General features: G+C 60.9%; 56 protein-coding genes and 1 tRNA gene (2 of these 57 cut by a window edge). 23 read left to right on the top strand and 34 right to left on the bottom strand.

Annotated elements, in window-relative coordinates; translation table 11 throughout:
* The 3 genes from V7651_RS08795 to V7651_RS08785 all read right to left on the bottom strand — a co-directional run.
* Positions 1-203, bottom strand: partial view of a DUF805 domain-containing protein gene (locus V7651_RS08795; protein ID WP_035534616.1) — the beginning only. The gene continues 334 nt to the left of window position 1, outside the view; the window shows 203 of its 537 coding nt (coding positions 1-203); its start codon is at positions 201-203; its stop codon lies off the left edge, out of view.
* A gap of 149 nt (positions 204-352) precedes the next feature.
* Entirely contained in the window at positions 353-889 is a 537-nt protein-coding gene (locus V7651_RS08790) for a DUF805 domain-containing protein (protein WP_335612943.1), read from the bottom strand.
* 93 nt (positions 890-982) lie between these two features.
* Positions 983-2,986: an acetyl-CoA carboxylase biotin carboxylase subunit gene (locus V7651_RS08785; protein WP_035534618.1), complete on the bottom strand. Its 2,004-nt coding sequence runs from the start codon at positions 2,984-2,986 to the stop codon at positions 983-985.
* Positions 2,987-3,132: 146 nt separating this feature from the next.
* On the opposite strand from V7651_RS08785, the gene V7651_RS08780 reads away from it, so the two are divergent.
* On the top strand, positions 3,133-4,101 hold the full coding sequence (locus V7651_RS08780; RefSeq protein ID WP_335612942.1) for a hypothetical protein: 969 nt from the start codon (positions 3,133-3,135) through the stop codon (positions 4,099-4,101).
* Here the strand turns inward: V7651_RS08780 and V7651_RS08775 are convergent.
* Positions 4,098-4,544: an ion channel gene (locus V7651_RS08775; RefSeq protein WP_035534623.1), complete on the bottom strand. Its 447-nt coding sequence runs from the start codon at positions 4,542-4,544 to the stop codon at positions 4,098-4,100. The genes V7651_RS08780 and V7651_RS08775 overlap by 4 nt on opposite strands.
* A 19-nt stretch (positions 4,545-4,563) precedes the next feature.
* Positions 4,564-5,511, bottom strand: a complete 948-nt coding sequence (locus tag V7651_RS08770) for a hypothetical protein (RefSeq protein WP_335612941.1) — start codon at positions 5,509-5,511, stop codon at positions 4,564-4,566.
* A 158-nt stretch (positions 5,512-5,669) separates the two neighbouring features.
* Between V7651_RS08770 and V7651_RS08765 the strand changes: the two genes are divergently transcribed.
* The 4 genes from V7651_RS08765 to ald all read left to right on the top strand — a co-directional run bounded on the left by V7651_RS08765 (position 5,670) and on the right by ald (position 10,493).
* The gene (locus V7651_RS08765; protein WP_335590523.1) at positions 5,670-6,485 is read left to right on the top strand and encodes an SDR family NAD(P)-dependent oxidoreductase; all 816 of its coding nucleotides are present in this window, start codon (positions 5,670-5,672) and stop codon (positions 6,483-6,485) included.
* Between the two features lie 175 nt (positions 6,486-6,660).
* Positions 6,661-7,335 carry a TorF family putative porin gene (locus tag V7651_RS08760; RefSeq protein WP_335612940.1) on the top strand — a complete coding sequence of 225 codons (675 nt, stop codon included), beginning with the start codon at positions 6,661-6,663 and terminating at the stop codon, positions 7,333-7,335.
* 179 nt (positions 7,336-7,514) lie between these two features.
* Positions 7,515-9,314 carry a cation:proton antiporter domain-containing protein gene (locus V7651_RS08755; RefSeq protein WP_335590521.1) on the top strand — a complete coding sequence of 600 codons (1,800 nt, stop codon included), beginning with the start codon at positions 7,515-7,517 and terminating at the stop codon, positions 9,312-9,314.
* 63 nt (positions 9,315-9,377) lie between these two features.
* Entirely contained in the window at positions 9,378-10,493 is a 1,116-nt protein-coding gene (ald, locus tag V7651_RS08750) for an alanine dehydrogenase (RefSeq protein ID WP_335612939.1), read from the top strand.
* A gap of 21 nt (positions 10,494-10,514) precedes the next feature.
* Here ald and V7651_RS08745 read toward each other — a convergent pair whose 3' ends face one another.
* The 8 genes from V7651_RS08745 to V7651_RS08710 all read right to left on the bottom strand — a co-directional run bounded on the left by V7651_RS08745 (position 10,515) and on the right by V7651_RS08710 (position 17,142).
* Positions 10,515-11,438 carry a class 1 fructose-bisphosphatase gene (locus tag V7651_RS08745; protein WP_335612938.1) on the bottom strand — a complete coding sequence of 308 codons (924 nt, stop codon included), beginning with the start codon at positions 11,436-11,438 and terminating at the stop codon, positions 10,515-10,517.
* Positions 11,439-11,562: 124 nt separating this feature from the next.
* Entirely contained in the window at positions 11,563-12,102 is a 540-nt protein-coding gene (locus V7651_RS08740; protein ID WP_335612937.1) for an MlaC/ttg2D family ABC transporter substrate-binding protein, read from the bottom strand.
* A gap of 201 nt (positions 12,103-12,303) precedes the next feature.
* A tRNA-Leu gene (locus V7651_RS08735) sits at positions 12,304-12,390 on the bottom strand.
* Between the two features lie 61 nt (positions 12,391-12,451).
* Complete coding sequence (locus V7651_RS08730) at positions 12,452-13,663, bottom strand: acetyl-CoA C-acetyltransferase (RefSeq protein WP_335612936.1); 1,212 nt, start codon at positions 13,661-13,663, stop codon at positions 12,452-12,454.
* 18 nt (positions 13,664-13,681) lie between these two features.
* The gene (locus V7651_RS08725; protein WP_335612935.1) at positions 13,682-14,455 is read right to left on the bottom strand and encodes an enoyl-CoA hydratase; all 774 of its coding nucleotides are present in this window, start codon (positions 14,453-14,455) and stop codon (positions 13,682-13,684) included.
* 49 nt (positions 14,456-14,504) lie between these two features.
* Positions 14,505-14,993, bottom strand: coding sequence for a hypothetical protein (locus V7651_RS08720; RefSeq protein WP_335612934.1), 489 nt, complete (start codon positions 14,991-14,993; stop codon positions 14,505-14,507).
* Entirely contained in the window at positions 14,990-15,763 is a 774-nt protein-coding gene (locus tag V7651_RS08715) for a competence/damage-inducible protein A (RefSeq protein WP_335612933.1), read from the bottom strand. The genes V7651_RS08720 and V7651_RS08715 overlap by 4 nt, the downstream gene beginning before the upstream one ends.
* Positions 15,760-17,142: a serine hydrolase domain-containing protein gene (locus tag V7651_RS08710; protein WP_335612932.1), complete on the bottom strand. Its 1,383-nt coding sequence runs from the start codon at positions 17,140-17,142 to the stop codon at positions 15,760-15,762. Before V7651_RS08710 ends, V7651_RS08715 begins: the two co-directional genes overlap by 4 nt.
* Before the next feature lie 166 nt (positions 17,143-17,308).
* Here V7651_RS08710 and V7651_RS08705 point away from each other — a divergent pair, with 166 nt between their 5' ends.
* From V7651_RS08705 to rnhA, 8 genes are all read left to right on the top strand, one after another.
* A complete protein-coding gene (locus V7651_RS08705) occupies positions 17,309-17,749 on the top strand; it encodes an OsmC family protein (RefSeq protein WP_035534643.1) in 441 nt (146 codons plus the stop codon).
* Between the two features lie 74 nt (positions 17,750-17,823).
* Entirely contained in the window at positions 17,824-18,645 is an 822-nt protein-coding gene (gene map / locus V7651_RS08700) for a type I methionyl aminopeptidase (protein ID WP_035534646.1), read from the top strand.
* Positions 18,646-18,648: 3 nt separating this feature from the next.
* Positions 18,649-19,353, top strand: a complete 705-nt coding sequence (gene radC / locus V7651_RS08695; RefSeq protein WP_335612931.1) for a RadC family protein — start codon at positions 18,649-18,651, stop codon at positions 19,351-19,353.
* 109 nt (positions 19,354-19,462) lie between these two features.
* Complete coding sequence (locus tag V7651_RS08690; protein ID WP_035534650.1) at positions 19,463-20,950, top strand: spinster family MFS transporter; 1,488 nt, start codon at positions 19,463-19,465, stop codon at positions 20,948-20,950.
* Between the two features lie 57 nt (positions 20,951-21,007).
* Positions 21,008-22,486: a spinster family MFS transporter gene (locus V7651_RS08685; RefSeq protein WP_035534651.1), complete on the top strand. Its 1,479-nt coding sequence runs from the start codon at positions 21,008-21,010 to the stop codon at positions 22,484-22,486.
* Positions 22,487-22,497: 11 nt separating this feature from the next.
* Positions 22,498-23,484 (top strand): homoserine kinase, encoded by a 987-nt coding sequence (locus tag V7651_RS08680; RefSeq protein ID WP_335612930.1) that lies wholly within the window; start codon positions 22,498-22,500, stop codon positions 23,482-23,484.
* A 19-nt stretch (positions 23,485-23,503) separates the two neighbouring features.
* Positions 23,504-24,070, top strand: a complete 567-nt coding sequence (locus tag V7651_RS08675; RefSeq protein ID WP_335612929.1) for a hypothetical protein — start codon at positions 23,504-23,506, stop codon at positions 24,068-24,070.
* Between the two features lie 42 nt (positions 24,071-24,112).
* Positions 24,113-24,553 (top strand): ribonuclease HI, encoded by a 441-nt coding sequence (gene rnhA / locus V7651_RS08670; RefSeq protein ID WP_035534661.1) that lies wholly within the window; start codon positions 24,113-24,115, stop codon positions 24,551-24,553.
* Here the strand turns inward: rnhA and mnmH are convergent.
* Positions 24,550-25,602, bottom strand: a complete 1,053-nt coding sequence (gene mnmH / locus V7651_RS08665) for a tRNA 2-selenouridine(34) synthase MnmH (RefSeq protein WP_335612928.1) — start codon at positions 25,600-25,602, stop codon at positions 24,550-24,552. The genes rnhA and mnmH overlap by 4 nt on opposite strands.
* 81 nt (positions 25,603-25,683) lie before the next feature.
* Here mnmH and selD point away from each other — a divergent pair, with 81 nt between their 5' ends.
* Positions 25,684-26,739 carry a selenide, water dikinase SelD gene (gene selD / locus V7651_RS08660; RefSeq protein ID WP_335612927.1) on the top strand — a complete coding sequence of 352 codons (1,056 nt, stop codon included), beginning with the start codon at positions 25,684-25,686 and terminating at the stop codon, positions 26,737-26,739.
* Positions 26,740-26,741: 2 nt separating this feature from the next.
* Here selD and V7651_RS08655 read toward each other — a convergent pair whose 3' ends face one another.
* The 14 genes from V7651_RS08655 to V7651_RS08590 form a co-directional block, all read right to left on the bottom strand.
* A complete protein-coding gene (locus V7651_RS08655) occupies positions 26,742-27,992 on the bottom strand; it encodes a patatin-like phospholipase family protein (RefSeq protein ID WP_335612926.1) in 1,251 nt (416 codons plus the stop codon).
* A 157-nt stretch (positions 27,993-28,149) separates the two neighbouring features.
* Entirely contained in the window at positions 28,150-28,863 is a 714-nt protein-coding gene (gene ctrA / locus V7651_RS08650; RefSeq protein WP_034744568.1) for a response regulator transcription factor CtrA, read from the bottom strand.
* Positions 28,864-28,997: 134 nt separating this feature from the next.
* Positions 28,998-29,837, bottom strand: a complete 840-nt coding sequence (locus tag V7651_RS08645; RefSeq protein ID WP_034744565.1) for a nucleotide-binding protein — start codon at positions 29,835-29,837, stop codon at positions 28,998-29,000.
* A 4-nt stretch (positions 29,838-29,841) separates the two neighbouring features.
* Complete coding sequence (locus V7651_RS08640; protein WP_034744563.1) at positions 29,842-30,858, bottom strand: flagellar biosynthesis protein FlhF; 1,017 nt, start codon at positions 30,856-30,858, stop codon at positions 29,842-29,844.
* A gap of 206 nt (positions 30,859-31,064) precedes the next feature.
* Complete coding sequence (locus V7651_RS08635) at positions 31,065-31,328, bottom strand: FliM/FliN family flagellar motor switch protein (protein WP_034744562.1); 264 nt, start codon at positions 31,326-31,328, stop codon at positions 31,065-31,067.
* Positions 31,329-31,392: 64 nt separating this feature from the next.
* The gene (locus V7651_RS08630; protein ID WP_335590510.1) at positions 31,393-31,761 is read right to left on the bottom strand and encodes a hypothetical protein; all 369 of its coding nucleotides are present in this window, start codon (positions 31,759-31,761) and stop codon (positions 31,393-31,395) included.
* Positions 31,758-32,696 (bottom strand): flagellar motor switch protein FliG, encoded by a 939-nt coding sequence (locus V7651_RS08625; RefSeq protein ID WP_335612925.1) that lies wholly within the window; start codon positions 32,694-32,696, stop codon positions 31,758-31,760. Before V7651_RS08625 ends, V7651_RS08630 begins: the two co-directional genes overlap by 4 nt.
* Positions 32,693-33,367: a hypothetical protein gene (locus V7651_RS08620; RefSeq protein WP_335612924.1), complete on the bottom strand. Its 675-nt coding sequence runs from the start codon at positions 33,365-33,367 to the stop codon at positions 32,693-32,695. The genes V7651_RS08625 and V7651_RS08620 overlap by 4 nt, the downstream gene beginning before the upstream one ends.
* A 108-nt stretch (positions 33,368-33,475) precedes the next feature.
* A complete protein-coding gene (gene sciP, locus V7651_RS08615; RefSeq protein WP_418887223.1) occupies positions 33,476-33,772 on the bottom strand; it encodes a CtrA inhibitor SciP in 297 nt (98 codons plus the stop codon).
* Positions 33,773-33,950: 178 nt separating this feature from the next.
* Positions 33,951-35,033: a phosphotransferase gene (locus V7651_RS08610; RefSeq protein ID WP_335612923.1), complete on the bottom strand. Its 1,083-nt coding sequence runs from the start codon at positions 35,031-35,033 to the stop codon at positions 33,951-33,953.
* Between the two features lie 5 nt (positions 35,034-35,038).
* A complete protein-coding gene (locus tag V7651_RS08605) occupies positions 35,039-35,689 on the bottom strand; it encodes a hypothetical protein (RefSeq protein WP_335612922.1) in 651 nt (216 codons plus the stop codon).
* 8 nt (positions 35,690-35,697) lie between these two features.
* Entirely contained in the window at positions 35,698-36,519 is an 822-nt protein-coding gene (gene proC, locus V7651_RS08600) for a pyrroline-5-carboxylate reductase (protein WP_335612921.1), read from the bottom strand.
* An 11-nt stretch (positions 36,520-36,530) separates the two neighbouring features.
* Positions 36,531-37,034 (bottom strand): type III secretion system chaperone family protein, encoded by a 504-nt coding sequence (locus V7651_RS08595; protein ID WP_335612920.1) that lies wholly within the window; start codon positions 37,032-37,034, stop codon positions 36,531-36,533.
* Between the two features lie 131 nt (positions 37,035-37,165).
* On the bottom strand, positions 37,166-37,417 hold the full coding sequence (locus V7651_RS08590; RefSeq protein WP_035534686.1) for an accessory factor UbiK family protein: 252 nt from the start codon (positions 37,415-37,417) through the stop codon (positions 37,166-37,168).
* Positions 37,418-37,505: 88 nt separating this feature from the next.
* On the opposite strand from V7651_RS08590, the gene lgt reads away from it, so the two are divergent.
* Entirely contained in the window at positions 37,506-38,465 is a 960-nt protein-coding gene (gene lgt, locus V7651_RS08585) for a prolipoprotein diacylglyceryl transferase (RefSeq protein WP_335612919.1), read from the top strand.
* Positions 38,466-38,471: 6 nt separating this feature from the next.
* A complete protein-coding gene (locus V7651_RS08580; protein ID WP_335612918.1) occupies positions 38,472-39,527 on the top strand; it encodes a class I SAM-dependent methyltransferase in 1,056 nt (351 codons plus the stop codon).
* On the opposite strand, the gene V7651_RS08575 is transcribed toward V7651_RS08580, so the two are convergent.
* Positions 39,524-41,485 carry an alpha/beta hydrolase family protein gene (locus V7651_RS08575; protein WP_335612917.1) on the bottom strand — a complete coding sequence of 654 codons (1,962 nt, stop codon included), beginning with the start codon at positions 41,483-41,485 and terminating at the stop codon, positions 39,524-39,526. The two genes, V7651_RS08580 and V7651_RS08575, sit on opposite strands and share 4 nt — an antisense overlap.
* A 90-nt stretch (positions 41,486-41,575) precedes the next feature.
* A complete protein-coding gene (gene panD, locus V7651_RS08570) occupies positions 41,576-41,932 on the bottom strand; it encodes an aspartate 1-decarboxylase (protein ID WP_035535104.1) in 357 nt (118 codons plus the stop codon).
* A 282-nt stretch (positions 41,933-42,214) separates the two neighbouring features.
* On the opposite strand from panD, the gene V7651_RS08565 reads away from it, so the two are divergent.
* The 7 genes from V7651_RS08565 to V7651_RS08535 all read left to right on the top strand — a co-directional run bounded on the left by V7651_RS08565 (position 42,215) and on the right by V7651_RS08535 (position 51,703).
* Positions 42,215-43,198 carry a glycosyltransferase family 2 protein gene (locus V7651_RS08565; RefSeq protein ID WP_335612916.1) on the top strand — a complete coding sequence of 328 codons (984 nt, stop codon included), beginning with the start codon at positions 42,215-42,217 and terminating at the stop codon, positions 43,196-43,198.
* Complete coding sequence (locus tag V7651_RS08560; protein ID WP_335612915.1) at positions 43,182-44,954, top strand: GtrA family protein; 1,773 nt, start codon at positions 43,182-43,184, stop codon at positions 44,952-44,954. The genes V7651_RS08565 and V7651_RS08560 overlap by 17 nt, the downstream gene beginning before the upstream one ends.
* A 333-nt stretch (positions 44,955-45,287) precedes the next feature.
* The gene (locus V7651_RS08555; protein WP_335612914.1) at positions 45,288-46,526 is read left to right on the top strand and encodes a hypothetical protein; all 1,239 of its coding nucleotides are present in this window, start codon (positions 45,288-45,290) and stop codon (positions 46,524-46,526) included.
* A gap of 112 nt (positions 46,527-46,638) precedes the next feature.
* On the top strand, positions 46,639-47,172 hold the full coding sequence (locus V7651_RS08550) for a GIY-YIG nuclease family protein (RefSeq protein ID WP_335590500.1): 534 nt from the start codon (positions 46,639-46,641) through the stop codon (positions 47,170-47,172).
* A gap of 156 nt (positions 47,173-47,328) precedes the next feature.
* Complete coding sequence (ypfJ, locus tag V7651_RS08545) at positions 47,329-48,180, top strand: KPN_02809 family neutral zinc metallopeptidase (protein ID WP_335612913.1); 852 nt, start codon at positions 47,329-47,331, stop codon at positions 48,178-48,180.
* Positions 48,181-48,300: 120 nt separating this feature from the next.
* The gene (locus V7651_RS08540; RefSeq protein ID WP_335612912.1) at positions 48,301-50,271 is read left to right on the top strand and encodes a PAS domain-containing sensor histidine kinase; all 1,971 of its coding nucleotides are present in this window, start codon (positions 48,301-48,303) and stop codon (positions 50,269-50,271) included.
* 388 nt (positions 50,272-50,659) lie between these two features.
* Positions 50,660-51,703, top strand: coding sequence for a dihydrodipicolinate synthase family protein (locus V7651_RS08535; RefSeq protein ID WP_335612911.1), 1,044 nt, complete (start codon positions 50,660-50,662; stop codon positions 51,701-51,703).
* Positions 51,704-51,745: 42 nt separating this feature from the next.
* Here the strand turns inward: V7651_RS08535 and rpoD are convergent, their stop codons facing one another.
* From rpoD to V7651_RS08515, 4 genes are all read right to left on the bottom strand, one after another.
* Positions 51,746-53,701, bottom strand: a complete 1,956-nt coding sequence (gene rpoD / locus V7651_RS08530; RefSeq protein ID WP_335612910.1) for an RNA polymerase sigma factor RpoD — start codon at positions 53,699-53,701, stop codon at positions 51,746-51,748.
* 65 nt (positions 53,702-53,766) lie between these two features.
* Complete coding sequence (dnaG, locus tag V7651_RS08525) at positions 53,767-55,665, bottom strand: DNA primase (protein WP_335612909.1); 1,899 nt, start codon at positions 55,663-55,665, stop codon at positions 53,767-53,769.
* A 128-nt stretch (positions 55,666-55,793) separates the two neighbouring features.
* The gene (locus tag V7651_RS08520) at positions 55,794-56,549 is read right to left on the bottom strand and encodes a PRC-barrel domain-containing protein (protein ID WP_335612908.1); all 756 of its coding nucleotides are present in this window, start codon (positions 56,547-56,549) and stop codon (positions 55,794-55,796) included.
* Positions 56,550-56,693: 144 nt separating this feature from the next.
* A protein-coding gene (locus V7651_RS08515) for a GatB/YqeY domain-containing protein (RefSeq protein WP_335612907.1) crosses the window boundary here: on the bottom strand, positions 56,694-56,987 show its 3' portion. It continues 228 nt past the right edge of the window; the window shows 294 of its 522 coding nt (coding positions 229-522); its start codon lies beyond the right edge, outside the window; the stop codon is at positions 56,694-56,696.

Here is a 56,987-nt window from a genome sequence, read left to right as displayed (position 1 = left end):
CGGCCACCATCATGCAGCCGTTTGCCGAACACGCAGACATAGGAGAATACCAGCGGGTATTGCAGGATGCCGAAAGCTGGCGCGACGAGTGCTGAAGCGATCTGAACGAGCATCATGATTCCCGTGAGCAGGATCAGGCCGCGACCGAAGTCGCTGGAGCCAATACGGCCCTTGGGGCTGAGCAGGACATGTTGCACGTCCATGAGTGGGCAGTCTCCTCGGTATGACGCCGTTTGACGCCCGTATTAGCGCCTTTGGCGCCTCTTATCAATAAACGATAAATTCATGCAAGACAAAAGAGCCGGAGACGGCCTCCGGCTCTTGAAAGTCACATATCACACTGCCCTTTGGCTCAGGCGAATGTGTCGACCGGGCCCATGCCAGGCGGTGGGCCATACTTGTTCGGTCCAGGCGTGGACTTGAACAGGCCCATCACAAAGCCGATCACGCCAGTGACGATAGCGGTCGACAGTATGCTCGGGAGTAGCTGCGCCTGCGCCACCTTCTTGGAAGCCTCCATACTGGCAGCCAGTACCGCGCCCGGATCGTTGCTGGAGGAAATATCTTCCATGTCGCGCATCATTTCTGCCTGTAAGGCCGCGGCATCCACGCCGAACAAGGCAGGCAAAATGAAGCTGAGGACCGTCGACAGGATGATCGCGAGCACGACCATGCCGATCGTGATCCAGCCGGTCTGATCCGCGTCATGGAAACGCTTCACATGCAGCACAATCCACGGCCACACGACGACAAGCCCAAGCAGGCCGAGAAAGGGCGAAACAAACGCCGACAAAACCGAGACAACGGCGCTGATGACGAACAGCGTGATCACGCCGCGCCAGTAAGTGGGCTGGTCGATACGCCCGTTCGGGCTGAGATAAAGATTCATGGGGCTCTCCCTGCATGGCCTTCACGCAGGGTAACGGAAACACCGGCCCGGGGCCAGTGAAATGCCTATAATTGCCTTATCAACTCAGACCGATCAGGCGAACTCGACCATGATCTCGTCAGCCGCAACGCTGGCGCCCGCTTCGACATTGATCGCTTTCACGGTGCCGGTTGCTTCTGCGCGGATGATGTTCTGCATCTTCATCGCCTCAACCACGCAGACGGCTTCACCAGCCTGCACTTCCTGGCCGACTTCCACATCCATCGACACGACAAGGCCCGGCATCGGCGAGATGACGAGTTTCGACGTATCCGGCTTTTCCTTCTCGGGCAGGCGCGAATGCAGATCTGCCACGGTTGGCGTGCAAACCAACGCGCGCAGGGCCACGCCGCGATGGCGGAAGAGATAGCCTTCGGTCCGGTCAGCAAACTTCACAGCAAAGGACTTTCCGTCCAGCACGCCCTCGATCAGGTGCTGGCCAGGCTCCCAGCTCGTCACCAGCGAATGCGGCTTGCCGCCATTGATCGTGATTTGCGCGTCACCATCCTCACCCAGTTCAAGTTGCACCGGATGATGCTTGTCGCCCAGGATGACGACCCAGTCCTTGCGTGCTTCCGGTACGGGCGACATGCGCCCTGTGACCAGCTGCGCGCGGCGCGACATGAAGCCGTGGACATAAGCGGCAGATGCAATCAGCTGCGTCTCCTGCAGCTTCGTCGGCTCGACGCCGTGGAAGCCCTCGGGGAACTCGTCCTTGATGTATGCCGTGGTGATATTGCCGGACCGGAAGCGCTTCTCGTCCATCACAGCCGCAATGAACGGGATATTGTCCTGGATGCCTTCAATGTAGAAACGGTCGAGCGCTTCGGCCTGTGTGTCGAGCGCCGTGTCGCGATCCTTGCCCCAAGTGATAAGCTTGGCGATCATCGGGTCGTAGAACATGGAAATCTCGTCGCCTTCGCGCACACCGCTGTCCATGCGCACTTCGCCCTTGCCCAGCTTGCCTTCGACAGGCGGATGGAAGCGCTTGAGGCGGCCAATGGACGGCAGGAAGTTGCGATACGGATCTTCCGCATACACACGGGTTTCGACGGCCCAGCCATTGATACCGATATCAGACTGCTTGAGCTTCATCGTCTCGCCATAGGCGGACAGCAGCATCTGCTCGACGAGGTCGACGCCGGTGATCATCTCGGTGACCGGGTGCTCCACCTGCAGGCGGGTGTTCATTTCAAGGAAGTAGAAGCCCTTGTCCTTGCCGGAGGCCACGAATTCCACCGTGCCAGCGCTGTCATAGTTCACAGCCTTGGCAAGCGCGACAGCCTGTTCGCCCATCTTCTTGCGCGTTTCGGGATCGAGCAGCGGCGAAGGCGCCTCTTCGATAACCTTCTGGTTCCGACGCTGGATCGAGCATTCGCGTTCGTTCAGGTAGATGCAGTTGCCATGTTTGTCACCGAGCACCTGGATCTCGATGTGGCGCGGCTCGAGGATGAATTTCTCGATGAAGACGCGGTCGTCGCCGAAGGACGATTTTGCTTCGGCCTTAACGGCCGGGAAGCCCTCTTCGACTTCCTTGTCATTGGCCGCGACACGGATGCCCTTGCCGCCGCCGCCTGCCGACGCCTTGATCATCACAGGATAGCCGATCTCTTTGGAGATCTTCACGGCTTCCTTCGTGTCCTCGATCAGGCCCATATGGCCCGGCACGGTCGACACGCCGGCTTCAGCAGCCAGCTTCTTCGATGAAATCTTGTCGCCCATGGCTTCGATGGCGTGTGCGTTCGGGCCGATCCAGCCGATGCCCTCTTTTTCGAGACGTTTGGCGAAAGCCGGGTTCTCGGAAAGGAAACCAAAGCCTGGGTGGATGGCCTCGGCGCCGGTCTTCTTCACCGCGTCGATGATCTTATCGGCCACGAGGTAGGATTCAGACGCTGGCGAGCCGCCGATATGGACCGTCTCATCGGCCATCTCCACGGCCATCGAGCCAGCGTCGGCATCGGAATAAACGACCACAGTTTTCACGCCCAGGCGGCGGCATGTCTTGATCACGCGAACAGCAATTTCGCCGCGGTTGGCTATCAGAATCTTCTTGAACATTTCACCCCTAGCCTGTTTGGCAATTCATATCGGGTTCGAGTTAAGCTGCGGGCTCGCTCTTGTCCACACTGCCCAAGCGTCAAATTGGCTTGCCAGAACCGGCTACGCATGTTAGCAAACGCTCACAATAGATAGTGAGCGTTCACATGCAATTCATTCGTCTCGACCTGGAAGCCCTCGTAAATGAAGGGCAAATCTCACCCGAAGAGGCCACACGCCTGAAAGGCTTTGCCCTGCCAGACCGGAAGGGCAGCCTGTTCATCAACCTGCTCCTGATCTTCGGGGCGCTCTCGGTCGCTGCGGGAACGATCGCACTTGTACCCAATCCGGCCACGGGCCTTATGCTTGCGCTGGCCGCGCTTGGCGGGGCTGAGGCCTTGCGACGCATAGATGTCGACGCCTCACTGAAAATCCTCGGCGCCGGGCTCACCCTGATGGGGGCGCTCGGTCTTGCTGGCTGGGTCGGATGGGAGTTCCGCGAATCGGCAGAGTCGCTCTACCCGACGCTGGCCATCGCGGGGGTGCTGGGTGCGGCGGCCGTCTGGTACCGTTCGCCCTTCCTCGTGGCGCCCGCTGTGCTCGCCCTCGGCGCAACGCTGGGCTCAGGCACAGGCTACTGGCATGCCAGCTATGGCATCTTCGTTGAGGAGCCGACACTGACCATCCTCTTGTTCGGCGCCCTGACAGCCGGGTTCTATGCTTTACGCGGCAAGCTCGCGGACGCCCATGAAAGCCTCGCCACCATCGCGGCGCGGACATCGCTTTTCATGATCAATTTCGCCTTCTGGGTCGGCACGCTCTGGGGCGACCACATCGGCCAGCACTGGTTAGCGCCGGACGAATGGCGCGCCCGTCAGAACTGGGAGGCGCAGGCGATTGACATCCCTGACGAGGTCTTCACGCTCGGTTGGGCGGCATTTCTGATCGCCATGATCGTGAAAGCCCGGCGCGGTGGCTTTCTCTCGACGCTATCGATCGTCTTCCTGTCGATTCACTTCTACACCCAGTATTTCGAACTGCTGGGCGCCAATCCGGGCAGCCTTGTCGTCGGCGGTGTCATTCTGGTGGGACTGGCCGTCGGCGGCGCACGCCTTTTCCGAGCCAGCCGGGCCTAGTCCTCGAGCTTTTCGATATCCGCTTCAAAGGCCCTGACGCGGGCCGTGACGGCCACGAGGAAGGCCGTCGACCAGCCAATCAGCAGAAAACCGTTGGCGGCCTCTGCCGCGCCGAGCATACGCCAGTCATCGCCGAGCACGACGTCGCCAAACCCAACCGTCGTGAAAGCGGAGGTCGAAAAGTACAACGCCTCCTCCAGTCCACTGAACTGGCCAAGGCCCAGATAGGCAAAGGCATAGGTCCATATCTGTACCGAATGCAGACCGAACAGGCTGATGACAACGAACAGGATAGAGACGCCCTGCCCGAAAACCGAGGTCAGGTTGACCGGATGCACCCGCCGCTCGCGCAGTATGGCAGATAACACGACAAGGCCCACGAAGTGGATTGTGAAAGTCAGCGTGACCATGCCGCTCGCAACAAGAAGGTTTAGCCAGAGCATGGAACCCACCGTTAAGCGATCAGGATGCTACGGCAAGTCCTTGCGTAAAACCCGGGGCTTCAAGCTTCAGGAAATCAATCAGCGCCCGTTCGGCCAGGCTGACAGATTTTTCCTCGCCGACGCATTTGAGAAACCACGAGGCTTCGTCTTCCGTACTTATATCGGCTTCGCGGCGGGCGGCGGCATGGGCTGCGCGGCGTGCTGCCTCTGCCCGGTCTTCGTTCTGGCTGATTGGTGCAAACCATCCGCCTTCTGAAAAACCCGCACGCACATCCTCAAGAAAGGTGCCCGGCTCGGGCCGCATGTCGCCAATCCAGTGATCGCGCGAAAGTATGGATGTCTCAGACTTTGGCTCGGGATGAGCACGCGCCATGAGATGGTTGGCAATCGCGCGGGCAAACAGGTCGTTCCATGACGGATCATTGGCCGCAAAGCCGATCTTGTCATTGGTGCGCACCAGCAGCTCGGCCTCGGCGCCAGTGACCCAGCCTGCCCCCTCGCCAGCTGGCACGATCAGCGCCCGGCGAACCCGCTCGACATCCTCGGCTGTCGCCTTGCCAAGTTGAGAAATGCGGTCACAGGCCACTTTCAGCGTAAAATAGCCGAGCCGGTCCGGCACGCCTTCGGCATAGCGCATGATCTGCAACAGAAGGTCTATTTCCGAGGCAATCGGGCAAATGCCCTGACGGTCAATCTGCTCGATCAGCCAGTCGGCTTCGTCTTCGGTGACCCAGTTACGGGGATCGCTATGGAGAAGAACATAGTCACGCACGGCGCTGACGAACAGCCGATCCCAAGTCGTGTCGCTTCCGGCGAGGCGGGCATTGATGTCGAACAGGGCGGCCCCATCGGTCAGCGATTTTACGCCGCCTCGGTAAAGTTCGGTTGAAATGCGGTGCGCGTCTTCTTCAGACAGTTTCATAACGCCAGTGATCTGAGCGAGCAGTCCCTCGAACCCCTGATCCATGCACCAAGCCTCCAACTTGATGATCCTGTATAATTTGCAACAGTTTCCGGTTTGTTGACGGCTTTGTCACGAATTCGATTTGTGGCGCAACTTGACTTTCCGCGGCGGCAGGCTTCTTCAGGTCACCCAACAATATTAAAACCAAGGGTGGACCTCACATGGCAGAACTTCGTGATCTTTCCGGACGCACAGCAGTCGTTACGGGCTCTGCAACAGGGCTAGGCCGGTCCATTGCGCTGAAGCTTGCCGAGCGCGGCGCAGAAGTAATCATTAATTGCAGCCGATCCGTCGCAGATGGCGAGGCCACTGTTGCAGACTGTCAGGCATTGGGCTCGCAGGCGCGGCTCGTGCAGGCAGACGTTTCCACCGAAGAAGGCTGCCAGAAGCTCGCAGACGCCGCCAGTGCGCACGGCCGTCTCGACATACTGGTGAACAATGCAGGCATCACGCGCCACGCCCGGGATCATTCGGACCTCAACGCATTGAGCAAGGAAGACTTCCTCGACACATATGCAGTGAATGTCGTCGGCCCGTTCTTGATGATGCAGGCCTGCCGCGACTTGTTGGCGGCGACCTATTCGCAGGCCGGACGCGCAGCAGCTGTTCTGAACGTCTCTTCCATTGCAGGCGTTACGGGAATCGGGTCGTCCGTTGCCTATGCCGCCACCAAGGGCGCACTGAACACGATGACGCTTTCCCTCGCGCGCGCACTGGCGCCTGCCATCCGCGTCAACGCGGTGTGCCCGGGCTTCATTGGCACCCGTTGGTTCAAGGACGAAATGAGCGCTGATCAGTACACGAAAATGGAAGCAGGTGTCGCTGCGTCAACGCCCCTTCATGTCGCGAGCGGGCCGGACGACATTGCCGATTCAGCCGTGTTTTTCCTGACCGATGCTTCACGCCACATCACCGGCGAAACCCTGCTCGTGGACGCCGGAATGCACCTTGGATACGCCCCATTGTCTGCCCGGTGAGCATCTCACCAAACGCCCGATACTTAGGCATATCCAATTGGCCGATGCACAAAAGTTCAGCGTTCGGACGTCAGTCTATCCTTGATAGAGAATTTGGTTCGAAACGTGCGGAATCGCGCGCAATCCTCGGTCTCGCGCTCCAAATAAGGAGCGGTTTGAAAACGGGGTACTAACAATGAAAACCAAGGTATCACGGGCGGGGGTCGCCCTTGTTGCTCTTCTAGCTACGGCGGGCACCGCCATGGCTGAAGGTGAATGGTCAGGAAACGTAGCCATGACGTCAGACTATGTCTGGCGCGGCGTCTCACAGTCCAACGAAGATCCTGCCATCCAGGGCGGCTTCGACTATGCCAACGGCAACTTCTACGTCGGCACATGGGCGTCGAATGTCGATTTCGGTGACGCTTCCGACACCAATATCGAAGCTGACTTCTACGGCGGCTTTGCCGGTGCGCTCGAGAGCGGCATCAGCTGGGATGTTGGCGTGATCTACTACGCCTACCCGGATGCAGATGAATCCGATCTCGACTTCCTCGAAATCAAGGGCGCCCTTGGCTATGAATTCGCCAGCGGTCTCGCCATCGGCGGCGAAGCCTATTGGGATCCGGACAACCAGAACGTCTACCTGAACGCAACTGCTGGCTATGGCCTGACGGACGCTCTGTCGATCGACGCCAGCGTTGGTAATTACAGCTTCGACGGTGGCGGCGACTACACCAACTGGTCACTCGGCGGCACGTATAGCACACCGGTCGGTATCGACGTCGACCTGCGCTACTGGGGCACCGATGTTGATGATGTCGACATCTCTGACGACCGTTTCGTGCTGACACTTTCGAAGAGCCTCTAAGGCAAGGGAATATCTTCCTCCCGTACTGTGTGTGGAGTTGATTGCCCTCCCCACGCGCAGCAAGGTGAAGGCCGCCAGTCCAAAATGGACTTGGCGGCCTTTGTAATTCTGCCTCGGACGCACTAGGTTCTACGAAGGCCCGCGGGGGCTTCCCCATCAACAGGAGACGTGAACGACGCATGGCCGCAGAACTGACCCCAGTCGAGGCATTGGTTCCCGCAATCACACTTCTCGGCTTTGGCGCGGCTGCCGCCCTGGCATCGAAAGCGCTCCGGCTCAGCCCTATCGTGGGATACCTGATTGCCGGCATCCTGATCGGACCCAGCGTTCTCGGCCTGATCCAGGAAAGCAGCGCCACGCACCTCTTGGCAGAGCTGGGCGTCGTGTTCCTCTTGTTCGACATCGGCATGCACGTCTCCCTGCGCGAGCTGAATGAAAGCCGGCGCGACCTCCTGCGCCTCGCGCCAATGCACCTCTTCTTTACCGGACTGATCGCTGCAGCAGCGCTAGCCATGATCGGCGTGGACTGGGCCATCGCGCTCGCCGTCGGTCTCAGTCTTGGTCTCTCATCCACGGCCGTCGTCGCCCGCATCCTTACCGAGCGCGAGCAGAACTCCTGTCCTATTGGCCGCTCCGCCACGCACGTCCTCATCTTTCAGGACATTGTCGCCATCTTCCTGATGATCTTTGCCAGTTCGCTGGGCGATTCCGAGGTGGGTGCACAGGGACTCGCCGGACTTGTCTCCGACTATCTGCTTGGCGGCGCCAGCGTGCCGCTCTATGCCGCACTCGGCCTCTCGGTCGTGCAAACGGTTATTGCCTTCTGCGCCGCACTTCTGGCCGGCAAATACCTGATCAACCCCGTGTTTCGCACGCTCGTTGCCACCCGCAATGCTGAAGCGTTCACCGCCTTCACCCTGCTTCTCGTGCTGGCAGCCGCCTGCGCCACGGCCATCATCGGCTTGTCGCTGACGCTTGGGGCCTTCCTGGCAGGCCTTGCGGTCTCCGGCACACCCTTCCGCCACCAGGTGCAGACCGAGATGGGACCGTTCCGCGGGCTGCTTCTGTCCTTCTTCTTCATCAGCGTCGGCCTCTCCATCGATGTGCCTGCCCTTCTGTCCCACCTGCCGCTCGTGATCCTCAGCGCCGCTGGCATACTCGTCATGAAAACCGCCCTCGGCTATGTCGCCGCCCGCCTGAACAAATGGAGCGTGCCGGGCGCCACACAAATGGCCTTCCTGCTCGCGCAAGGCTCGGAATTCACCCTCGTTGTCCTGTCGCTGGGCGCCATTGTGGCCGGCCTGTCTTCCGGCCTGATGAGTAGTATCGTCGCCGCCGTAGCACTGTCCCTGGCGCTCGCGCCTACCTGGGCCGCCCTCGGCGTACGCCTCTCGCGAAAATTGGCTGAGCGCAGCAAGACCGCCATCGAAACCTCGGCCACGTCCATCTCCGACCGGCCCGTCATCGTCATCGGCATGTCTTCCGCCGGACGACTCGCCATCGACGCGCTGGTCGACCACGACATTCCCTATATCGCGCTTGAGGGAGACCCGGACCGCTTCCTTGCGGCCGTGGCCGATGGCTACAAGGTCTCCTTTGGCGATGCGAGCAATATGAAGCTCGTCGAGGCCGTCGGCGGCAGCAATGCCCGCGCGGTCGTGCTCGGCTTTGCACGGTACGAAGTTTCGCGCGAGGTGACGCCCACGATCACCCGGCGCTTCCCGGACCTGAAGCGCTTCGTGGCCGTCGACTCCCGGCTCGACCTTGAGCGCTATCTCGACATCGGCGTGCGCGCCCACCTTGCTGGCGGCCAGCCCAAGGGCATCGAAATGGTGGCCGACATCCTGCTCACGCTCGACGTGCCAGAACCGGAAGTGCGGGAATGGATGGAGGAAGAGGCAGAGCGCTTCGCGATTGGTGACAGCTCCCGTGTGGAAGAAAAAATCGATGTCGAAGAGATCATCGACGAAGCTGCATGAAGCAGACTAGGATTCCACAAGACGGGGGGTATATAGGCATATCCTGCCCCAAGGAGAACCATTATGCGTATTGGCGTCCCAACGGAAATCAAGAAACAGGAATCCCGTGTCGGCCTGACACCTGAAAGTGTCAGCGAAATTGTTCGCGCAGGTCATCATGTGAACGTGCAGTCCGGGGCCGGGCTCGGCTCAGGCTTCGCAAACGAAGCGTACACCATGGTCGGCGCCACCATCCTGCCTGACGCCGCAGCCGTATTCGCTGACAGCGAACTGATCGTGAAGGTCAAGGAGCCCCAGCCTGAGGAAACCGCCCGTCTCACACCGGACCACACGCTTTTCACCTATCTCCACCTGGCGCCAGACCCTGTGCAGGCCAAGGGGCTCATGGATTCCGGCTGCCTGGCCATCGCCTATGAGACCGTGACTGATGATGAAGGCGGCCTGCCACTGCTCCGCCCGATGAGCCAGGTCGCGGGTCGCATGTCGCTCCAGGTCGCCGCATGGGCGCTCATGCGCACCAAGCGCGGACGGGGCATCCTGCTCGGCGGCGTACCGGGCGTCATGCCCTCGAAAGTCGTCATAATTGGCGGCGGTGTCTCGGGCACGCATGCAGCCGAAATCGCTGTCGGCATGCGCGCCGACGTCACCATTTTCGACCGTAACAACAATCGCCTCGCCGAACTCGACGAACAGTTCCGCGGCAGCCTCAAGACCATGTATTCGACAGCCCACTCGCTTGGCGAAGCGATCAGGGATGCCGATCTCATTATTGGCGCTGTCCTGATCCCGGGCGCATCAGCCCCCAAGCTCATCAGCCGCGAGCAACTGAAAACGATGAAGCCGGGCGCTGTGCTGGTCGACATCGCCATTGACCAGGGCGGCTGTTTCGAAACAAGCCACGCAACGACACACGCAGACCCGATCTATGACGTCGACGGCATCCTGCACTATTGTGTCGCCAACATGCCCGGCGCCGTGCCGCGTACGTCCACCTATGCGCTCAACAATGCCACGCTGCCCTTTGTCCTGCAGATCGCCAACAAAGGGGCGCGCGCGGCGATCAACGAAAACCCGCACCTTGCCCATGGCCTCACCGTCGATGCCGGCAAGATCGCGCATCAGGCCGTCGCCCACGACCTCGGCGAGCCCTATGTCCGTCCGGACTGGCTGACGGCCTAGTCCGGACCAGAGCGCATTGGGTTAAGCGTGGTTTCTCTTGGCGGCTTCGACCCGCTCAATCTTGCTTTTCTCCCCGATGAAGACAGGCGTCTTCTGGTGCAGGGATTCAACAGGAACCTTGAGAAGCGACTGGTCGCCATCCGTCGAAGACCCGCCCATGGCGGCGATGAGGAATGACATGGGAATTGCCTCATAGACAAGGCGAAGCTTGCCCTCTTCATAGCCCTTGATGTTGGCGCGTGGATAAACAAACAGACCGCCTTGCAGGACCATTCGCTTCATGTCTGAAACCATGGACGCGTACCAACGCATATTGTGGGGTTTGGCCGTTCCGTTGTGCGTGCTGAGTAGGTCCGCATAATGCGCCTGTAGCCATCCGTCCCAAACCATCTGGTTCTGGCCGTTAATCGCAAGGACATCAGCTGTCGGCAGTCCACCTTCAATCGGCAGAACCTTCCACTCGGACGTGTCCTGGTTAAAGATGCCCTTGTAGACCTTGTCCCCATCCGCAAAGTAGGCTTCGAGGTTCATACCAAAGACGAAGAATCCGCCGCTGACAATGTTCTTGCCGTTGAAGTCCCTGGCAACTTCAGCATTCTCGAAAATGCCGAAAATGGCACCTGAAGGAATGCCCACCAAGGCGGACTTGGAGCCGTCCAGCGGATCGAGAGCCACGCTGTAGCGGCCGTCCGAAATCTTGTTCAGGCCCGGCCGCTCTTCAGACACGACGTATCTGACATTGCCATCGCTCTTGAGCGCATCAAAGAAGGCTTCGTCAGCAATCACGTCCAGCTCGATCTGGTCGTCGCCGGACTCGTTGCTGGATGTCGCAAACTTCAGTCCTGCGCCTTTCTTGAGCTCGGCGTAAATGACCTCCGCCGCGGAAAACAAGGCGGCGTAAATTCCATCCAGATTTTGGAGCTGGCTCTTGAAGTTCAAAGACATTGTCGAATGGGTCCCCTGATAATGTTGTTGGGAAACTGCCCCAATCAACGCTGCATCACAATAAGATAAGGGCGCCAGCTGCGCTGACGCCCTTATGTATTTTATGGCATTGAAGCCGTTTGGCTCAGGAATCCAGAGCGGCAATCGCGTCATCAATGGTGGCGCGCGGCTTGTCGAGAATGGCCGCGATCTGGGCGCGTTGCTCGATGGCGAGCCACAGGCCAAGCACTTCCACGTCAACGACGCGCCATTCGCCATTTCGCTCGATCACACGCCAGCGAACGGTCTGCGGGTCTTCCCCCTTCTGGGTGACGCGGGTTTCAACGACCGAATCCTTGTCATTGCGATCAACCGAACCGATCACGTCGACCTTGGCATTCTTCAGCTTGTTCTTCTGGTCCTGGAACGTGCCGACGAGGAATTTCTCGAATGCGCTCTTGAAGCGTGTCTTGTCGGTATCGCTTACCCGGCGCGAATATTTGCCAAGCGTGAAGTTCGCGATGGCATCAATGTCCACTGCCTGCTTGATTGTGCTCTCGCTGGCTTCCGCGTTGGAAATCTGCGTGGCGGTTCCCGCAATCAAGGCTTCAGCCTCAGGGCTGGCCTGCGCCGAGAGCGCCATCAGGGCGAAACTGGTAGAGACGATAAGTGAGCGTAGCATCATGTTTGTCCTTCGAGTCAGATTATCCCGATCCGCTCTGTAGATATGTCTTCCGGGCCCGATTGGTTCCGTTGAGGGCTATATAGGTGTCATTCCCAGTTTGCATGGGGGGATCGAAGCCGAATCCGGGCCGATCAGGGGCAGAAACCCTCAGATTCCGGGAAATGTGATATTTTGGATACACTACCCCCAGACCAGAAAGCGTGGTGCGGGCGGCCGGGCTTGAACCGGCAAGGCCTTGCGGCCGAGGGATTTTAAGTCCCTTGCGTATACCAATTTCGCCACGCCCGCGTGCCGTTTGTGAGTATTCGTCGCCGCCGGGCTTGGCAAGCGCCAGCCCGGCCCGAGACTGTCAGGAAACCCGTTCAAACACGGCAGCGAGACCCTGCCCGCCACCGATACACATGGTTTCGAGGCCGTAACGCGCTTCCTGCCGATCCATCTCGCGCAGGAGCGTTGTCAGGATCCTGACGCCAGTTGCACCCACCGGGTGGCCCAGAGAAATGCCCGATCCATTGGGATTGAGCCTTTGCATATCGCCATCGGTGAAGCCCAGCGCCTTGGTGCAGGCCAGAACTTGTGAGGCAAAAGCCTCGTTCAGCTCGATGACGTCGAGATCCTTGATCTCGATACCCGCCTGCTTCAGCGCCTTTTGCGTCGACGGCACCGGCCCGATGCCCATGACTTCCGGACCGACACCGGCGACAGACCAGGAAACGAGCCGCCCCAGGGGCTTCAGCCCGTATTTTTCCGCGGCTTCGCGCGTACAGACGATGCAGACCGCCGCGCCATCATTCTGGCCAGATGCATTGCCCGCCGTAACGGTCGCATCCGGATCCGCCTTGCCCCGGATGGCCCTAAGTGACGACAGCTTCTCAAGCGTGGAGTCAGGGCGGATATGCTCGTCTTCCGCCACAACCGTGTCCCCCTTGCGGCCTTTCACGGTAAACGGAACGATCTCGTCAGCGAACTTGCCTGCCTTCTGGGCCGCTGCAGCTTTCTGGTGTGAAGCAAACGCGAATTCGTCCTGCGCTTCGCGGGTGATCTGGTAATCGCGGCGCAGGTTCTCCGCCGTCTCGATCATGCCACCCGGAACCGGGTGGAACTTGCCGCCGGCCGTATAGCGTCCGCGCGAGAGGCCATCCTGCAGCATCACGCCTTCGCCCTTGATGTCCCAGCGCATGTCGATCGAGAAGAAAGGCGCGTTCGACATGCTCTCTGCCCCGCCGGCGAGGACAAGGTCGTTCGCGCCGGTCGCCACTTGCATCACCGCATTGATCACGGCCTGCAGGCCAGACCCGCAACGCCGGTCGATCTGGTAGCCACCCGTCGTCGTGGTCAGGCCGGCATCCAGCGCCACCATGCGCCCGAAGGCTGGTGCTTCCATGGTCGGATAGCATTGCGCAAACAGGCAGTCCTCGACCGCCTCGGCTGGCACGGAGGTCCGCGCCATGAGTTCGCGGATGACATGGCTCGCCAGCTCATGGGCATGAACGGTTTTGTAGACTCCGCCAAAGCCACCCACAGCCGTGCGGACCGGTTCACAGATTACGACGTCTCTCATTGGTATTTCCTCAGTATTCTAGTTCAGGCCGCGGCCGCGCTCGGTGACCTTCTTGCGGGCCGCCTCGACGCTTTCGGCTGTGACGCTGGCGGCATGCGCAGCCGAGCGGCGAACCTCTTCCTTCAGGGCCTCGCCAAACGGCATGGCAAACCCGTCATCGATCATCTTCTTGTATCCGCGCAGCAGGACCGGATCACAGCTCGTCATCTCGTGCGCCATCTTGCGTGCGGCTGGCAGTAGTTCGTCAGCCTTGTAGACGCGGTTGACGAGGCCCCAGCGTTCAGCTGTGTCAGCGTCGAGGAAATTACCGGTGAAGGACAGTTCCTTGGCCCGGCTCGTGCCGATCAGGCGGGACAGTTTCTGCGACAGGCCCCAGCCCGGCATGATGCCAACGCGGGCATGCGTGTCAGCGAACTTCGCATTCTCGGAGGCCAGAAGCACATCACACATCAGGGCAAGCTCGAAACCGCCCGTAATTGCAAAGCCGTTGATCGCGCCGATCACCGGCCACGGATATTCGCCAATGGCCTTGGCAATATCGATCGAGCCGCCATCTGCGCCCAGTGCAAAGCCGGTCTCGCCGGCCTCTTTCAGATCAACACCCGCAGTAAAAGCGCGGCCTGCGCCTGTCAGAACGACAGCGCGAATTTCGGCATCGCCCTTCAGCTCCATGAAGACGCGGGAAATCTCGGTGCGCAGCGCGCGGCTGAGGGCGTTCAGCGCATCCGGCCGGTTCAGCGTGACAATGGCAACCGCGCCGTCGCGCTCAACCTGGATAATGTTCTCGGCCATGATGCCGTCTCCTTCTGATATGTTTTGGCGGTGCGCCAGTCCGGTCGGGTCAGGCTTTCCGTTGGCGGAAAAGATGAGCCACGGCAATGACCAAGGCGATGAGGGCGATCGCCGCAGCGAGGAAAAACAGCCCGAACTTGAGAGGCGTCAACCATGACTTTGCGTCAAGCGCATCCGCCGCGCCGGAAAGCGCCAGCGCCTGCACCGTGTTCTCTGTCAGATCGACGATGATGGTCGCAAGCGCCGGCAAGGCAGCAAGTGGTCCGTATCGCCCGAAGAAGCGCAGGGCCATGGCCGCGAAAAACCCGCCATAGGCCAGTGGGTAGGCCGTATCGAGCAGCACAGTGATCCAGAAATGCGCACTGCGCTGGGCTTCGGTCATTCCCGCAATCAAGGCGCGGCAGCCCTCGCCCGTGGTGATTGTATCGAGATAGCGACCGCCAACTGCATCACTGAATAGCGCAAAGCACGGAAAGATCAGGAGCTGTGCAATAAACAAGCCCCAGATAACCGGCGTGCGCTTCAGAACGGCAATCATCCGGCCTCCTCCGTCAAGCGCTCCGGCGTGACGCCCGTGGCGGCAATGATAGCCTCAAGTCTCTCGACGATCGTGTCGATCAGGTCCGGATGGATCGTACTCGCCACGAGATGGACGCCATTGTCCCCGACCGACCGGAACCAGGGGTATGATCCGAAAGAGACATTCGGCATTTCGACCGCCAGCGCGCCCAGCGGCTCGGCAATGTCGCCCTCCCGCAGACCGACGCCGCGAATGGTCACCTTGTGGACAATGGCGCCCGTACGAAGGCGCGGCCCGATATCTTCCAGCATGGCCCGTGCCACCTGTGGCACACCGGCCAGGGTGAATACGTTTTCCATCTGGAAGCCCGGCGCACCCGACACCGGATTGGCCACGAGGCTTGCCCCATGCGGTACACGCGCCATCCGACGCCGCGCCGGGGTGAACTCGGTCTTCATCTCGGCATAGCGCTCGGCAAGCATGGCAATCACTTCCGGATGCTCGCCGATGCCGACACCAAAGGCCGCCGCAATCGCATCCGCCGTGATGTCATCATGTGTCGGACCGATGCCGCCCGTCGTGAACACATAAGTGTACTCCGCGCGCAGGTCATTCACTGCTTTTACGATGCTCGCCTGCACATCGGAGACGGTGCGCGATTCCACAACCGGGATACCGAGCGGTCCCAGGTACTTGGCGATCTGCTGCAGGTTGATGTCGCGGGTGCGCCCCGAGAGGAGTTCGTCGCCGATCAACAGGACGGCTGCGGTGGGTGGAGTTTCAGTCACTGATCAAGGGCCTCATACACGAGGTCGCCGGATTCCTTTCGAAAGGCATTGTCCATGCTGCCCGCCGGGAAGACCTGGACCATGCCGATGAAGAACAGGTCATTGACCGGATCGATCCAGAACCAGGTGCCCGCCGCACCGCCCCAGTAATAGGTTCCGGTGGGCATCAAAGTGCCCGTAGGAGCCGGATCCACCAGAACCCCAAAGTCCAGTCCAAAGCCGTGACCAGCGCGTTCTGGGTTGACGCTGTTGCCGTCGGAGAAGAGGTGGAAGGTTTCCGGCAGTACATTGGTGCGCATCAACGTGACTGTCTCAGGTTTCAAAATGCGGGTGCCGTTGAGTTCGCCGCCATCCACCAGCATCTGGCAGAAACGGGCATAATCGGCGAGCGTGGAGACGAGTCCGTGTCCCCCCGCCTCCATGCCAAATGCGCCTTCGCGATAGGCAAAACCCGGATCATCCAGTGGCACCAGATCGCCGTTTTCAGGATTGTGTGTGAAGACGTCCGAAAACCTGTCGCGCTTGGACTCTGGTACGAAAAACGCCGTATCCGTCATACCAAGCGGGGTGAAGATCGTGTCCTGCAGATATTCGCCGAACGGCTTGCCGGAAATCTTCTGGACGATGTAGCCCTGGATATCGACGGCAGTGCTGTAGGACCAGTCGCTGCCCGGCTGGAACATCAGCGGAATGCCGGCAACTTTGGAGATGTACGTGTCGAGATCCGGCGAGGCGAGCACGCCCTGTTTGCGGAAAGCCGTGTTGACCGGGTCCTCACCACCAAGCCCATAGCCGAAGCCGGCGGTATGACTCATCAGCTCGCGCATGGTCGGCACGTGATCCATGTCTTCGACAATCATATTGCCGTCTGCATCCACCCCATTCAGCACTTTGAGGTCGGCAAACTCTGGCACAAATTTCGTGATCGGGTCATCGAGACTGAATGCCCCCTGCTCGTAGAGCATCATCAGGGCGACCCCGGTGATCGGCTTGGACATGGAATAGATACGGAAGATCGTATCTTCCTTGATAGGCGCCTGATCGGTGGCGCGCATTATTCCGTGCTCATAATAGTGGGCCACATGCCCATCCTTCACGAGCAGGGTCGAAATGCCTTTGACCGCGCCGTCATCCACAGCTGCCGCCATGGCCGTGTCCAGTGCAGCAAGGCCCGCCGACGTAAAGCCCTTTCCGGAGGCAGAGGCTTCCAGCGCGTCAAATGTCTTGTCGGCAGGCGCCGGGGCCGGTTCCGCGGCAGCTTGTGGGGCCAGCGCGACCTGTTCTGGCGGAGCCCCGGCTGGCCCTGCGGCGCACGCCGCTGCACCCACAATGAGCAAACTGGCGGCAAGCCCTTTCAGATAGTGAGCAGGTTGTCTCATAGCGTTCGGCTCCCCTTGTTGATTTTGCGGGAGGATAGCTTCCATCCCCGGCAAAGCAACAAGGAACCCAAGGACAAGCGCCATGGCTGAGGACGGGGCCGGAACATCGTCCCACGCGGCGCATTCCCTTTACTGAACCCTGAAATCGCAAAGCAAGGAGCTCCCCATGAAACGTCATGCAACAGCCATCTGGAAAGGCACTCTCAAGGAGGGCACCGGGACACTCGATACGCAAAGCGGCGCCCTCCAGAACCACGGCTATTCTTTCAAGGCCCGTTTCGAGGATGAGAGCGGCAAGTCCGGCACCAATCCGGAAGAATTGCTCGCGGCTGCCCATGCGGGCTGTTTTGCCATGCAGCTCTCCGCCATGCTGGCCGATAACGGTACGCCGGCCGACAAGCTAGATGCCAAGGCTGTCGTAACCGTTGAACCAAAGGACGGCGGCGGCTTCAAGGTCACCAGCAGCGCGCTCACGCTCGTCGGCAAGGTTCCCGGCGCCAGTGAGGCGGATTTCCAGTCAATCGCGACAAAGGCCAAGGAAAGCTGCCCACTGTCCGTAGCGTTGGGCGCCATCGACATCAGTCTGGATGCCAGTCTGGAAGCCTGATTTCACAGGGTGCGGGGTAGAAATTTCCCGCAATCGCTGCCACATTGGCCACCATAGACTGGAAAGCCACTTTGATGAACGATTCAACCGCCCTTCTCCCCATGCGCACTGGTGAAATCCGTATCCATGATGCGGAGGGCTTTGAGGGCATGCGCAGGGCTGGACAGCTCACCGCCGAATGCCTCGACATGCTTGTAGGCGAAGTGAAGCCTGGCGTGACGACACAGTATCTGGACGATCTGGTTCGCGATTTCGTGCTCGACCATGGCGCCCAGTCCGCCACGATCGGCTACCGCGGCTATCGCCACGCATCCTGCATCTCGCTGAACCATGTCATCTGCCATGGCATTCCGGGCCCCAAGCCCCTCAAGGAAGGCGATATCGCCAATATCGATGTCACCTGTATCCTCGATGGCTGGCACGGTGACCATTCGCGCATGTATGGCGTGGGCGAAGTGAAGCGGAAGGCCGAGCGCCTGATGGATGTCACCTACGAAGCCATGATGGCTGGCATCAATGCCGTGAAGCCGGGCGCCCGTTTCGGCGACATTGGCGGGGCGATTTCCGAGATTGCCCGTTTGAACCGCCTTTCCGTCGTTGAAGACTTTTGTGGCCACGGCGTTGGTCGACTGTTCCATGACGAGCCAAATGTCGTGCACTCATCTGACTATGGCACAGGCCCGGAACTCCGCCCCGGCATGTTTTTCACTATTGAGCCAATGCTGAACATTGGCCGCAAGGACGCGGCAATTCTGCCTGACGGCTGGACGGCCGTGACGCGTGACCGTCAACTTTCAGCCCAGTTCGAACACTCGGTTGGCGTTACCGAAACCGGCGTCGAAATCTTCACCAAGTCGCCAAAGGGCTTCGATACGCCCCACACCGTCAAGCCATAGGCCATGCCGGGGGGCACAGACGGCCAGTCAGACGCAAAGCCGCATTGGCAAGGCCATCGCGAGCGGTTGCGCAGCAAGCTGCTGAAGCGCGGTGCCAGCGCCCTCGAAGACTATGAAGTGCTTGAGGTCATGCTGATGGCCTTCATTCCTCGCAAAGACGTCAAACCCATCGCCAAAGGCCTGATGGCCCGTTTCGGCAGCCTCTCAGGCATTCTCGCCGCGCCCGGCGCTGATCTGGTGAAAGTGGACGGCATAGGCGAGTCCGTCGCCGCCTACATCAAGGCCATCGCCGAACTGCAATCGCGCGCCTCCCGCGAAGAAATACGTAAACGCCCCGCGATTTCGTCGTGGAGCGCCCTGATCGACTATGTCCGCACAGAACTGCAGCACGAGAAACGCGAGCAGTTCCGCGTGCTCTTCCTTGACCGCAAGAACCAGCTGATCGCCGACGAGGTGATGGGACACGGAACGGTCGACCATGCCCCCGTCTACCCCCGCGAAATCGCCCGCCGCGCCCTCGAACTGCAAGCCTCAAGCCTCATCCTGGTCCATAACCACCCCTCAGGCGATACGACGCCGTCGCGGGCTGACATCGACATGACACGCGAAATCATCGACGTCCTCGACCCGTTCGACATCACCGTTCACGACCATCTCATCGCTGGCACAAGCGGCGTCACCAGCTTCCGCTCATCGGGCCTGATCTGAGACTGACGCCGCGATAATGCTTGCAGATGATCGGCAGGCGGTTACCGTGAGCGAAAATAGACATGCGCCGTCAGATGCGCGGGAATCATTACAGGGAGGCTGACAGCGCATGAGCGACACAACCGCGTCGAACGGACAGATTACGGGCTTTGGGACCAAGGGTTACCGTTCATATGTCCTGATCGCACTGATGCTGATCTATACGCTGAATTTCATCGACCGGACGCTCATTTCGGTTGTCGCACAGCCGATCATCAACACGTTCAGCCTGAATGATACCCAGTGGGGCCTGCTCTCCGGGCCGCCATTCGCCCTTTTCTACGCTTTGATGGGTATTCCTATCGCGATGTGGGCCGACCGCAGCAACCGCGTCATGGTGATTGCTGTCTGCGTGATCGTCTGGTCAATCATGACGGCGCTCTGCGGCATGGCGACGGGCTTTCTGTGGCTGCTCCTGTTCCGCGTCGGCGTGGCCGTTGGCGAAGCCGGCTGCACACCGCCCGCCAACTCGATCATCACCGATTATTATCCGCCCAAAAGCCGCGCCAATGCCATCGGTATCTACTCGATGGGTGTGACCCTCGGCGGCGTTCTGGCGCAGCTGTTCGGCGGCACGATTGCCTCGATCAAAGGCGCGGACTTCGGCGCCTGGATCAATTCAATCGGTCTCGGCTTCATGTTTTCCGGCATGGACTGGACCACAGTTGAAGGCTGGCGAATCGCCTTTGTCGTAATCGGCGCGCCCGGCGCCATCATTGCCCTCATCCTCTGGCTTACCATCAAGGAACCGCCGCGCGGTTATTCCGATCCACCGGATGCAGACCCCCTCCGTAAGGCCCCCTTCTTCGAGGCGTTCCAGGAATTCGGCGTGAAGCCAACATTCTGGTGGCTCGCGCTTGGCGCAGCGCTGGTTGCGTTCGTTGGCTATGGCCTGATCAGCTTCCAGGCACCGTTCCTGCAGCGCGTGCATGGCATTGGTGTTCGCGAAGCCGCCGTCATGTATGGCGCACCGCTGGCAGCCTTCGCTGCGTTCGGCACCTTCATCGGCGGTCTCCTGTCGGAGAAGCTCAGCGGCCGCTATCCTGCCGTTGTGGCCTGGTTGCCAGCCGTGGGTTTGCTCATCGCCGTGCCAGCCTATATCGCCGCCTTCTTCAGCCCCACACTCAGCATGGCGTTCGCGCTCTGGGCCATCGCTGCGATTGGACATTATGCCTATCTCGGCGCGCAATATTCAGTTGGCACAGGCATTGTGAGCCCGCGTTCGCGCGCCACGACCATTGCCGTCCTGCTCCTCATCATCAGCCTGATCGGTAACGGCATCGGCCCGCTCTTCGTTGGCGCAATGAGCGACTTCTTCATGGCGCGCGAGATTGGCCTGTCCGGCTATGGCGACCTGGCAGCAACGTTCGATCCCAAGATGTGCGGCGCCAAGGTCCTCGAACTTGGTGAGGCTGGCCCTGCGCTCTGCGCCGCTTATGGCGACGGCCTTCGCCAGTCCATGGCGGCAACCGTGCTCGTCTTTATTCTTGCCGCAGGCTGCTATTACATGTCCAGCCGGACTTATCTGCGCGACCGCTACAATCCGGACGCCCTTTGAGCATTATGGCTGCCCGCCAAAAACCAACTGTCCTGCACTGACTGACTGGAGACGCCAATGACCGACGCCGCCACAGCCCGCCCGGGCCATGAAACCGGGTATCGCACGCCGACCTATCGAGCGTTCGTGCTGTCATCACTCCTCATCGTTTACATCTTCAACTTCATCGACCGGTCGATCTTTGCGATCCTGACCGAGCCGATCAAGATGAGCCTGAAGCTCGAAGACTGGCATATGGGCCTTCTGGGTGGCTTGGCATTTGCCATGTTCTACACCACGCTTGGCATCCCGATCGCCCGCCTGGCCGAGCGCAAGAGCCGGATGTTGATCATCCTCGTCTCTCTGACGATGTGGAGCCTGATGACCGTGCTCTGCGGCTTTGCGACCAGCTTCATGACGCTGTTCATTTTCCGCCTTCTCGTGGGTGTTGGTGAAGCAGGTTGTACGCCGCCCGCCCAGTCTGTCATTGCAGACTATTTCAAGCCAACCAGCCGCGCGACCGCCGCGTCGATCTATGCCCTTGGCGTCCCATTGGGCGGTATGCTGGCAGGCCTCTCCGCCGGGCCGATCAATGATTATATCACCGGCCACAATGTCCATGCGCTGCTCGGTGACTGGGGCTGGACCTGGGCACAGAACCTGATTGCCTGGGAAAATGTCGAAGGGTGGCGGATCGCCTTCGTGGCCGTCGGCCTGCCGGGCGTGATCTTCGCGGTCATCATTGGGCTGACAGTCAAGGAGCCGCCTCGCGGCTATAGCGATCCACCTAACGCGAACAGCAAAAGTACACCGGATGGCTTCATCGTTGCGCTGAAGGGGCTGATGCGCAAACCCACCTATGTCCATGTCGTCACCGGAGCCGCCATTGCGTCATTCGCGGGCTACGGCATCGCCGCATTCTCAACCTCATTCCTATTGCGCACGCATAATCTGACACTCACTGAGGCAGCGCTGATCTTCTCGCTCGTGCTTGGCCTGATGGCAGCCATCGGCGTCTTCTTGTCCGGCTTCCTCGCCGACAAGCTGTCGAAGCGTTATCCGACGGCGCTGTCCTGGATGCCGGCCCTCGGCATGGGCCTGTCCGTGCCGCTCTACTGGATGGGCTATCTCAGCCCATCTGTTGCCATGATGATCCCGCCCCTGATGCTGGCAGCACTGCTTCATTACTTCTACCTCGGCCCGATGTATGCCGTCTCGGCTGGCGTCGTGGACAGCCGCACCCGCGCAACCGCCGTCGCGATAACCCTGTTCTCGGTCAACCTGATTGGCATTGGACTCGGCCCGACGCTAGCGGGTGTACTCTCGACCTTCCTGAAATCCATGATGCTGTCTGGCGCCGATCTTGGCCTCTCGATCGAGGCGTGCAAGGTCGTGTCTGACCTCAGCGCAGACCAAGCTGCGGCCTGTACCAGCGCGAATGCACGCGGCCTGCAATGGACCATCGTGATCTTCGCGACCCTCTATGGCTGGGCCGCGATCCACTATCTTCTGGCTGGAAAGACGCTGCAGCGTGACATGCTCTCGAAAACTGCTTAAGCCAGCCCCCCATGGCTGTTTATACTCACGTTTCCGACGAGGCGCTCGCCGCCTTCCTGGCTGAATACGACCTCGGCAGAGCCCTGTCCTTCAAGGGAATTGCCGAAGGCGTAGAGAATTCGAACTACTTTCTCGAAACCTCGAAAGGGCGTTTCATCCTCACCTTGTTTGAGAAGCGGGTGAAGGCTGAAGACCTGCCCTACTTCATCGGCGTGAAGCAGCACCTCGCGGCCAAGGGCTATCCCTGCCCCGAGCCTATTATGGGCAAGGATGGCAAAGCCCTGCGTACGCTGGAAGGCCGCGACGCGGTCATCATTTCCTTTCTCGAGGGTCTCTCGCCGCGTCGGCCGAACGTCGTTCAGTGCCGGGGGCTGGGTGAAGGCCTCGCGCGCATGCACCTTGCGCTCGCTGACTTCGGCATGACGCGTCCGAATGCGCTCGGCCCCGCCTCCTGGCCGCGCCTATGGGAGGGTCGCGCCGCGAATGCAGACGCCCTGCTGCATGGTCTTGCCGGCCGCATCGAGACAGATATCGCGGCCATCGCCAAGGCTGATCCCGACAACCTGCCTTTGCCGCGTGGCACGATCCACGCGGACCTCTTCCCGGACAATGCCTTCTTCCTCGGCGACGATTTCTCCGGCGCCATCGACTTCTATTTTGCCTGCACCGATGCGCTGGCCTACGACCTCGCCGTCTGTCTCAATGCCTGGGCTTTCGAGGATGGCGCTGCGGGAGAGGCCGCAGGCCTCCAGTTCAATTTCTCGAAGGGCGCCGCCCTGATCGCGGGCTATGAAAGCGTGCGTCCGCTTGAGGATGCCGAACGCGAAGCCCTCCCTATCCTTGCGCGCGGTGCAGCTCTGCGATTCTTCCTGACGCGCCTTGTCGACTGGACCGACACGCCGGAAGGCGCCCTCGTAAGGCCCAAGAATCCCCTCGAATATGCCGGACGCCTGTCCTTTCATCGCAAGGTGACCAGCGCCGCCGGCTATGGTGGATAAGCTTCGCGAAGGGAGCGCCATGACGAACGAAACAGGCATTCCCGCAAGCTCCACTTCTCCAGCCTATGCGGATGGCAGTTTGCGCACGCACATCAAGCGCGTGAAACTCGGCCTCTTGCTCAGCGCCCTTGCCGCCTGTCTTGGCGTCTCGATCATCGGCGGGCTATTGCTGGCGTTTGTCCAAATCCTCCTCGGCCTGTTCAACATCGGCGGCACAGTGCCCTTTGAAAGCACGTTTACGAGCGGCGTCACGACGGGCCTACAGCTCGCGGCGCTCAATTTCGTCCTGTTCCTCGTGACGGTCCCGGCCGCATGGTTGGCGCTGGGCCTCTCGATAGGCAGGATGCCGCATCGCCGGATCGCCGCCCGCACGCCCTATATCCGCTGGGCCGCTATCTGGGGCGCAATCCTGGTGGGCGGCACAACCTTTATCTTCGGGCTTATGGAAAGCATCCCGACAGCTATCGGCGCGCTTGTCTCTGGTGCCAGTGTTGGCGCGCTCGCCGGCGTGGGTTGCGGCTTCCTGTTCTATGCCATCGTGCGACCAGACGAGCAGCTGCGCGACGTCGACATCAGTGTGTTCTGAAGCAGGCTTGACGGCTCTCGCGAAGCCCATCACCTGAACCCAATGACTGATTTGATCGAAATCTGGACGGATGGCGCCTGCAGCGGCAATCCCGGCCCCGGCGGCTGGGGCGCCCTGCTCATTGCCGGCGAGAATCGCAAGGAATTGTTCGGCGGCGAAAAGCAGACGACCAATAACCGCATGGAAATGATGGCCGCCATCGAGGCGCTGAATGCGCTGAAGCAACCGTCGAAAGTCACGCTGCATGTCGACTCCACCTATGTGAAGGACGGCCTGACCAAGTGGATCAAGGGCTGGAAGCGTAATGGCTGGAAAACGGCCTCGAAACAGCCCGTGAAGAACCAGGACTTGTGGCAGGCACTCGACGAAGCCTGCCAGCGTCACGACATCACCTGGAAATGGGTCAAAGGCCATGACGGCGACCCAGGCAACGAACGCGCAGATGAACTCGCGCGCATGGGCACAGCTCAAGCGCGCGGCTAGGCTTTCGCTATGATCGCCTCTGCAGCCGCGGCAATATCTGCTGGCGACAGCGCGTCCAGCTCCACGATCTGAACCGGCGTATCCTCGCGCCGTTTCCGGCTTCGCGCATAGAGCGGGTCATAGTGTTCCAGCATCAGGGCTTCCGCGAGCTTACGATGATCGCCCGCATCCGCCAGCGCCTGCCATTCGGCGATAGTTTCCTTCGAGTGTAGCGGCTTCAGCAGGTCCAGCGAGCGGGCGACGCTGTCGCTGTCACTCACCGCATCACCATAGGCCGACACGAGGAATGCACTGCGCGCGGCAGCGGGCACATGGATCTCGACACGCGGCGCCGCCAGCATGCTGTGCCACAGGCGGCGCGGCACCCGGCGCAGGCCCACACGCGCCGATTCCGCCTCTACGTAAATCGGCCGTGACAGGTCGAACTGGCGCAGCTGGTCCCAGATAATGGTCTCGAACAGGCGCTGGGCTGGCTGGGGCAAATCATCGAAGCCGCCAAAGGCAGAGCCGCGATGATTGGCTATGCCCTCCAGGTCGATCACCTGCCCGCCTTGCTGGGCAATTTCGCTCAGGATCGCCGTCTTCCCGCTGCCGGTTGGGCCATCGACAAGGATAACGGGCAGCGGCATTTCATCCAGTTCAAGCCCGCCAACGACCTCTCGCCGCCAGGTCTTGTAGCCGCCCTTCACAAGGCCAACGGGCCAGCCAACCGACGACAGGATCGTCGCCATCGCGTTGGACCGCATGCCGCCCCGCCAGCAATAGATGAGCGGGCGCCAGCCCTTCGGCATATCGGCCAGTGCGGTATCGAGATGATGCGCGATATTCCGCGCGACGATGGCGCCGCCGATTCGGTTGGCGCGGAATGGGCTTTCCTGCTTGTAGATCGTGCCGACAATGGCGCGCTCGTCATTCGACAGGACAGGCAGGCTGATTGCCCCCGGCAGGTGGTCATCAGCAAACTCGGCGGGCGAGCGCACGTCGATGATGGCATCGAAGCGGGACAAGGATTCGGGGCCAAGGTCAGTGACGGTTTCAAGGTAAGGCATCGTGTTCACGCTTAGCAGGTTTTCATTGCCTCGCCAGAGGCCCGCGCGCTAAGCCCATTGGGCAGATTAGGACTTGAGAGTATGCCCGACACCCAGACACCAGAACCGCTCCTTACATCGCTCGCCCATGGCGGCGGCTGCGGCTGCAAGCTGGCGCCGAACGTACTGGCTGACATTCTGAGCGAAATGCCGCTGGCGCTGGGCAGTGCCGACCTGATCGTGGATGCCGCGACCAGCGACGACGCGGCTGTCTATCGCGTGAATGAAACGACGGCACTGGTCGCGACAACCGACTTCTTCACGCCCATCGTTGACGACCCGCACACATTCGGCCGGATCGCCGCGACCAACGCGCTGTCGGACGTATTCGCCATGGGCGCAAAGCCCATCTTCTCTCTGGCCATTGTGGGCATGCCCATAGGCAAAATCTCGAACGAGACGATCCGCGCGATCCTCGCAGGCGGACAATCCGTTGCCGAAACAGCAGGCGCGCCGATTGCGGGCGGGCACTCAATTGATGCTGCAGAGCCCATCTATGGCCTCGTGGCGCTCGGCCTCGTGCATCCTGACAAGCTATTGCTGAACTCCGGCGCACGGCCTGGCGACGTGTTGATCCTCGGCAAGCCGCTGGGCGTCGGCATCTATAGCGCCGCCCTGAAGCGCGGCATTATCGAAGATGCTGACTATGCGGAGATGATCGCCTCCACCACGCGGCTCAACACGCCGGGAACGGATCTCGCCGGGATGGTGGGCGTTCACGCTGCAACAGATGTTACAGGTTTCGGACTACTTGGGCATCTTTCGGAAATGTGTCGTGGTGCCAGGCTCACGGGCGTTGTCGAGGCCGACCGGGTGCCTGTGTTTGATGGTGCACGGCGGCTAGCCGAAGCGGGCGTAAAGACGGGCGCTTCAGGCCGCAATTGGGACTCCGTGCGGACTTCCGTGACCGTTCAGCGACCGTTGAGCGCCCCTGAACTGGACATCCTGTGTGACCCGCAGACCAGTGGCGGCCTACTCGTCTCCTGCTCACCGGATGCCGCCCGGAACGTGCTCGATACATTCGCACGTCATGGACACACAGGCGCCGCCATTATCGGCCGCATGGAAGCCGGTACAGCTGGTGTGCGCGTCGTCTGAACCTAGCCAGCCGGCGTAGCAGGATCTTCAGGCGTTTCTACTGGCGGTCCGAATTTGCATTCGTCGGCTTCGTCGCCTTTTGCTGTGCCGCCAACGCGATCCAGCGCATCCTGGACATCGAGCCAGAGATGGTTTTCCGCCGCACAGGCCTGCGCAAAATGGAAGACATTGCGCATGCTCTCCGTTTCAAAGTCGAGCGACCCGGCAAACGGCATGGCGGCCGGTATGCTCGCATATTTCAGCTTCATCCCGTGCTTCTGCGCGAAGGAGGCCGTCAGAACCAGTTCCGTGCGCGCCATATACATCAGCACAACAGAGAACCCGCGCATCGTGATCGGCACTGTGCTGACCGGCGTTGCATGCGGCAGCGTGGCGAGCTGGCCATTGATGATCACGTAGATGTTCACGTCCTTCAGGTCGTCGAGCTTCTCGTCGGTGATGAAGGCGGCATGTGGCGCGATGAAGAAGGGGACGGTCGTCCCACCATCAACATGCATCTCCTGATAGGCACCATTGTCCGCATCTATATCGAACATGACTGGTGGGAACACGCCGGGCACGCTGGACGAGGCCACAAGCACATTGATGAACAGTTCCCGCCCCTTCTCACCGCCTTGCTGCGCAATGGCACCGAGATCCCAGATGACAGGTTCCTCGCTGTCCAGATTGGTTGTCGCGGCCAGCAGGATCCGGCCCTTGGCACTTTCGCGAGCCACGGCTTCGACAAGCTCAGGGGTCACATAGTACTCGACCATTTCACGCAGGGACGTGTCATCATACACACCCACGCGAAACATTGTGCCGATGCCCGGCCGGCTCAGCAGGTTGGAACTCATGCCGCCGACATAGGCTTCGGTCAGCTCATCGTCCCACTCAGGGCCAAGAAAGGCGAAAGGTGCGATCAGGGCGCCCGTGCTCACGCCGGTCACGATCTCGAATTCGGGTCGTTTGCCGGAATAGGTCATGCCGACGACGGCGCCTGCCCCGAATGCGCCGCCCGCGCCGCCGCCTGAGAGCGCGAGGATATCGATCGCGTCATTGCCTGGCCGAGCCTGCAGGCGTTTGATCGTCTTCGACATGCGGTCGATGAAAGCCGCCCCATCCCCGCCCGCCATGCGCACATCGGGGCTGAAACCGGCGACATAAGCATTTTGTGTAAGGTCCTGAACCGGCGCGTCGCCCCGCTCCAGTGTTACACACCCTGCCAGCATCAGCGGCGCAAGAAGGACGGCGGAAAATTTGCGAAGCATCATGACCGAGCTCTCATCATCAGTATCCCCAAGTCTACAGAGACACATACGCACGAAACTTGAAGACTTTTTGCCGAGCTGCAAAAAAACATGTCTCCGGATGCAAGAAAGCCCGGCTGGGAAAGCCGGGCTTCTCAAAATTCAGGCATTAAAGGGCGCCTCAGGCGGCCTCTTCAACCTCGTTCGAGCGCGAGCTCGGGCGCGGATCGCGCAGCACATAGCCACGGCCCCAGACGGTTTCGATATAATGCTGACCGCCGGTGGCCTGCTGCAGCTTCTTGCGGAGCTTACAGATGAACACGTCGATGATCTTGAGTTCAGGCTCGTCCATGCCGCCATAGAGGTGGTTGAGGAACATTTCCTTGGTGAGCGTCGTGCCCTTGCGCAGGGAGAGCAGCTCGAACATCTGGTATTCCTTGCCGGTCAGGTGGACGCGCTCGTCGTCGACTTCGACCGTCTTGGCATCCAGATTGACCAGGATTTCGCCGGTGCGGATGACGCTTTCAGCGTGCCCCTTGGAACGACGCACGATTGCCGTGATACGGGCAATCAGCTCATCCTTGTTGAATGGCTTGGTGAGATAGTCATCGGCGCCGTAGCCGAGCGTTTTCACCTTGGCTTCGATGTCAGGGTTACCCGACAGGATCATGACTGGCGTGTTCACACGGCCCATACGGAGCTGTTTGAGCACTTCGTAGCCGGAGATATCCGGCAGCGAGAGGTCGAGTACGATCATGTCGTATTCGTAGACTTTGCCGAGATCGACACCTTCTTCACCGAGGTCGGTGGTATAGATGTTGAAGCCAGCGGCCTTCAACATCAGCTCGATAGAACGCGCTACAGCGCTATCGTCTTCAATTAATAGGACGCGCATCGCTCGTCTCCCGAATCAGCCTACGACAAACCTAGTCGCTTTGTTTAACCTTGTGAATCCTACAGGCGCTTCCTTTAACGAAGGTTAACGGTATGTGCGGATTCCCTTGTGTAATTCCACTTTATTCACACTGATTAATAGCCAAGCTCCGCCGCAGGGGCGTTACCTATCAGCATCTGGGAGATGGCGATCGCATCCTGGATCGGCTGTGCTTGCTGGTCAGTAGAGATCAGCGTCTTCTGGCAACGGATCGCATCACGCACCTTTGGATCGCGCATAACGATGCCGGCGAGGTGTGGACGGAATCCCAAGAAAGTCTGGCAGGCTCGCGCAATCGCTTCATATGTGCGCTGGCCAGCAGCCCGTGTGTCGGCCTGGTTAATACAGATCACGGGCTCAACATTTGGCGCGTAGCCACGCAGAACCTTGATGAACGCATAGGCATCAGTCATCGACGTTGGCTCGTCAGTGATAACCATCAGCGCCTTATCGGCCGCACGGGCAAGCCGCATGCAGTTGGCTTCGATACCGGCGCCAAGGTCGAGCACGACCTGGTCGTATTGCAGGGCAAGCGCCGAAAGACCGGCAGCGAGACGGGCAACTTCTTCCGGTGGCAGCTCAGCGAGCGCGCCGGAGCCTGAACGGCCCGGCAGCACATCGAAGCCACCGCCAGCCGCGCCGCCATCAACAGGTGTCACCGCATCATCGAGTTCAACCCAACCCGCAATAACGGCGGCCAGATCTGTCTCAGGTGCGATGCCAAGCTGAACGTCGACATTGGCGAGGCCAAGGTCGCCATCGACAAGCAGGGTTCGCTTACCGGCCTGGGCGAAGGCCGAGGCGAGCGTGATTGCCATGAAGGTCTTGCCGACACCGCCCTTGCCACTGGCAACAGCGATGATCGAGGCGGGGGCCACGCGTGGGGTCGGTCGCGCTTGCGGCCGATCCTGGGATTTTCGAAGCATGAAACTCATAGGGCTACGCGGCTCCTTTCATGGCGATGACATCGCCGGGGGCGTCTTCCATCAAGAGAGCGGCCAGGCGCGAGGGCGCGGCCGGTACCAGGCCGCCGCCGATGAACGGCGTCACGGCCAAATGCGAAAAGGCGATGCCGGCAGACGACAACGCGGAGATGGAGCCGCCGCGACGGCGGACAACATCAAGCTTGGTGAGAATGGCCCGCTTCACACCGGCGCGGGCATAGCACTTGGCTGCCTCCGCCTGGTCTTCGGGGTGGCCTTCAGCTGAGAGGACAAGGACGGGCTCAGCGCGGATGACGGAAATCAGGTCCTGAAGGCTCGCCATGTCGTCTTCGTCGAATGGATTGATCGCCGGCATGTCGATGATGCAGCGGCGGTTCTGGGCGCGCAGGGTCCGGAGCGTCGCGAACAGAGCGTCCGGCGTTTGCACGCTGCGGATCTGGTCCTGCTCAAGCTCGAGATAAGCGGCGAGTTGCTGGCCACCGGCCGTGCCATCAAGGTCGGCTGCGACCGGCATCACTTCGCAACGCGCGACAGCGGCGCGGCGTGTGAGTTTAGCGGCGGTCGCCGTGCGACCATGGCCGGGAGGGCCAACAAGGACGATATCCCGGTCAAGCCGGGGCAGGATCGGGTCACAGGCGACGAGGCGCGAGACGCCTTCAGCGATTGCGTCTTCCGGATCGGTAAACTGGACGCCGTTGCGGCCCGCGCTTTCGGCGGCCACGCGGTCAGCAAAGCGCTGAGGCGCACCATGCCATAGCAGGGCGTCGCGAACACGGCTGAACAGCGGGTTTTCAATGCCACGCCCATGGCCACCGCCGCTACCGCGCGCTTCGCGCAGGAACAGGGGCTCATTGGGCACCATGCCACCGCCCATCTTGTCGGTTGCGGCACGCACTTCCACGCCGCCATCAATCTCGCGCTCCGACAGAATAACCGCGTCGGCGCCCATTTCGGCGAATATCATCGCCTTGGCGGCCTCGAAGGACTCGGCTGCGAACATCTTCATGCGCATAGGTGCGGCATCCTCGTAACTTGTGGACCTTCCCGCGCAGCCCTCACCACGTGACAGGTCGGTTCCTGAACACGTTTAGTTAACGCCCGAAAAGGTTAACAAAAGCCTGTGATGAGTTAGGATTTACCATACATGACAGCAGATTCACGAAAGGCCCCGTTTACTCACAGGGCAGCATTCACGGCATGTATGGATTTATCAGTGGCCTAAGCGGCCGCCCGTTCGTCGACGATTTCGGACAGCGTGACGCCGAGCTGCCCATCTGCGACCACGAGGCGGCCACGGGCCATCAGGCGGTCGGACACGTAAATGTCGATCATTTCGTTGGTGCGCCGCTCGAGGGCGACAATCTCGCCCGGCGAAAGGGCCATCAATTCCTCGATCGGCATGCGCACTTCACCCAGCACGACATCGACGCGCACAGGCACGTCCATCAGTGACTTTTCAAGGGCGGGATTGGCAGGTTGCATGGGCCGGACGATTCCTTGGGACTGCTCTAGCCGTTAAAGTGTAGCGAGTGTGCGTGTCAAATCGTTAACGCGTCGCAAACAGGTCGCCCTGTCCGTCGATGATGCGCTGGGCGGTGGCATTGATGAGATTCAGCGACTTGGCAACGTCGAGCCCCTCATACGCACCTGTCTCGATATGGCGGGCCAGCGAAACGAGGTCCGCGAGGGCTTCGTTGAGCTTCAGCGTGACGGCCTGCATGCGCTCTTCTGTTTGCGTGGCTTCAAGACGCGTCGCTTCGGCCAGGCCTTCGGCGCGGGCTTCCGACAGGAGGCGCGCCAGCTCCGGCGCTGACAGGTCCATCTGCTCGCGCTGCGGCTGCCGAGGCTCTGCAGGAAGCGTAAAATCACTACGAAATTCAAAGGCTTGGACAGACTTCACGGCACGCTGGGTCATTCGATCAATTCCTCGTCTTCCCGGCCGCCAGTGGCGCGGATGTCGCCTCGAGCCATGAGGTCGCGCGCCAGCGAGACCAGCGCCTGACGGGCGGCTTCGATTTCGCTGCGGCGCACGGCGCCGTGGGCAGAAATCTCGTCGCGCAGGAGGTCGCCAGCGCGGCGGGTCATGTTGCGGAAGAAGGCCGCGGCGGTCTCTTCGCGGGCGCCTTTCAGGGCGATGATCAGCGTGGAACGGTCAGCGGATGCAAGCAGTGTCTGCAGGCCGGCGGCGTCGAGACGCGCAAGGTCGTCGAAGGTGAACATGAGCGCGCGAACCTTCTCGCCGGCGCCGGGTTCTGCTGTATCCAGTGCAGCGAGGAAGGATTTTTCGAGACGGCTGTCGAGGCGGTCGAAGATGCGGGCAACGCTTTCATGGCCGCCTTGCCGGGCGTTGCCCTGCAAGCTGTCGATCTGTTGTGCGATATAGGATTCAAGGCTGGCTGCCGCGCCGGGGTTAACCGGGCCGAGGTGCAGCAGGCGGTGCATCGCATCGATGGCAACATGCGGGCTGAGGGCCCGCAGGAGACGGGCGGAGGCGTCGCCTTGCAGCTTGGACAGGACGAAGGCGAGCGTCTGGGGGTGCTCGTCTGCGAACAGGCTGGCGAGGGCGCCCGTGTCGAGGGCCGAGAGACGTGACCATACGGAACCTGCAGTCTTTGCTGCAGGACCGAGACGACGGTGCGCATCGAGAAAGCTGCGGGCCGCTTCGGTTTCGCCGTCCATATTGTCGTCGAGGGCGTCCATGGCGGCGGCGAGTTGGCGGGCTTCATCGGGCTCAAGCTCGGCCCAGATGCCGGCGGCCTCGGGACCGAGGGCGCGCATCAGGCGGGCGGAGCGGGCGAGACCGTCGCGCGCTGTAATGTTTGCTGCAGGTATGACGGCGAGAGCGCTCATGCGGCGTCCGTCCCGTTCTTCATCCAGCCGCGCAGGATATCAGCCGCGCGAGCAGGATCCTTGCGGGCGAGGTCAGCGACATCGCTTGTCACCGGCACGGTCCGAAGGGGGCGCATAGGGGTCGTTGCGAGGGAACGTACGGGTGCTTCCGGGGGCGCTTCGGGGTATTCCCGGACCATTCCCGGGACTTCCGAGTCCATTCGTGGGGCAAAGCCGAGCCAGCCGGCGAGACCTGCAAGCAGCGCGAGGAGCGCAAGCTCGCCATAAGCCTCTGCATCAGGCCGTCCGGGCGCGCCGCGCGCGAAGGAGGCTGTCTGGATGACGAGCAAGTCACCGGAGGCGACGTCGAGACGTGCGGCGGTGGTGACGAGGCTTTCGATCATGGAGACCTGGGCTGCTTCGGCCGCGTCGAGCAGGACGAGCACGGTGCGGCCGCCGGTGGCGGTCGTGGTGACACTGATGCGCGCATTGCCGGGTCCGGCGACGGGATCAATCAGGTTCATGAGGGAGACTTCGAGCGGGGTCGCTGAAGCGGGGAGCGGATGGTCGGCGGTGAGCAATGTACTGCCGCGCCAGGCGAGCAGGCCGAGTGCGATGACAAACGCCGCCATCGCGAGCGCCCGTGAAGAGGGGCCCGCGCCGGGTTTACGTTTGCCGGATCTGCTTGCCATCAACCTCTCCTGAATCCTCCGGAAAAACGGAGTTCAATTCAGGTGATAGCGGCCTGCCCGTAAATTTGTGTTTAACGGGCAGGCTGTTGGTAACGAATACCGGACCGACTAGCGGCGGTACTTCTGGAGCCGCGTTGTGCGCAGGCCCTTGATGCCATGGCGGGAGTAAAGCTTCTCCCAGCCTTCATATTCCTCGTCCGTCAGGTTGTAGCGTTCGCACGCAGCCTTGCGTGAAAGCAGCCCACCTGAAACGGCCGCAACGACTTCTGCCTTGCGGCGCGTCACCCAACGGGAAATCCCCGGCGATGGCAGGTCTGCCAGGGTGAGCATCTGGCCGTCCGGGCCTTTGACGCTCGTCATGTTTGCGTTCTGCATTTCCATATCCACACACCATTCTTCGGTCATGTCGTAACCCGACTTCTTCAGGCCCTCAGACAGTGGTGTACACGAGCGGATTTAAGCCGACGCATAAGGAGACGTGTGAGTTTCGCCCCCCGCGTTAGGAGGATGTTTGGAAAGCTGTCCCGCACCGGGACAAATGCCGTTTTTCCCCGGTTTTATTGCGATTCACATTAAAAAAATTTCAGGCGAGAAGTGCGAGCGCGTCATTATCCCGGGCCTGCGCGGCATGCCGGCGAAGCATGGTGAGGAACATCTCGTCGCCCCGTTCTGTCTGCTTCACGAGCATGGCCGCGCCGAAGGCAACCGACATGCCGTAGAACGAGAACCAACGGTAATCATCGTAGAGATCGCTGAAGCTGTAGCTGGTGACGCCCGCTTCCGTGAGCCGGTCATGATAATAGTGCAGCAGCGCCTTTTCATGCTTGGGACGTTCTTCACGCGTCAGGCCTGCGCCGATGAAATAGGCGACATCATTCGCCGGGGCGCCCTTGGCCGCCGTCTGCCAGTCCACCAGCGCAATCGGTTTCGGTGCGCCGGGCTTGCCGAACAGCATGTTGTCGAGCCGGAAGTCATTATGCGTCAGCGCGAAGGGTCCCTCATGGGCTTCGCTCCAGCGCGGCAAGGCAGCGGCATAAGCATCACCGACCTCGATGACGTCAGATTTGAGCTGGTCCTTGTAGCGTTCCTTGAAACCGGTCCAGAGGCCGGCAACCTGCTCGGGCGTCAGCGCGGGCGCCGGCGCAGCTGCGGTGCCTTGCAACCAGTCATGCTGGTCAAGGCTTTCGTCCTGCCAGTAGGCGGCGTGAAGAATAGCGGCTGATGCCAGCGCCAGTTCGGCTTCAGCCACCGAGCAGCCCTTCAGCTGGTCGCCCTGTTCCGACGGCGCCATGTCTTCCATGATCAGCGCGAAGCGATTGGTGGCCTCGTCATAGTCAGTATAGAAGGCGCCCGGCGTGATGCGGCCCGCCACTTTCGGGAAGGTGCGGTAGAACATGACCTCACGCTTGTAGTGGCCGAGCATCTGGGCCGTCGCGAGGCTCGCTTCGCTGCCGGACGGGAACTTGCCGACAAGCGTGTCGGGGGCGTTTTCGCCCTTGTGGGCATAGTCGAACACGAAGCGGACATTCTCGCCGATCTGGCCCGTGCCGATCGCCTTGGCCGTCAGGCCCTTTACTTCGGCATCAATCCCGATTGTTTCAAACAGGTCGTTAAACCAGCCGGGCGTCAGCTCCAGCGGGTTTCCGTCTAATCCCGGACGGTTCATGTATTCTACTCCCCAGTGGCACCTTTTTCAGGTGCATCGTTTTCTTGTGTTGGTTTGGCTGTGTCGGACGTGGAGCGCCCGGTGAAGCGGGATATCCAGCCCATGCGCGCCTCGGCAGCGCGCAGTGATTTATCCAGTGCGGCCATGGTGAGTGCGAAATCACCGCTCGTTTCCTTGCGCCATGCGCGCTCGGTGCGGGCGATGACGAACGCCGTGGCCAGGACTTTCAGGTTGAGCGGACCGCCGCTGTCATCATCGAGCCCGGCAGAGGCCAGCGCCCAGCGGGCAGAGGCGGCGCGGGCAGCGGGAAGACGCACCAGATGTTCCGGCGCGGTTTCGCGATAGCTCAAAAGAGACTTCAGCCCGTCGCGATAGTCTTCCATTGCTTCAAAGCGCAGCATGATGACTTCGAACAGGCGCTCGCGGGGAAGGTCGTCACTGGCGACGCCTTCGGCGGACATGGCGCGGTCGAAATGGGCATCGACAGCGTCGGCCAGCGTTTCGCGCGTCGCAATGCCATGGAAGTCATTGAGGGTAAGGTCGGCGCGCAGGGCAATCTCGCCAAGCGTCAGCGAGGCCCAGGGTTTCTCTGCCGCCAGTTCAAGCGCGGCGCGGAGGCCTTGGTCGATGATGCTTGCATTTCGCGCCACGGGCATTCCCTCGTCTAATCCTTTTGGCGAGAGAGGTCCCTTTCACGGTTGGCCGCCGCACGCAGAGCCTTTCTCATCAGGGCTGGCATCCCACCTTCATCCATGAGGATGTCAAGGGCAGCTTGGGTCACTCCCTTGGGTGAAGTGACTGCTTTACGCAGCGTATCCGGGGCTTCCCCGGTGGATGCCATCAGGGCAGCTGCGCCTTCCACCGTTTTGCGGGCAAGCCGCGCGGCGAGGTCTTTCGGCAGGCCCTCGGCCTCACCCGCCATGGCCATGACTTCGGCCAGAAGGAAGACGTAAGCCGGGCCGCAGCCGGACACGCCGGCCGCCGCCGAGATGAGTTTCTCGTCGATGGGGCCTTCAACATCCCCGAGCGGCTTGAGCAGACTGGTGACCACATCAATGTCGGCCGCATCAGCGCCGGGCGGCGCGGTGATGACGGTCACGCCCTGCCCGATGGCGCCCGGTGTATTCGGCATGGCGCGGATCACGCGGGGCGTGTCAAACGCAGCCGCGAGTTGCTTCATCAGGATGCCCGCCATGACCGAGACGATAAGTGTCTTCGGGCCAACGAAGGCGGACGTGTCCTCGACAACGGACGTGAACACTTGCGGCTTCACGCAGAGGACAAGGATATCGGCGGGCTGAGGCGCGGGGTTCAGCTGGACCTTGCCAGCCTCGGCCCAGCCCGACGCTTCCTCGGAGGGCGTCGGATCAATCAGGATGATGCGCGATTTCGTCTTGGCCGCGAGCCAGCCACGCACAAGCGCGGCGCCCATACGCCCCGCGCCGATCATTACGATAGTCGGAGCGGACGCTGCCTTGCCTGCCATGTGCGTCTGTCTCAGGCTTCGCCGTGGGTTTCGAACATGACCGCCTCAATCGCCTGGCGGGGCGACTTGCCGGCCCAGATGAGAAAGTTGAATGCGGGAACGAACCGGTCAACGGCGCTGACACCTGCCGCGATGGCGGCGCGGGCCTCGCCGGGGGAGACTTCATCCCGGTCGAGCATCGAGAATGTGTAGCGGAAGATGATGACGCCTTCATCGGCCCAATAGTCGAAATGGCCGAGCCAGAGGCGCTCGTTCGCCATCATGATGAGTTCGGCAATCGCCGCGCGGCGCGCAGGCACCGGCTTCACGTCGAGCGTCATCGAGAAATGGATTGCGGAGGGGTCCGGGCGATAGGCAAACAGGGCGCCCATGTCGCCCCACTTGGTTTCGGCCACGGCCTGGATCGTACCATCGTCGTCGCGATCATACTGCCAGCCAGCCGTCTCCAGCGCTTCTTCGACCCGTTCAAGCGGGTCTGGCAGATCAATCTCACTCCGGGAGAGATCAAGACTCATGATGGGTTCCCCTTTCGGTCTCGTATGCACGGTGCAGGATTCGCGTGCCGAGGCCAAGGGCAGCTAAGCAAGTGCGTAAAGGCGCGTCTACCTAAGTCTACAGGTTAACGGCACTATTCTACAGGTTGGGCCTATTTCGCTTTCGCGTCGGCTTCGAGCGTCGCAACGCGGGCTTCGAGCGCTTCGACACGTTCAAGGGCGGCGGTTGCGAGGGCCTTCAGGGCCTCGACTTCGTCACGCCCGGCGAGGTCCATGTCGGCGATCAGCGCGCGGACACGCGACTGGGCGGCGGTCTTGGCTTCCTCGCCAGCGGCGCGGGCAGCGCCCATGGCGCCGGTCATCAGGCCCGCAATGTCATCGAGCAGTGGATTTGTGTTCGCCATGAGGCTACTCCTTCGCGCGGGGGCGGCTGGGCATGATTGTCTGCTGCCTAACAGATAGGACGCATTCCAGACAGGGAAAAGACGCCGCATGACAGACCTTGTGAGTTTGATGGCCGTGCCAATGGCAGCGCAGGCCCTTCATTTCCCGGAAATCAGCCCGGCGCTCGTGTCGATCGACTTCGGCTTTGTCGGGCTCGGGACGTTCCACCTGCGCTGGTATGCGCTGGCCTATATCGCGGGCATCATGCTGGCCTGGCAGTATGCGACGGCGCTGATCAGCCGTCCGGCCATGTTCGGTGGCAAGGCGCCAGCCACAAAGGATGACCTCGACGACATCATGTTCTGGATCATCCTGGGCATCATCCTCGGCGGACGGCTTGGCTATGTCCTGTTCTACATGGTGCCCTACCAGCAGGACGTGATCGCGGCGAACCCGATAAGCGTGCTGAAGATATGGGATGGCGGCATGTCGTTCCATGGCGGCCTGATCGGCGTGACGCTGGCCATCATCGTGATCGCCCGGCGCCGCAAGCTGAACCTTCTGCCGCTGGGCGACATTGCGGGCGTGGTGGCGCCGATCGGGATCATGTTCGGTCGCCTCGCCAATTTCATCAATGCCGAGCTTTATGGCCGCAAGACCGACGCCGCCGTGGGCATGGTCTTTCCCGAAGGCGTCGTGCCGGGCTCGACCCCGCCGGCCTATGACTGGGTGGCGAAGCAATGGGTCTATAATGGCCATGAGTTTGCGCGCCATCCGAGCCAGCTTTACGAGGCGGCGCTGGAAGGCCTGCTGCCGCTAATCGTGGCCTCGATCCTGATCTGGAAGTTCAACGCCCTGAAGAAGCCTGGGCTCGTCGCGGGCCTGTTCCTGCTGATGTATGGCACCGGGCGCTCCATCGTCGAGAATTTCCGACTGCCGGATTCCTTCGCCAGTGACCTGCCCTTCGGCCTGACCATGGGCATGATCCTGTCGACCCCGATGTGGATCGGCGGCGCATGGCTGGTCTGGAACGCGCTCAAGCCAAAGCCCCTGCACTCACCTGACTAGACTGATATGACCCTGAAAGAACGCCTCATTCGCCTGATCGAAACCGGCGGGCCGATACCCGTTTCGACCTATATGCAGCTCGCGCTGCATGACAGGCAGGACGGCTATTATGCGACGCGTCCAGGCCTCGGCCAGGACTTCATCACCGCGCCGGAAACGAGCCAGGTGTTCGGCGAACTGCTGGGCCTTTGGGTGGTGCATGAGTGGCAGGCGATTGGATCGCCCTCGGAGTTCTGTCTGGTCGAGATTGGACCGGGGCGCGGCGTGCTGATGCAGGACGCGCTGCGCATGGCCTTCGTGGCGGGCGGCAAGCCGTTTGCGGACGCTATGAACCTCTACCTCGTCGAGCCGAGCCCGGCGCTGCGCGATGTGCAGGTCGAGCGCCTGGCCGTGTACGAGCCGCAATTTGCCGAGCAGGCATCCGAAGTGCCAGCGCTGCCCACGATCATCCTCGCCAACGAATATCTCGACTGCCTGCCCGCACGCCAGTTCCGCCGCGATGGCGAGGAATGGCGCGAATGTGTTGTCGGGCTGGATGCGGAAGGCGCACTGGCTTTCGGCCTTGCTGCCGATGGCCGAAGCGCGCCTGAGGGCACGGCGCAGACGGCCAATTGCGTGGAAGTCCAGATCGGGCTCGACATCCTGGTGGCTGAACTGGCAACGCGCGCGGCCAATGGCCTGCCTGTGCATGCGCTACTGATCGACTATGGTCCGGTGGACCGGGCGCCGGGGGATTCCCTGCGCGCCTTCAAGGATGGCGAGCAAGTCTCGCCATTGTTGGCCCCGGGTGAGACGGACCTGACCGTCGACGTGGATTTTGGCCGCCTGAAACGGATTGCGGCCAGCGCCGGGCTCGACGTGCACGGCCCGACGCCGCAAGGCATGTTCCTGCTGGGCCTTGGCGCGCAGGCGCGGCTGAACCAGCTGGTGAAAGCCAATGAGGACGATGCCGAAGCGATCTTCAACGCCGCCCAGCGCCTGATCGACCCGAAAGACATGGGCGAGCGCTTCAAGGTGATTTGCCTTTCCAGCAAGGACCTGCCGAAACCGGCCGGTTTCTAGCGCGCGCCGATATTGGCCTCGACGAAGTCTGACATGGCACGCAGCGTTTCGATGCGGGTGGCGCCGTCGGAGAGCCAATGGTCTTCGCCGTCGAGGCGGATGAACTTCACGGACTTGCCAGCCTTTTCGAGCGCGCGCTGCATGCCCTCGCTCTGGCTGATCGGCACGACGGTGTCCTTGTTGCCATGGATGAGCAGGACAGGCGCCTTGAATGCGGCGGCGCTGTTGGCAGGCGAGATGGCGTCGAGATTGACGGTGGGCGATTTGGGATCGCCGATAAGTTCTTTCCAGTAATCGACCGCCCAGTGTCGCGACCCGTAATTGGATGCTTCGTCCGATATCATTCTGGGAAGATCAGAGACCGGCGCCACAGCGACCACGCATTTGTAGAGGTCCGGTGTGAAGGCGCCGCCTGCCAGGGCGGAATAGCCACCATAGCTGGCGCCAACGATGCAGACGCGCGCCGGATCGACGAGGCCCTCGGCGATCATCGCTGCCACGCCATCGCTGACATCGTCCTGCATCTTCGCGCCCCATTCGCCATGACCGGCATGCAGGAACTCGCGCCCGTAACCATCGGAGCCGCGGAAGTTCGGCTGAAGCACGAGATAACCGCGATTGGCGAAATACTGCGCCATCCAGTCAAACGTGACAGCATCATAAGCGGCAGGCCCGCCGTGCGGCATGACGACCATCGGGAGGTTGGCGAGATCGGCAGAGCTGACGCCCGCCGGGAGCGTGAGGATCGCGGGAATGTTGAGCCCGTCGCGCGCGGGATAGGAGATCGCCAGAACCTGTCCGACGGCCTCCACCGGGATCTCATCGCGGTCATCCATCAAGCCGATCAGTTCGCCCGACTTACGGTCGAGCACGACGTATTTGTTAACGCCATAGGAATTGAAAACGGAAACGAGGATCCTGTTCCAGTCGCGGCTGTGGCTGACGATTTCCACGGAGCCGCCTTCGAAACGGTCCACCAGGGCCTGCACGTCCTTGTTGAGCGCTTCATCATAGAAGAAGTAGCTGGGCGACGGGCCGGCATAGCGGATGCCTTCAACGATGCGGTTCTTGTCGCGGAAGACGCTCTCCATGTCGGAGCCTTCGCGCGCCAGGACCGGGCCGGTGATCTCGCTATCCATGCCGAGTTCGAACATCGCGTCGAAACCTTCATTCTCATCGGCGTCACTGACGAATATCAGCGCGGACCTGTCTGGCTTGACGCCAATCAGGTTGAAGGGCGGGAGCGATGCCTGCTCCTCATAGATGGGGCCGCGTCCGTCCGACAAGTCGCTGTAGATGCGGTACATGTTGGTGGAGTTGTTATATTCTTCGCGAGCGAGGACCGTACCCTTGGGGTCGACGAACCAGTCTATCGTGTAGGGCGTGCCCGATTTGAAACCTTTGCCAAAACCGGAGTCCAGATCGACCTTGAGCAGGTCGAACTCGGGGATGCCTGACCGATTGGACTGGCGGAGCATGTAGGCCGGCATCAGGGCCTGGCCAGCCTCGCTGTCCACGCCGACGATCTTGCCGAGGCCGGCTTGCGCCGGATAGATGTCCCGCGTCGCCCGCAGCAATTGTTGCGACTTGTTTGTATCGAGGTTCAGGGAAAAGGACTCCGAATATTCGAAGCTGCCCTTGTAACCGTACAGGTCCTTGGTGTCGGAGACGCTGAGGATCAGGTGCTTGCCGTCGGCAAACCAGATATTACGGGTGGCGATATTGTCGACCGACAGGCGCGGCGTGATGGCCTTTGTGGCAATATCCAGCGTGGCGATAACGTCAGAGCCATTCTGGCGATAGACGAAGGCCACCGTCTCGCCGTCCGGCGACATGGCCATGTGGCGCACACGGGGCAACTCGCCGTAGGCTTCAAGCGCGGGATGTGGCGCATCGGACTGCGCCAGTGCCGACTGCCCCAGAAGCAGGATGACCAATCCCAGTATGAATGACCGCATGATTCCCCGCAACGCGTTGTTCGCATTGCAACCTGCGCGAGGGTTACGCGGGTTTCAACCATGAAATTGTAAAATCAGTCGCGGCGCGGGTCAGGCCGGGATTTTGATCTCGTTGGCGTCGTCAAGCAGCACGACCGTCGGTGCATGCTGGCGGGCTTTTTCGGCCTCGACGCTGGCAAATGCCGCGATGATGATCTTGTCGCCGACAGCGAAATGACGGGCCGCAGCGCCGTTGACGCCAATCGTGCGCGAGCCACGCGGCGCTTCGAGCGCATATGTCTGGAGGCGGGCGCCATTGGTGACGTTCCACAGGTCCACGCGCTCGTGCGGCAGGATGCCGGACGCGTCGAGCAGGTCCTGGTCGATGGAGATGGAACCTTCATAGTGCAGGTCACACTGGGTGACCGTGGCAGAGTGAAGTTTGGCTTTCAACATGTTGAGCAACAAGGATGTGCCCTCCCGGCGATTAGACAGCGTGGCAAATATGCTCACAGTGAGTATATGGGGTTCTGCTGCCCCGTCGGCAAGCGGCTTATGGCACTGCAGCATCTGAAGCGTAAAGCCCCATTTTGCAACGCTTGCAAAAAACAGGCCCGCCACGCTCCCTGCAATGGTTCTGCCACATAAGGGCGTCAGGCTAGCCCATAGGCCCGCCCCAGGGCCCGCCATTGTCAAATACCGGGCTGCATGTCACTACGCGCATGTCTCCAGATGTCCGGTGTGTCCAGCATGATATCCAAACATACTGCAACGCCGAGTGGAGACACTCCTGCCCTGTCGATCGTCATCCCGTTCTATAATGAAGCGGGAAATGTCGACGCCTTGCTCGAACGCCTGACCGCCCAAATGGCGCTGATCGGCGGCTCGTTCGAGATTGTCGGCGTGGACGATGGCAGCCGCGACGCCACCCTGGCGGCCCTTATCGCTGCATGTGAACGCGTGCCGGAAATGCGCATCGTGAAACTGTCCCGTAATTTCGGCAAGGAAGCCGCCATGCTGGCAGGTATCCACGAAGCCCGGGGCGACAGGATATTGCTGATGGATGCCGACTTGCAGCATCCGCCGGAAACCATTCCGGCCATGCTGGAAGTTGCGGATCGCGGCGTTGATGTTGTGTACGGCGCGCGCAGCAATGGCCGCAATGATGGCTGGTTGCGCAATACCTTGTCCCGGCAGTTCTACCGTATTTTCGCGTCGACAGCCGAAATGAAGATACCGGCCGATGCGGGAGACTTCCGCTTGTTTTCCCGCCGCGCCGCCGATGCCCTCAGATCGCTGCCGGAAACCAACCGGTTCATGAAGGGCCTTTATTCCTGGATCGGCTTTTCGCAGGAAAGCGTGCCTTACGATGTCGGCGTGCGCCGCTCGGGCAGCAGCAAGTGGCCGATCCTGAAGCTCTTCAGCTATGCGTGGGACGGGATCATTTCCTTCTCCGCACTGCCCCTCCGAATATGGTCCGTCATCGGCACGATCATCGCGACGGGCGCGCTGATTTACGCGATGTGGATTGTTATCTCGACGCTGGCATTCGGGCGTGACATTCCGGGCTATGCCACGCTTGCGTCGGCCATCTTCTTCCTTGGCGGGCTTCAATTGCTCAGCATTGGGGTGCTGGGCGAATATATTGCGCGGATCTTTGCTGAAACCAAACAACGCCCGATCTATATCATCGAGGATATCTTTGGCGGGACTGACGATGACGGCCCCAAGTGAGCCGCTGGCGCCCATGCAGCGCCTTGCACGGGTCGTCCGGTTCGGCATTGTGGGGGTCGCCGCGACACTTACCCATGCAGCCATCCTCTGGCTTCTGGCGGAACGCCTGGGCATGCGCGCGTCGCTGGCGACGCTCTTGGGTTTTTTGACCGCCTTTTCGGTCTCATACCTCGGACACTATCACTTCACCTTCGGCTCGCGAGTGCCTCACCATCAGGCCCTGCCGGGCTTTGCCTTCGCGGCCATCACCGGCGCTGTGCTGAATGTGCTGATCTTCGTGATCATGACGGATGTGTTCCGGGCCAATCTCTGGCTCGCGTTCGCAACCACGATTGTGACCATCCCACCTGTCGTCTTCATGCTGTCCAAGGGCCTTGCGTTCGAGCGTGCGCCGGATGGCCCGAAACGCCGCGATTATCGCCTGCTTGCGGCGCCCGTCATCTTCTTTGCCCTGACGGCAGCCTATACGCTGATCTTCCACTACCAGCTGCCTTATCATGATCACTGGGACATCATTCCGCTATGGGACGCGGCGCAGGCCGGAACGCTGAAGCCTGCGGACCTTTTCGTCCAGCATGGCAGCCATTGGCACGCGAGCGGCTATATCGTGATGCTGGCCACGGCCGAGCTGACCGGCATGGCGCACTGGCCGGATGTCTGCATCAGCTTGCTTCTGGCGGCGTTCGGATTTGTCGCCCTGTTCGAAATCCTGCGGCGCACGCTTGATGAGCTGGGTGAAGGTCGCTCCCTGTTGCGGGTAACGGCGGCGGCGGCCTTTATCTATTTCTCGCTTGACCAGGCCGCGAACTGGCTGTGGGGCTGGCAGGTGGCGATCTTTGCCAGCATGACCGGGGTCGTCTGGTGTATTGCCCTTCTGATGCGGCCCGGCCTGAACTGGGCGCGTATGGGACTGGCCGGGATTGCCGCCACAGTGGCCATTTACGGCTTTGCCACCGCATGGTGCCTGCTGCCCGTTGGCCTCTTCCTGATCGCCCTTGCGCCGGTTACCACGCGGCAGCGGAGAGCCTTGGCTGGTTTTGCGTGGACGCTCCTGTTCGCTGCGTTCTTCCTGCATTACAGCGCAACGCGCGGCAACTATGGCGATACGATGCTGCCGCATGGCAACGCGCTGGAGACCATGCTTGGCGTTGGGCACTATCTTGGCAATTACGTCGCGAGCGCCGTGGCTCGTATCTATAAACCGGCCAGCCTGCTCGTGGCGGCTGCGGCAGTTGGTGCGCTGGGCACCATCGCCGGACTTAGCTGGATGCATTTCCGCAAATCTCTGGCGGCCTATCGCGGCCTGGTGGCCCTGCTGGCCTTCAGTCTTGGCGCAGGCCTGTTGACGGCGCTGGGGCGGTGGCAGGCGTTCGGCCCGGAACAGGCGTTCGCCAACCGGTACATCACCCTGTCAAACTATGCCTGGCTGAGCGCCATCGTTGCCGGACTGATCCTGCTGCCAAAGCTCGGCGCAAAAATGCGCATTCTGTTCGTTCTGGCGCTTTGCGGCTATGTGCTTGCCAAGTCCGTGAACGACACGAGCGCGATCAACACGGCTCGCCTTGCCATGCGGGTCAATGCGGCGGGCTGTGAGCTGACGCTGGCGGCGCCGGATGTGCCGGCAGACGCGCTCGCCACAATCAGCGCTCCGCAGCAGCACATTGCGCCTCGCCTGACCTTGCTGGCGGCAAGGGATGCCAGCCTGTTCAGGCCCGATGCGATCAAACGCTGCCGCGAGAAACAGCCGCACAAATAGGCGAATCCAGCCGGGTTCCAGCAGATCGGCGCGGAATCTCTGTTGAATGATAGTGGGCGGCAAAACGGCTCGCTTTGGCACCCGGCCTCTGTTACCGTTTGTTAACCATAAAATCAAAACGGTCGGGGACGCGCCATGAAGAATCTACAGATCAGCCTTCTGGCGCTTTCGCTTGCTCTTGCCGGTTGTGCATCCAAGCAAGTCACGCCGGGGGGATCGACACCGGCAACAGAGGCTCCTCCTCCCTCTGCTCCGCCACCGCCGCCCCCCCCTCCGCCTCCGCCTCCGCCGGTCTATAGTGAAGAGGATGATGACTACGGCCCGGATCGCGGCTTGCCCTATCCTTCAGCTGAAGTGGAGACGCCACCTCCGCCCATGGTGGGATCGTCCGGCCCGGGACGTGGATCGGGACGGCCCGTAGGCCGCGCCGTGAACAATGCGAAGCCCGGCAAGGACTACCTGCCCTTCATCGATGTCGCGATCGACGAAGCCGCGCTTTATTCCGAATACGGCCTGATGCTTCAGGACCGCTATACGCGCATCCAGATCGTCACGCTGAAGCCGGACGCCTATGACATTGAGGGCGTCTCGTCGGGCCAGCGCAAAGAGCCGCTTGAAATGCGCAACTATAACAAGGAGAGCCGCAACTGGTTTTCCCGCATGATGGGCTCGCGAAATGTCACACGTACACTGATCGCTGAATTCGATGTCGCCAAGCCGGACATCAAGGCGACGAAGGCCCTGTTTTCCGCCACGTTCTCGTCCGACAGCAAGGAAGGCGAAGCCTGGACAACGAATGAAAGCATTTCCGTCTATGCCACGCCCTACTTCAAGGTAGGCCCCAACACGACAATCGAAGGCCGCTTCCGGCTGCAATTGTCAGACGAGCGCCAGGGCAGTGCCGGAGCGAGTGTCATGGGCGCGCTGACGACGGCGGCCAACCTGATCGCGCCGGCCTCGACACTGGTGACCTATTTCAATCAACCTTTGATGCTGGAAGCCTCGAACTTCCTGAATACGCAATCGACGACGCTGTTCGGCCAGTCAATCACCGAACAATCGACGAGCGCCTTCTCGGTGAAATCGTGGAGCGATACGCCGATCCTCGTCGTCTCGGCAGAGCTGCCGGAAGCGGGCAATATCAAGCAGACCAAGGGCAAGGGCTCGATCGGCCAGTGGGCGGTCTATCTCGACCAGCCCATCCCCTCAATCTTCACGGCAGCCTCATCTGACTATGATGGCCAGGAGCCGGACTATACGGGCATCGCCTCGGGCGACATTCTCGCCTTCGATGTCGGCGAAGACCTGACCGTCTACGACTATATCTTTTCCCGGCTCGACCTTGCCGACCGTATCGCCAGCCTGAACGATACAGGCGACGCCGATACGGCCCGCCTGATCTGCAGCCGCATTGAACGGGGCATGTCGGAGATCGGCTTTACCAGCTTTGATGCTGCAGCAGCAGTCTGGGCGGCTTCAGCCAGCGACCAGTTCAACTCAGGCGCGCAGGCGGCATTGCAGCAGGATGGCCTCTGCCAAGCCATGGACCTTTGGCACGAGATGGGCGGTTGACCATGCGAGCGCGTTAGAAAGCAAGCATGAGTCGAAATTATCTTGTTCCTGATATGGACATAAAGGTTAGTGAGCGTTAACACTTCCCTCAAAGGTTGCGTGGGTTGGGATAATGTTGATCGAAGACGTAAGGAGCGCGCTGGCGGCAGCGCGGGCTGTTTGGCATGGCCAATCGCAGAGGGCCCGCGGCGTTTATGGTGTTTACCTGGTAGAGGGATTTTCCCTTCCCGGCCTGATGACGGCCGATGATGGACTGATCTATATCGGCCACAATGTGACGGGCGCTTCCCATATCGATCATTTCGCAGGGACGCTCAATGCGAACCGCTCCACGTCGCCTTTACGCAGCCTCGGCGCGCTGCTGCAGCGCGAGCTGGCGCTTGAAGTGGCACCGACTAACCTATGGGACGATGGCTTCTCGTTCGCCTTCACGGCAGACAGCGAGGCGCGCCTGTCAAACTGGATGGCCAAGGCCCTTCATGTGGCGCAGCTGCCCCTGGCTTGCGACACGGCCCAGGCGCGTTCCCTGCTGGTACGCCAGCTGGAACCGCCCCTGAACCTGGCCGGATGGCGCAACCCGCAGCGCAACCATATCCTGTCCGCGCGCCGCGCCTGCGCCTACAGCGCCCACGCCGATTTCACCTGAGTTTTCCGCCTGAAACGGCGGTGGCGCTAAGCCATCGATGATCGATGCGGAAACTCCGGGCGCTCTTGTGCGTTTCGGGCTGGGCTGAGAGAGTAATGTCGGCCAGACTGCGCAAGCCCGGACACAGGCCTCCGGCATATCAGGGAGACGGATTTCATGCGGTGGCAAGGCGGACGCAAAGGCGGCAATGTTGAAGACAGACGGGGCATGAGTGGCGGCGCCGTTGCCGGTGGCGGCATCGGTGTGCTGGTCATCGCGCTGATCGGCTATTTCGTGTTCGGGATCGACCCTTCGCAAACCGCGCAGGTTCTTGACCAGGCCGCGGTCTCTTCCTCGCCGCAGGGCGATGCGCCGGTCGGCACACCGGAAGACCAGGCCGGCCAGTTTGTCGATGTCATCGGCACCAATATCGACGACGTCTGGCGCACCCAGATGGAGGGCTACCAGCCCCCCAATACCGTTCTCTATACGCAAGGCACCAATACCGGCTGTGGCTTTGGCCAGGCGGCCATGGGCCCTTTCTACTGCCCCAACGACCAGACCGTGTATCTCGATCTCTCCTTCTGGCAGGAAATGGAAACGAAGCTCGGCGCATCCGGTGCTGATTTCGCCCGTGCCTATGTCATCGCCCACGAGTTTGGCCACCATGTCCAAACACTGACAGGTGCATCTGGCAAAGTGCGTGAAGCCCAGAAGAGCGCGCGCAGCCAGGCCGAGGCCAACAAGTATTCCGTTGCACTTGAACTCCAGGCCGATTGCTATGCCGGCGTCTGGGCGGCCCATGCGGCTGAGGCTTCGGGCGGCCAAGTCGCGCTTGAACAGGGTGATGTAGAAGAAGGCATGAAGACCGCCAATGCGATCGGCGATGACATGCTGCAGAAGCGCTCAACCGGACGCGTTTCGCCCGAAGGCTTTACCCACGGCTCGTCCGAGCAGAGGATGGAGTGGCTGCGCCGGGGCATTACCACGGGCGATCCCCGGCAGTGCGATACGTTCTCCGGCCTTTAAAAACGCCGAGCACGCATCAAACTGGACGAAGGCGGAACGGCCACGCCCCAAAAGGTAGCGTTAACACTCGATTCGCGAACTTCCTCTATTTTCACCCGAAAATAGATCGGGGGAAAGCGTATGTCATCCAATAATGGGACATCACCGCTTGTCGAGAATATCGCAGAACTGTTGCAGGCATTCCTGGATGCACTGCCCGACCCGGTATTCATCAAGGATGAAAACCTGAACCTCATCTATGGCAATGCCGCGCTGGACCGCTTCATCCTGAAGGCCACGGGGATGACCGACTATCTGGGGCATCCTGATCGGGACCTTTACCCCCGCGAGCAATGGGAGGGGTTTGAGCGGGAGGACCAAAAGGTTCTCGCAAAAGGTATTTCCCTCAGTGAAGAGAAAATCGGCCCCGAGATGACGGCGCTTACGAAAAAGCTGCCCGTGCGTCTGCCATCCGGCAAGATCGGCATTGCGGGCATCAATTTCGATATTACAGCCTACAAGATGGCAGAAGCGCGAGCGCGCGAGACCGAGGCCGCAAGCCGCGCCAAATCGCAATTCCTGGCCGCGATGAGCCACGAGATACGCACGCCGCTCAATGGCATTCTCGGCATGGCGCAATCCCTGATGTCGGATCCGGAACTCACACCGTCGCAGCACGACAAGGTCGAGATCCTTCTGGATTCAGGGCGCACGCTTTTGTCTCTGGTTGACGACGTTCTCGACCTGTCGAAGATCGAGGCGGGCAAGCTGGCCATTGACGCCGTGGACGGCGATCTGCGCCATGCGGTGCAGCGCATCACCCGCCTGTTTGAACCGAGAGCACGCGAGAAGGGAATTGACCTGATCGTATCGGTCGATGACTCGGCCAGCAGCGCCCTGCGCTTTGATCCCGTCCGTGTACGGCAATGCCTCTCCAATCTCATATCGAACGCGATCAAGTTCACGGATGCCGGCCAGGTGAACGTCTGCGTGGCCACCGAGCAGGAGGCCAACCACTGGCGCGTGACAGTTCAGGTCCGCGATTCCGGAATTGGAATAAGCGAAGAAGCCCTCTCCGGTCTTTTCGCTGATTTCTCGCAGGCGGATTCCTCTACGACGCGTCGGTTTGGCGGCACGGGCCTTGGCCTCTCAATCACCCGGCGCCTTGCGCGCATGATGGGTGGCGACGTTGTCGCGCAAAGCGAACCTGGCAAGGGCTCCACGTTTACACTGACATTCATGGCCGAGCCCGCCGCGCTCCATAGCCCGAAGGCGGCCTCCGGCGAGACGCCCGTGATTGCCGTAACATCGCTCACCGGCCTGCGCATTCTTCTGGCCGACGACAACCGCGTGAACCGGAAAGTAGTAAAGCTTTTCCTGACGCCGTATGATGTGCATATCACCGAGACGGAGAATGGCGAACAAGTGCTTGAGGCTCTCTCTCGCGAACCATTCGACATACTGCTGCTGGATGTCCACATGCCCGTTATGGATGGCATGGAGGCGCTGGCGGCTCTGCGCTCCAGCGATACGTCGTATCGTGACATTCCGGTGATTGCGCTGACGGCGGATGCCATGTCCGGCGACCGCGAGCGCTTTCTCTCGAAAGGGGCAAATGGCTATGTCACCAAACCGATCGATCAGGGCGATCTGCTAAGCGCCATCGCGCATGTGAACGTCCGACCAGAACCCGGAGGCAGGTCTGCCGATCCTCTGCAGGATATGCTCGCAGGGCTGGATTACCCTAAGCCACACATTGCGTCTCCTGACGATGTGATCGACGTTTTGCGTCAGGAATGGCTGACATCCACGCACACCCAGTTGAGAAGCCTGATCTACGAACTGGGCGCGGAAAATGATATTGCGGCGCCTGATGTGCACCGCATCGCTCACGATTGTCAGGGCCAGGGGCCCTTCTTTGGATTCCAGCTATTCGGCTCGATTGCCAGCGATCTCTGCTTCATCCTGCGCACCCGTTCCGGCCCAATGAATGAAGAGATGCGTGCACTGACGGGGCGCTATGTGCGCGCCATGCTCTATCTTTTGGAACAGGGAATTAGCGGAACAGGCGGCCCATCAGGCAGCGCACTTCGCTTAAAGCTGGCCGCGTGACACTTTCTGCGGGACGGGCGGCCCAGCCTGCTCAGTCACGCAAGCTGTTCGCGTCTGGAAGCGCTGGTGGATATCGGGGCGCAACGCGTGGCGTTTCAGCAAGCCCCCATCGCGCACTTGTTTCTGATGGAAGAAGATGACACGTTTCGCCGCAAAGCGATAAGGAGGAAATCGCGTGCAGGCAGGCCTTCCCATTCAGACCAACACAAGGACTTCAGCGTCACTGCTGAACCGGCGGCACCTTTTGATGGCGGGCGGCTTGAGCGCCACTCTGTCACTTGGCGCATGCGCCACAGCAGCTGAAACTTCTGCGCCCACTCCGGCAGCACCGCCCGCTCCCGATACGTCAACCCCACAACGCAAATGGGCGGTTCAGCACCTGCGCGGCATGCTCAACCTGCTTTTCCCCTCCTTTAAGGCAGACCTGAAGACACTTGACGAGGAGGGCATCCGGCTGGACGTGCGCCAATCCATCGCCCAAGGCTTTTCCGGAACGCTGCCCATGCTGGTAGGCTTTGGGGCGGATGACCCCCGCTGGGAGCAATATCACCGTATAATCATAGATGAGGCCGCCGGTAAATTTCCCGTGCACGGACTACTCTACGGCAGCACACCTGAGCAGGACATCGCCATGATGCGACGGCTGGAGGCGATGGGCGTCGACCTTTTCCTGCTCGCCTCCGTGAATGCGCCGGACCTCGACAATGAAAGCCTTTACCAGGCCATGCGCGCCAGAATCGCCGCCACTGAAAAGCCGATGATGATCTATGCGGCGCTTGGCAAGGGACGCAACTATCCGGCTCTGGGGCCGGCCGGCCAGCCACTCGACGTATTCGACCGACTAGCCGACCTGCCGAATGTCACCTCAGTGAAAATTTCCCAGCCGGTGACACTTACCTCCACACTGCAGATCTGCGAACGGGTGGCAGACCGTCTGCTGGTTGCCCCCGTCAATCTGGATTTCCTGCCCTTGCTGGCGCGCCACTATCACATGCAGTGGAGCGGCCAGTGGAATGCTGAAGCAATCCAGACACCGGCACAACAACTGGGCAATGAGCTGCTGAAGGCTTGCGCAGTACGCGACTTTGACCGCGCCGATGCCGTGGCGATGCAACTTCAGCCGGCACTAGATCATTTCTTCGCCGTACAGGCGGGCGCGATCCGCAATGGGGGGCACCCGCTGCAGCATAACAAGTATTACGTCTGGCTAAGCGGCGGGAATGGGGGGCTCGTACCCGTGTCCCCGAAAGGGGCTGAAGCAACGATCCCGACGCTTGATGCGCCTGCGCGCGCGGCCATGCGGGCCGCCTTCATTGCGTCCGGACTTACCCCGACAGATGCGCCGGAAGAACAATTCATTGTCGGCCGCGCCGCCTGGGACCGGGGAGTCCGCCCCGGCGACATGAGCGCCCTGCCCCGCTATAAGGCATAAAGCAAAAGGGCGGCCCGTGGGGCCGCCCTTTCGTTTCCGTCCTCAGGTGTCGAGAAAGCTGCGCAGTTTGCGGCTGCGGCTTGGGTGCTTGAGTTTCCTCAGCGCCTTGGCTTCGATCTGGCGGATACGTTCGCGGGTCACCGAGAATTGCTGGCCGACTTCTTCCAGCGTGTGATCGGTGTTCATGCCGATGCCGAAGCGCATGCGCAGCACGCGTTCTTCACGTGGGGTGAGCGAGGCGAGCACGCGGGTCGTCGTCTCGCGCAGGTTCGACTGGATCGCGGCGTCGACGGGCAGAAGCGCCATCTTGTCCTCGATGAAGTCGCCGAGGTTTGAATCCTCGTCGTCGCCAATCGGTGTTTCCAGCGAAATCGGCTCTTTCGCGATCTTCAGAACCTTGCGGATCTTCTCCAGCGGCAGGCCCAGCTTTTCAGCCAGCTCTTCCGGTGTCGGCTCGCGACCAATCTCGTGCAGCATCTGGCGCTGCGTTCGGATGATCTTGTTGATCGTCTCGATCATGTGCACCGGGATACGGATCGTACGGGCCTGGTCCGCGATGGAGCGCGTAATAGCCTGACGGATCCACCATGTGGCATAGGTCGAGAACTTGTAACCGCGACGGTATTCGAACTTGTCGACGGCTTTCATCAGGCCAATGTTGCCTTCCTGGATGAGATCCAGGAATTGCAGGCCACGGTTGGTGTATTTCTTGGCAATCGAAATCACGAGACGCAGGTTGGCTTCGACCATTTCCTTCTTGGCGATGCGCGCTTCGCGCTCACCCTTCTGGACGGTCTGGACCAGCACGCGATAATCATCGATCGGAATGCCGATTTCCTGCGCGATTTCCGAAATCTCGCCACGAACGGCTTCGATCTCGTCGTCCTTGCCTTCGATGAAGCGTTTCCACTTCGCCGACAGCGCCTTGACGCGTTCGCCCCATTCCGGCTCCAGCTCGTGGCCGAAATAGTTCTCGAGGAATTCCTTGCGTGGCACGCCATGCGCGTCAGCCATGCGCATCAGCTTGCCTTCCAGGCCCATCAGCTTCTTGTTGATGGCGTAGAGCTGCTCGACCAGTGCCTCGATACGGGCATTGTTGATGTGGATCGTTTTCAGGCTGTCGACGATATTGTTCGACAGCTCGTCATATTCAGCCTGGGCCTTGGGTGTGAGGTCCTTGCCTTCGAGACGACGGCCAACCAGCTTGTCCTGCAGCTTGCGGTAACGGCCGAAACCGTCAGCAATCTCGTCCAGCTTGGCGAGCACGCCTTCGCGCAGTTCCGCTTCCATGGCCGACATGGACATTGCCGCAGCATCGTCCTCGTCATCCTCATCGTCGTCGCTTGCGCCTTCTTCACCTTCGGCTTTCGCCTCGTCGGCTTCGTCTTCTTCTTCCTTGGGCTTGGGCTCAGGCGGCGGGTTTTCCGCGCCATAAGTCGCTTCAAGGTCGATCAGGTCGCGCAGAAGGATGCGCTCGTTGATAAGCTCGTCGCGCCACACCATCATGGCTTCGAAGGTCAGCGGGCTTTCGCACAGGCCGCGGATCATCGCGTCCCGGCCGGCCTCGATGCGCTTCGCAATGGCGATTTCGCCTTCGCGCGAGAGCAGTTCAACGGCGCCCATTTCACGCAGGTACATGCGCACGGGGTCGTCCGTGCGGTCAGAGCCGCGCGCATTGCCCTTCTTGGTGACAACTTTCTTGTCTTCGATCTTGGTGAGCGCCTTGCCTTCGGCTTCGGCCTCTTCCTCGCTCTCGACCACCGCAATGCCCATTTCCGAGATCTGGGACATCACATCCTCGATCTGATCCGAGGTCATGTCCTCGGCTGGCAACAGGGCGTTGACTTCGTCATGCGTAATGAAGCCGCGCTTCTGGGCGCGCTTCAGAACTTTCTTGACGTCGGTTGCGTTGAAATCGACGAGGGCGGTTTCGCCGTCCTTTTCGTCTTCACCTTCACCATCACCCGCGGTGTTCTTCTTTTTGGTGGCTGTTGCCATTCAATTCTCTCCTGTGGGTGCTCCGGCATCTGCCCTGCCGGATTGCCCAAAATTGCCCTGCGCCTTCAGCTTTCGCCGACTTTTCCTGCTGCCTCGTTCATGCGGGCCTTGAGGGCCCTACGTTCTGCGACAAGCTGATGCCTTCGGCGCCACGCAGATGGCGACGCCGTTGACTCCCCGCTCGCAGCTTCTGTGCCAGAGCCGGGATCCTGCCCGTCGGAACCTCTCACCGCCATGTATTGCTCGAGGGCTATAAGCCATTCCCGTGCCTCGGGCCCATCGGCCGCTATCTGAGGCGTGTCAGGATAATCTTTGAGCAATCTGGAAGCGCGCATGTTCCCAGTTTCGAGTAAATGGGCGCTCATGACGCTGCGGTCAATAGCTTTCCCTGCGTTCACAAAGTCCAACACGCAGTCGCGTATCTGACTGACATCCGGATCAGGGAAGATCGAGGCCGCCAGCGTTTCCGTGCCGAGCGCCAGAAGGAAGGGACTGTCAATCGCCCGCACAACGGCCCCAAGGCCGCGCAGCTTGGCTGGCGCGCCACTCTTCAATGCCGCCTGACCCGACTCGCCTGAGGCGGGATTCTGTCCCGTTCCGGGGCGCTTCCTGTTGTTGTAACTGTTATTACCAGCGTTGGTGCTGCGGCTATTATTGCTGCGGCTGGCCTGACGCACCTGCCAGAAATGATCGCGCATACGGGCCTTGAGATCGCGCTCATAGGCGGCCCGCACGCCGGGATGCTGAATCAGGGCCGACGCTGCAGCGAGGCGTGCCTCCAGCCCGGCCTGGCGCTCGGGCGTATCGAGCGGCTCGGCATCGCGCTCACGGCGCCAGAGCAGTTCTGAAAGGGCAAGACGATTGTCCAAGGCCTCCGTCATGGCCGCAGGGCCGCGCTCGCGAATCAGGTCGTCGGGGTCCATGCCATCGGGCAGCAGGACGAAATAGAGCGACCGACCCGGTTCGACATGAGGCAACGCACGGTCGAGCGCCCGGAAGGCAGCTCCGACCCCCGCCTTGTCGCCGTCAAAACAGAGCACCGGTTCGGGTCCTGCGCGCCAGAGAAGCGAGATCTGGTCCTCGGTCAGCGCGGTGCCAAGCGGTGCGACTGCGTGCCCGAAGCCGGCCTCGGCCAGCGCGATCGCATCCATATAGCCTTCGCAGACGATCAAACCGCCGCCCTCGCCCGAGCCAAGCGCTTCACGCGCCGCCTTGTAGCGATAGAGCACGCGCGACTTGTGGAAGAGAGGTGTATCGCCGGAGTTCAGGTATTTCGGCTTGGCATCGGGCGTCAGGCCCCTGCCCCCGAATGCGATGATGCCGCCACGAGAGTCCGGGATCGGGAACATCAAGCGCCCGCGGAAGGCATCATAAGGCTCGCCGCCCTTGTCGCTTTCCTTGGCGAGGCCAGCTTCCAGGATCTCCGGCATCGTGAAGCCTTCGGACTTCAGGTGTTCGATGGTCTTGCGCCAGTCATCAGGTGAATAGCCGAGCCTGTGGCGCCGCCAAGCTGCCGGCAGGAGGCCGCGCCCTTCCAGATAGGCACGCGCCGCCGCGCCTTCAGTCGATTGCAGCCGGTCTTCAAAATAGTCGGCAGCGGCCTCGCATACGGCCTGTAGCCGTTTGCGGTGATCGTACTCCTCAGCCGCCTCAGGGCTCGCCTTAGGCAGGCTCATCCCCGCTTCTTCGGCAAGTTTCTCGACAGCTTCCATGAAGGAGAGGCGCTCGGTCTCCATGATGAAACTGATGACGTCGCCGCCCATGCCGGAGGAGAAGCATTTGAATATGCGCTTCTGGTCGTTGACGTAGAAGCTCGGGCTTTTCTCATTGGTGAAGGGAGACAGGCCGACCCATTCCTTGCCCTTCTTCACCAGCTTCACCTTGCGGCCGATCACGTCCGAAGGCCGGATGCGGGCCTTCAGTTCTTCGACGAAGCCATCGGGGATGCGCACGGTCTGGGACATTGGATTGAGTGTAGCGCGTTGCGGCATTCCGGGAAACGCGGAAATAGCCCGATGAGCTGCCAATATGAAAATGGCCCCGCCTTGCGGCAGGGCCATTTCTTTTCGTACCGGACGATCCGGCGCGAGGTCTAGTCCATGTCGCGGAGGACGGGAGCAGTTTTCAGTTGCTCAGGTGTCTTGTTGATCATGACTTCACCTTCGCTGTCGCCTTGAACAACCGTGATGGCGTTAAAGTCGATGACGAGGCGTTCGTCAGAGGCAACACCCGACACGCCATCCGTAACGACGGCATGTTTCACATGGCCTTCAGCATCCATGATCAGGTCGGTGATACGTGTGTAGTTGTCGGCCACGGCCAGTTCGGCATTGGTGCCGATCAGCTCGGAAGCTAGGCTATAATCATTCAGGCCATCCTGCTCGAATTCAGCAACGCCTTCCAGCGACTCGTCGACGAGAGCGGCGGAAACTTCTGGCTCGCCTTCGGCATCAAGCTTCACGCTGACAGAGCTGAACGGGAGCGTGCCGAGGTCCCCAGCAACACCAAGTACACCACCGTCCCGGAAGACGATCTGGCCTGGCGCACCATCCTTGCCGATGAGGACGTCGGCTACCGTAGCGATTTTTTCGCCATCTGCGCCGATGATGTCATCACCAATCAGCTCAGAGGCTTCATATTCGCCAGCGGCCATCACGTACGAGGCACGGGCAACTTCGACCTCATCCATGGTCGTGTTGTCGACCGTGGCGTCAGCCATGTCAGTGGATTCAGTATGAGCTGTCGTGTCGTTCACACCAGCAGTGTCAACGGTCGTGTCAGCGCCGGAGCAGGCAGCCAGAAGGGCGATAGCGGCGACGGCACCGATAGGGGCAATATAATGTTTCATAGTAAGGTCCTTTCCTTGCAATAACATCCGCTCAACGCGATATGCCGCCGCCCGGTTCCCCTTAAAGTCTGCATTTTCGGAAAGGAATCGTGGAGGAACCGCGCAGGGCGCAGTCGCTTCAACAGATTTCAATATCGAGTTGCCTCAGGAGCGGGAGAGCGCTTCGCGGACCGCTTTACCGGCACTGCCCGTATCAATCATGCCGGGAAATTTCTTCTTCAGTGCCGACATGCAGCGCCCGACATCCTTGAGCTTGGACGCGCCGAGGTCTTCGACAATATCTTTCACCGCCGCTTCAAGCTTGGTGCCGCTCAGCGGCACCGGCAGGAATTTCTGGATGACTTCGATTTCTTCGCGCTCGCGAATGGCATCCTCAAGGCGACCGGCTTCCTCATGCTCGCGTGCGGACACCTCGCGTTGGGCGACCATGGTTTCGAG

This window comes from Hyphomonas oceanitis (assembly GCF_036964545.1).
GTDB classification, from domain to species: domain Bacteria; phylum Pseudomonadota; class Alphaproteobacteria; order Caulobacterales; family Hyphomonadaceae; genus Hyphomonas; species Hyphomonas oceanitis.
The sequence above is the reverse complement of the archived record's forward strand: the minus strand, read 5'-3'. Positions and strand labels throughout refer to the sequence as shown.

Coding starts and splice junctions, on each gene's coding strand:
- V7651_RS08790 (WP_335612943.1), bottom strand. CDS start 889: ATGAATCTTTATCTCAGCCCGAACGGGCGTATCGACCAGCCCACTTAC.
- V7651_RS08785 (WP_035534618.1), bottom strand. CDS start 2,986: ATGTTCAAGAAGATTCTGATAGCCAACCGCGGCGAAATTGCTGTTCGC.
- V7651_RS08780 (WP_335612942.1), top strand. CDS start 3,133: ATGCAATTCATTCGTCTCGACCTGGAAGCCCTCGTAAATGAAGGGCAA.
- V7651_RS08775 (WP_035534623.1), bottom strand. CDS start 4,544: ATGCTCTGGCTAAACCTTCTTGTTGCGAGCGGCATGGTCACGCTGACT.
- V7651_RS08770 (WP_335612941.1), bottom strand. CDS start 5,511: ATGGATCAGGGGTTCGAGGGACTGCTCGCTCAGATCACTGGCGTTATG.
- V7651_RS08765 (WP_335590523.1), top strand. CDS start 5,670: ATGGCAGAACTTCGTGATCTTTCCGGACGCACAGCAGTCGTTACGGGC.
- V7651_RS08760 (WP_335612940.1), top strand. CDS start 6,661: ATGAAAACCAAGGTATCACGGGCGGGGGTCGCCCTTGTTGCTCTTCTA.
- V7651_RS08755 (WP_335590521.1), top strand. CDS start 7,515: ATGGCCGCAGAACTGACCCCAGTCGAGGCATTGGTTCCCGCAATCACA.
- ald (WP_335612939.1), top strand. CDS start 9,378: ATGCGTATTGGCGTCCCAACGGAAATCAAGAAACAGGAATCCCGTGTC.
- V7651_RS08745 (WP_335612938.1), bottom strand. CDS start 11,438: ATGTCTTTGAACTTCAAGAGCCAGCTCCAAAATCTGGATGGAATTTAC.
- V7651_RS08740 (WP_335612937.1), bottom strand. CDS start 12,102: ATGATGCTACGCTCACTTATCGTCTCTACCAGTTTCGCCCTGATGGCG.
- V7651_RS08730 (WP_335612936.1), bottom strand. CDS start 13,663: ATGAGAGACGTCGTAATCTGTGAACCGGTCCGCACGGCTGTGGGTGGC.
- V7651_RS08725 (WP_335612935.1), bottom strand. CDS start 14,455: ATGGCCGAGAACATTATCCAGGTTGAGCGCGACGGCGCGGTTGCCATT.
- V7651_RS08720 (WP_335612934.1), bottom strand. CDS start 14,993: ATGATTGCCGTTCTGAAGCGCACGCCGGTTATCTGGGGCTTGTTTATT.
- V7651_RS08710 (WP_335612932.1), bottom strand. CDS start 17,142: ATGAGACAACCTGCTCACTATCTGAAAGGGCTTGCCGCCAGTTTGCTC.
- V7651_RS08705 (WP_035534643.1), top strand. CDS start 17,309: ATGAAACGTCATGCAACAGCCATCTGGAAAGGCACTCTCAAGGAGGGC.
- map (WP_035534646.1), top strand. CDS start 17,824: ATGAACGATTCAACCGCCCTTCTCCCCATGCGCACTGGTGAAATCCGT.
- radC (WP_335612931.1), top strand. CDS start 18,649: ATGCCGGGGGGCACAGACGGCCAGTCAGACGCAAAGCCGCATTGGCAA.
- V7651_RS08690 (WP_035534650.1), top strand. CDS start 19,463: ATGAGCGACACAACCGCGTCGAACGGACAGATTACGGGCTTTGGGACC.
- V7651_RS08685 (WP_035534651.1), top strand. CDS start 21,008: ATGACCGACGCCGCCACAGCCCGCCCGGGCCATGAAACCGGGTATCGC.
- V7651_RS08680 (WP_335612930.1), top strand. CDS start 22,498: ATGGCTGTTTATACTCACGTTTCCGACGAGGCGCTCGCCGCCTTCCTG.
- V7651_RS08675 (WP_335612929.1), top strand. CDS start 23,504: ATGACGAACGAAACAGGCATTCCCGCAAGCTCCACTTCTCCAGCCTAT.
- rnhA (WP_035534661.1), top strand. CDS start 24,113: ATGACTGATTTGATCGAAATCTGGACGGATGGCGCCTGCAGCGGCAAT.
- mnmH (WP_335612928.1), bottom strand. CDS start 25,602: ATGCCTTACCTTGAAACCGTCACTGACCTTGGCCCCGAATCCTTGTCC.
- selD (WP_335612927.1), top strand. CDS start 25,684: ATGCCCGACACCCAGACACCAGAACCGCTCCTTACATCGCTCGCCCAT.
- V7651_RS08655 (WP_335612926.1), bottom strand. CDS start 27,992: ATGATGCTTCGCAAATTTTCCGCCGTCCTTCTTGCGCCGCTGATGCTG.
- ctrA (WP_034744568.1), bottom strand. CDS start 28,863: ATGCGCGTCCTATTAATTGAAGACGATAGCGCTGTAGCGCGTTCTATC.
- V7651_RS08645 (WP_034744565.1), bottom strand. CDS start 29,837: ATGAGTTTCATGCTTCGAAAATCCCAGGATCGGCCGCAAGCGCGACCG.
- V7651_RS08640 (WP_034744563.1), bottom strand. CDS start 30,858: ATGCGCATGAAGATGTTCGCAGCCGAGTCCTTCGAGGCCGCCAAGGCG.
- V7651_RS08635 (WP_034744562.1), bottom strand. CDS start 31,328: ATGCAACCTGCCAATCCCGCCCTTGAAAAGTCACTGATGGACGTGCCT.
- V7651_RS08630 (WP_335590510.1), bottom strand. CDS start 31,761: ATGACCCAGCGTGCCGTGAAGTCTGTCCAAGCCTTTGAATTTCGTAGT.
- V7651_RS08625 (WP_335612925.1), bottom strand. CDS start 32,696: ATGAGCGCTCTCGCCGTCATACCTGCAGCAAACATTACAGCGCGCGAC.
- V7651_RS08620 (WP_335612924.1), bottom strand. CDS start 33,367: ATGGCAAGCAGATCCGGCAAACGTAAACCCGGCGCGGGCCCCTCTTCA.
- sciP (WP_418887223.1), bottom strand. CDS start 33,772: ATGACCGAAGAATGGTGTGTGGATATGGAAATGCAGAACGCAAACATG.
- V7651_RS08610 (WP_335612923.1), bottom strand. CDS start 35,033: ATGAACCGTCCGGGATTAGACGGAAACCCGCTGGAGCTGACGCCCGGC.
- V7651_RS08605 (WP_335612922.1), bottom strand. CDS start 35,689: ATGCCCGTGGCGCGAAATGCAAGCATCATCGACCAAGGCCTCCGCGCC.
- proC (WP_335612921.1), bottom strand. CDS start 36,519: ATGGCAGGCAAGGCAGCGTCCGCTCCGACTATCGTAATGATCGGCGCG.
- V7651_RS08595 (WP_335612920.1), bottom strand. CDS start 37,034: ATGAGTCTTGATCTCTCCCGGAGTGAGATTGATCTGCCAGACCCGCTT.
- V7651_RS08590 (WP_035534686.1), bottom strand. CDS start 37,417: ATGGCGAACACAAATCCACTGCTCGATGACATTGCGGGCCTGATGACC.
- lgt (WP_335612919.1), top strand. CDS start 37,506: ATGACAGACCTTGTGAGTTTGATGGCCGTGCCAATGGCAGCGCAGGCC.
- V7651_RS08580 (WP_335612918.1), top strand. CDS start 38,472: ATGACCCTGAAAGAACGCCTCATTCGCCTGATCGAAACCGGCGGGCCG.
- V7651_RS08575 (WP_335612917.1), bottom strand. CDS start 41,485: ATGCGGTCATTCATACTGGGATTGGTCATCCTGCTTCTGGGGCAGTCG.
- V7651_RS08565 (WP_335612916.1), top strand. CDS start 42,215: ATGATATCCAAACATACTGCAACGCCGAGTGGAGACACTCCTGCCCTG.
- V7651_RS08560 (WP_335612915.1), top strand. CDS start 43,182: ATGACGGCCCCAAGTGAGCCGCTGGCGCCCATGCAGCGCCTTGCACGG.
- V7651_RS08550 (WP_335590500.1), top strand. CDS start 46,639: ATGTTGATCGAAGACGTAAGGAGCGCGCTGGCGGCAGCGCGGGCTGTT.
- ypfJ (WP_335612913.1), top strand. CDS start 47,329: ATGCGGTGGCAAGGCGGACGCAAAGGCGGCAATGTTGAAGACAGACGG.
- V7651_RS08540 (WP_335612912.1), top strand. CDS start 48,301: ATGTCATCCAATAATGGGACATCACCGCTTGTCGAGAATATCGCAGAA.
- V7651_RS08535 (WP_335612911.1), top strand. CDS start 50,660: ATGCTCAACCTGCTTTTCCCCTCCTTTAAGGCAGACCTGAAGACACTT.
- rpoD (WP_335612910.1), bottom strand. CDS start 53,701: ATGGCAACAGCCACCAAAAAGAAGAACACCGCGGGTGATGGTGAAGGT.
- dnaG (WP_335612909.1), bottom strand. CDS start 55,665: ATGTCCCAGACCGTGCGCATCCCCGATGGCTTCGTCGAAGAACTGAAG.
- V7651_RS08520 (WP_335612908.1), bottom strand. CDS start 56,549: ATGAAACATTATATTGCCCCTATCGGTGCCGTCGCCGCTATCGCCCTT.